Origin of the sequence: Actinoallomurus vinaceus (assembly GCF_039542055.1) — a bacterium.
Classification (GTDB): Bacteria; Actinomycetota; Actinomycetes; order Streptosporangiales; family Streptosporangiaceae; genus Actinoallomurus; species Actinoallomurus vinaceus.
This window is the reverse complement of sequence record NZ_BAABHK010000025.1, coordinates 56,786-111,894: the sequence shown is the minus strand read 5'-3', so window position 1 is coordinate 111,894 and position 55,109 is coordinate 56,786. Positions and strand designations below refer to the sequence as shown.

General features: G+C 67.7%; 47 protein-coding genes and 1 pseudogene (1 of these 48 cut by a window edge). 17 read left to right on the top strand and 31 right to left on the bottom strand.

Annotation, left to right across the window (positions count from 1 at the left end; translation table 11 throughout):
* Window positions 1-23: 23 nt before the first annotated feature.
* Entirely contained in the window at window positions 24-155 is a 132-nt protein-coding gene (locus ABEA24_RS53935; protein WP_425551333.1) for a DUF4082 domain-containing protein, read from the top strand.
* A gap of 302 nt (window positions 156-457) precedes the next feature.
* Here the strand turns inward: ABEA24_RS53935 and ABEA24_RS49015 are convergent, their stop codons facing one another.
* Window positions 458-1,744 carry a nucleotide sugar dehydrogenase gene (locus ABEA24_RS49015; protein ID WP_345442645.1) on the bottom strand — a complete coding sequence of 429 codons (1,287 nt, stop codon included), beginning with the start codon at window positions 1,742-1,744 and terminating at the stop codon, window positions 458-460.
* A gap of 163 nt (window positions 1,745-1,907) precedes the next feature.
* Between ABEA24_RS49015 and ABEA24_RS49010 the strand changes: the two genes are divergently transcribed.
* Complete coding sequence (locus tag ABEA24_RS49010; protein ID WP_345442643.1) at window positions 1,908-2,876, top strand: ribonuclease Z; 969 nt, start codon at window positions 1,908-1,910, stop codon at window positions 2,874-2,876.
* A 24-nt stretch (window positions 2,877-2,900) separates the two neighbouring features.
* Here the strand turns inward: ABEA24_RS49010 and ABEA24_RS49005 are convergent, their stop codons facing one another.
* The 5 genes from ABEA24_RS49005 to ABEA24_RS48985 all read right to left on the bottom strand — a co-directional run bounded on the left by ABEA24_RS49005 (window position 2,901) and on the right by ABEA24_RS48985 (window position 7,879).
* The gene (locus tag ABEA24_RS49005) at window positions 2,901-3,857 is read right to left on the bottom strand and encodes an NAD-dependent epimerase/dehydratase family protein (RefSeq protein WP_345442641.1); all 957 of its coding nucleotides are present in this window, start codon (window positions 3,855-3,857) and stop codon (window positions 2,901-2,903) included.
* A complete protein-coding gene (locus ABEA24_RS49000) occupies window positions 3,854-5,008 on the bottom strand; it encodes a glycosyltransferase (RefSeq protein WP_345442639.1) in 1,155 nt (384 codons plus the stop codon). The genes ABEA24_RS49005 and ABEA24_RS49000 overlap by 4 nt, the downstream gene beginning before the upstream one ends.
* A 168-nt stretch (window positions 5,009-5,176) precedes the next feature.
* The gene (locus ABEA24_RS48995) at window positions 5,177-5,758 is read right to left on the bottom strand and encodes an arsenate reductase/protein-tyrosine-phosphatase family protein (RefSeq protein WP_345442637.1); all 582 of its coding nucleotides are present in this window, start codon (window positions 5,756-5,758) and stop codon (window positions 5,177-5,179) included.
* 16 nt (window positions 5,759-5,774) lie between these two features.
* The gene (locus ABEA24_RS48990; protein ID WP_345442635.1) at window positions 5,775-6,776 is read right to left on the bottom strand and encodes an endonuclease/exonuclease/phosphatase family protein; all 1,002 of its coding nucleotides are present in this window, start codon (window positions 6,774-6,776) and stop codon (window positions 5,775-5,777) included.
* Window positions 6,777-6,895: 119 nt separating this feature from the next.
* Window positions 6,896-7,879 (bottom strand): LCP family protein, encoded by a 984-nt coding sequence (locus ABEA24_RS48985; protein ID WP_345442633.1) that lies wholly within the window; start codon window positions 7,877-7,879, stop codon window positions 6,896-6,898.
* Window positions 7,880-8,133: 254 nt separating this feature from the next.
* Here ABEA24_RS48985 and ABEA24_RS48980 point away from each other — a divergent pair, with 254 nt between their 5' ends.
* Together ABEA24_RS48980 and ABEA24_RS48975 are read left to right on the top strand one after the other, a co-directional pair.
* Window positions 8,134-9,381 (top strand): O-antigen ligase family protein, encoded by a 1,248-nt coding sequence (locus ABEA24_RS48980; RefSeq protein WP_345442652.1) that lies wholly within the window; start codon window positions 8,134-8,136, stop codon window positions 9,379-9,381.
* Window positions 9,374-10,210, top strand: coding sequence for a class I SAM-dependent methyltransferase (locus tag ABEA24_RS48975; protein ID WP_345442631.1), 837 nt, complete (start codon window positions 9,374-9,376; stop codon window positions 10,208-10,210). The genes ABEA24_RS48980 and ABEA24_RS48975 overlap by 8 nt, the downstream gene beginning before the upstream one ends.
* A gap of 37 nt (window positions 10,211-10,247) precedes the next feature.
* Here the strand turns inward: ABEA24_RS48975 and ABEA24_RS48970 are convergent, their stop codons facing one another.
* Entirely contained in the window at window positions 10,248-11,462 is a 1,215-nt protein-coding gene (locus tag ABEA24_RS48970; protein WP_345442629.1) for a glycosyltransferase, read from the bottom strand.
* Window positions 11,463-11,756: 294 nt separating this feature from the next.
* On the opposite strand from ABEA24_RS48970, the gene ABEA24_RS48965 reads away from it, so the two are divergent.
* Both ABEA24_RS48965 and rffA read left to right on the top strand, forming a co-directional pair.
* Entirely contained in the window at window positions 11,757-12,641 is an 885-nt protein-coding gene (locus ABEA24_RS48965) for an N-acetyltransferase (RefSeq protein ID WP_345442627.1), read from the top strand.
* 6 nt (window positions 12,642-12,647) lie between these two features.
* The gene (gene rffA / locus ABEA24_RS48960; protein ID WP_345442626.1) at window positions 12,648-13,787 is read left to right on the top strand and encodes a dTDP-4-amino-4,6-dideoxygalactose transaminase; all 1,140 of its coding nucleotides are present in this window, start codon (window positions 12,648-12,650) and stop codon (window positions 13,785-13,787) included.
* On the opposite strand, the gene ABEA24_RS48955 is transcribed toward rffA, so the two are convergent.
* The gene (locus ABEA24_RS48955; protein WP_345442624.1) at window positions 13,781-14,749 is read right to left on the bottom strand and encodes a glycosyltransferase family 2 protein; all 969 of its coding nucleotides are present in this window, start codon (window positions 14,747-14,749) and stop codon (window positions 13,781-13,783) included. The genes rffA and ABEA24_RS48955 overlap by 7 nt on opposite strands.
* A 301-nt stretch (window positions 14,750-15,050) precedes the next feature.
* Here ABEA24_RS48955 and ABEA24_RS48950 point away from each other — a divergent pair, with 301 nt between their 5' ends.
* The 4 genes from ABEA24_RS48950 (at window position 15,051) to ABEA24_RS48935 (ending at window position 18,743) form a co-directional block, all read left to right on the top strand.
* Window positions 15,051-15,482 (top strand): GtrA family protein, encoded by a 432-nt coding sequence (locus tag ABEA24_RS48950; RefSeq protein WP_345442622.1) that lies wholly within the window; start codon window positions 15,051-15,053, stop codon window positions 15,480-15,482.
* A 245-nt stretch (window positions 15,483-15,727) separates the two neighbouring features.
* A complete protein-coding gene (locus tag ABEA24_RS48945; RefSeq protein ID WP_345442620.1) occupies window positions 15,728-16,795 on the top strand; it encodes a glucose-1-phosphate thymidylyltransferase in 1,068 nt (355 codons plus the stop codon).
* Window positions 16,792-17,781, top strand: coding sequence for a dTDP-glucose 4,6-dehydratase (gene rfbB, locus ABEA24_RS48940; RefSeq protein ID WP_345442618.1), 990 nt, complete (start codon window positions 16,792-16,794; stop codon window positions 17,779-17,781). Before ABEA24_RS48945 ends, rfbB begins: the two co-directional genes overlap by 4 nt.
* 38 nt (window positions 17,782-17,819) lie before the next feature.
* Window positions 17,820-18,743, top strand: a complete 924-nt coding sequence (locus ABEA24_RS48935; protein ID WP_345442616.1) for a sulfotransferase — start codon at window positions 17,820-17,822, stop codon at window positions 18,741-18,743.
* A 9-nt stretch (window positions 18,744-18,752) separates the two neighbouring features.
* Here ABEA24_RS48935 and ABEA24_RS48930 read toward each other — a convergent pair whose 3' ends face one another.
* A complete protein-coding gene (locus tag ABEA24_RS48930; RefSeq protein WP_345442614.1) occupies window positions 18,753-19,634 on the bottom strand; it encodes a glycosyltransferase family 2 protein in 882 nt (293 codons plus the stop codon).
* A gap of 302 nt (window positions 19,635-19,936) precedes the next feature.
* Between ABEA24_RS48930 and ABEA24_RS48925 the strand changes: the two genes are divergently transcribed.
* Window positions 19,937-22,225, top strand: a complete 2,289-nt coding sequence (locus ABEA24_RS48925) for a hypothetical protein (protein WP_345442611.1) — start codon at window positions 19,937-19,939, stop codon at window positions 22,223-22,225.
* A 28-nt stretch (window positions 22,226-22,253) separates the two neighbouring features.
* Here ABEA24_RS48925 and ABEA24_RS48920 read toward each other — a convergent pair whose 3' ends face one another.
* The 7 genes from ABEA24_RS48920 to ABEA24_RS48890 form a co-directional block, all read right to left on the bottom strand.
* Window positions 22,254-23,087: an FkbM family methyltransferase gene (locus ABEA24_RS48920; protein WP_345442609.1), complete on the bottom strand. Its 834-nt coding sequence runs from the start codon at window positions 23,085-23,087 to the stop codon at window positions 22,254-22,256.
* Between the two features lie 13 nt (window positions 23,088-23,100).
* A complete protein-coding gene (locus ABEA24_RS48915; protein WP_345442607.1) occupies window positions 23,101-24,486 on the bottom strand; it encodes an MATE family efflux transporter in 1,386 nt (461 codons plus the stop codon).
* A gap of 2 nt (window positions 24,487-24,488) precedes the next feature.
* On the bottom strand, window positions 24,489-25,892 hold the full coding sequence (locus ABEA24_RS48910) for an O-antigen polymerase (protein WP_345442605.1): 1,404 nt from the start codon (window positions 25,890-25,892) through the stop codon (window positions 24,489-24,491).
* A gap of 111 nt (window positions 25,893-26,003) precedes the next feature.
* On the bottom strand, window positions 26,004-27,449 hold the full coding sequence (locus ABEA24_RS48905; RefSeq protein WP_345442603.1) for a tyrosine-protein kinase domain-containing protein: 1,446 nt from the start codon (window positions 27,447-27,449) through the stop codon (window positions 26,004-26,006).
* Window positions 27,450-27,527: 78 nt separating this feature from the next.
* Complete coding sequence (locus tag ABEA24_RS48900) at window positions 27,528-28,664, bottom strand: glycosyltransferase family 4 protein (protein WP_345442601.1); 1,137 nt, start codon at window positions 28,662-28,664, stop codon at window positions 27,528-27,530.
* The gene (locus tag ABEA24_RS48895; RefSeq protein WP_345442599.1) at window positions 28,661-29,773 is read right to left on the bottom strand and encodes a glycosyltransferase family 4 protein; all 1,113 of its coding nucleotides are present in this window, start codon (window positions 29,771-29,773) and stop codon (window positions 28,661-28,663) included. The genes ABEA24_RS48900 and ABEA24_RS48895 overlap by 4 nt, the downstream gene beginning before the upstream one ends.
* Complete coding sequence (locus ABEA24_RS48890) at window positions 29,754-30,518, bottom strand: sugar transferase (RefSeq protein ID WP_345442597.1); 765 nt, start codon at window positions 30,516-30,518, stop codon at window positions 29,754-29,756. Before ABEA24_RS48890 ends, ABEA24_RS48895 begins: the two co-directional genes overlap by 20 nt.
* Before the next feature lie 392 nt (window positions 30,519-30,910).
* Here ABEA24_RS48890 and asnB point away from each other — a divergent pair, with 392 nt between their 5' ends.
* Both asnB and ABEA24_RS48880 read left to right on the top strand, forming a co-directional pair.
* A complete protein-coding gene (gene asnB, locus ABEA24_RS48885) occupies window positions 30,911-32,827 on the top strand; it encodes an asparagine synthase (glutamine-hydrolyzing) (RefSeq protein WP_345442595.1) in 1,917 nt (638 codons plus the stop codon).
* Window positions 32,828-32,864: 37 nt separating this feature from the next.
* Window positions 32,865-34,175 (top strand): lipopolysaccharide biosynthesis protein, encoded by a 1,311-nt coding sequence (locus ABEA24_RS48880; RefSeq protein ID WP_345442593.1) that lies wholly within the window; start codon window positions 32,865-32,867, stop codon window positions 34,173-34,175.
* On the opposite strand, the gene ABEA24_RS48875 is transcribed toward ABEA24_RS48880, so the two are convergent.
* The 8 genes from ABEA24_RS48875 to aceA all read right to left on the bottom strand — a co-directional run bounded on the left by ABEA24_RS48875 (window position 34,159) and on the right by aceA (window position 43,455).
* Window positions 34,159-35,187 carry an NAD-dependent epimerase/dehydratase family protein gene (locus ABEA24_RS48875; protein ID WP_345442591.1) on the bottom strand — a complete coding sequence of 343 codons (1,029 nt, stop codon included), beginning with the start codon at window positions 35,185-35,187 and terminating at the stop codon, window positions 34,159-34,161. The genes ABEA24_RS48880 and ABEA24_RS48875 overlap by 17 nt on opposite strands.
* Before the next feature lie 146 nt (window positions 35,188-35,333).
* The gene (locus ABEA24_RS48870; protein ID WP_345442589.1) at window positions 35,334-36,272 is read right to left on the bottom strand and encodes a hypothetical protein; all 939 of its coding nucleotides are present in this window, start codon (window positions 36,270-36,272) and stop codon (window positions 35,334-35,336) included.
* Between the two features lie 351 nt (window positions 36,273-36,623).
* Window positions 36,624-37,604: an ABC transporter ATP-binding protein gene (locus tag ABEA24_RS48865; protein ID WP_345442587.1), complete on the bottom strand. Its 981-nt coding sequence runs from the start codon at window positions 37,602-37,604 to the stop codon at window positions 36,624-36,626.
* A 4-nt stretch (window positions 37,605-37,608) separates the two neighbouring features.
* Window positions 37,609-38,412, bottom strand: a complete 804-nt coding sequence (locus ABEA24_RS48860) for an ABC transporter permease (protein ID WP_345442585.1) — start codon at window positions 38,410-38,412, stop codon at window positions 37,609-37,611.
* Window positions 38,405-39,238 carry an ABC transporter permease gene (locus ABEA24_RS48855; protein ID WP_345442583.1) on the bottom strand — a complete coding sequence of 278 codons (834 nt, stop codon included), beginning with the start codon at window positions 39,236-39,238 and terminating at the stop codon, window positions 38,405-38,407. Before ABEA24_RS48855 ends, ABEA24_RS48860 begins: the two co-directional genes overlap by 8 nt.
* A gap of 165 nt (window positions 39,239-39,403) precedes the next feature.
* Window positions 39,404-40,354, bottom strand: a complete 951-nt coding sequence (locus ABEA24_RS48850; protein ID WP_345442581.1) for an alpha/beta hydrolase — start codon at window positions 40,352-40,354, stop codon at window positions 39,404-39,406.
* 126 nt (window positions 40,355-40,480) lie between these two features.
* On the bottom strand, window positions 40,481-41,926 hold the full coding sequence (locus ABEA24_RS48845; RefSeq protein ID WP_345442579.1) for a M1 family metallopeptidase: 1,446 nt from the start codon (window positions 41,924-41,926) through the stop codon (window positions 40,481-40,483).
* A 233-nt stretch (window positions 41,927-42,159) separates the two neighbouring features.
* Window positions 42,160-43,455, bottom strand: a complete 1,296-nt coding sequence (aceA, locus tag ABEA24_RS48840) for an isocitrate lyase (protein ID WP_345442577.1) — start codon at window positions 43,453-43,455, stop codon at window positions 42,160-42,162.
* 151 nt (window positions 43,456-43,606) lie between these two features.
* On the opposite strand from aceA, the gene ABEA24_RS48835 reads away from it, so the two are divergent.
* A complete protein-coding gene (locus tag ABEA24_RS48835; protein ID WP_345442575.1) occupies window positions 43,607-45,043 on the top strand; it encodes a helix-turn-helix domain-containing protein in 1,437 nt (478 codons plus the stop codon).
* 209 nt (window positions 45,044-45,252) lie between these two features.
* Entirely contained in the window at window positions 45,253-46,218 is a 966-nt protein-coding gene (locus ABEA24_RS48830) for a glucosyl-3-phosphoglycerate synthase (RefSeq protein ID WP_345442573.1), read from the top strand.
* 60 nt (window positions 46,219-46,278) lie between these two features.
* Here the strand turns inward: ABEA24_RS48830 and ABEA24_RS48825 are convergent, their stop codons facing one another.
* On the bottom strand, window positions 46,279-47,565 hold the full coding sequence (locus ABEA24_RS48825; protein WP_345442571.1) for an MCE family protein: 1,287 nt from the start codon (window positions 47,563-47,565) through the stop codon (window positions 46,279-46,281).
* Window positions 47,566-47,814: 249 nt separating this feature from the next.
* Between ABEA24_RS48825 and ABEA24_RS48820 the strand changes: the two genes are divergently transcribed.
* A complete protein-coding gene (locus ABEA24_RS48820) occupies window positions 47,815-49,044 on the top strand; it encodes an acyl-CoA dehydrogenase family protein (protein ID WP_345442569.1) in 1,230 nt (409 codons plus the stop codon).
* A 1,171-nt stretch (window positions 49,045-50,215) separates the two neighbouring features.
* Here ABEA24_RS48820 and ABEA24_RS48815 read toward each other — a convergent pair.
* The 3 genes and pseudogenes from ABEA24_RS48815 to ABEA24_RS48805 form a co-directional block, all read right to left on the bottom strand.
* Window positions 50,216-50,536, bottom strand: a pseudogene (locus ABEA24_RS48815) (ATP-binding protein); the annotation flags it as partial.
* Between the two features lie 279 nt (window positions 50,537-50,815).
* The gene (locus tag ABEA24_RS48810; protein WP_345442567.1) at window positions 50,816-51,445 is read right to left on the bottom strand and encodes a hypothetical protein; all 630 of its coding nucleotides are present in this window, start codon (window positions 51,443-51,445) and stop codon (window positions 50,816-50,818) included.
* Window positions 51,446-51,485: 40 nt separating this feature from the next.
* Window positions 51,486-52,355: a helix-turn-helix transcriptional regulator gene (locus ABEA24_RS48805; protein WP_345442565.1), complete on the bottom strand. Its 870-nt coding sequence runs from the start codon at window positions 52,353-52,355 to the stop codon at window positions 51,486-51,488.
* Between the two features lie 114 nt (window positions 52,356-52,469).
* On the opposite strand from ABEA24_RS48805, the gene ABEA24_RS48800 reads away from it, so the two are divergent.
* Window positions 52,470-53,168 (top strand): SDR family NAD(P)-dependent oxidoreductase, encoded by a 699-nt coding sequence (locus ABEA24_RS48800; RefSeq protein ID WP_046426084.1) that lies wholly within the window; start codon window positions 52,470-52,472, stop codon window positions 53,166-53,168.
* 613 nt (window positions 53,169-53,781) lie between these two features.
* Here the strand turns inward: ABEA24_RS48800 and ABEA24_RS48795 are convergent.
* From ABEA24_RS48795 to ABEA24_RS48785, 3 genes are all read right to left on the bottom strand, one after another.
* Window positions 53,782-54,318, bottom strand: coding sequence for an MFS transporter (locus tag ABEA24_RS48795; protein ID WP_345442561.1), 537 nt, complete (start codon window positions 54,316-54,318; stop codon window positions 53,782-53,784).
* 139 nt (window positions 54,319-54,457) lie between these two features.
* Entirely contained in the window at window positions 54,458-54,898 is a 441-nt protein-coding gene (locus ABEA24_RS48790) for a tyrosine-type recombinase/integrase (protein WP_345442558.1), read from the bottom strand.
* Between the two features lie 56 nt (window positions 54,899-54,954).
* On the bottom strand, window positions 54,955-55,109 hold the 3' end of the coding sequence (locus ABEA24_RS48785) for an NAD(P)/FAD-dependent oxidoreductase (RefSeq protein WP_345442556.1). The gene runs 1,081 nt beyond the window's last position; the window shows 155 of its 1,236 coding nt (coding positions 1,082-1,236); its start codon lies beyond the right edge, outside the window; its stop codon occupies window positions 54,955-54,957.

Here is a 55,109-nt window from a genome sequence, read left to right as displayed (position 1 = left end):
CCAGTGCGCACATCAATGGTCCTTTGACCGCGCCGGCGAGCGCTGATTCTGGCGGGAACGGTGTGTATGCCTACGGTGCCACGAACACGTTCCCCACGGGGAGCTATCAGTCCACCAACTACTGGGTCGACGTGGTGTTCGCACAATCGAGCTAGTGCCGCGTCATGCAACGTTGATCATGTAACCGGTCCAGGTCCGGATGGCCGATTCGGGGGCGGAGTCGCGTTTGCGGTGGGCTCGGGCGTTGCGCCGCAGGCGTATGCGGCGATCGCCGCGCCTTGTTCGGTGTGGGTGCGGTGGTCGGTGCCGGACAAGGTGAAGTAGCGCAGGGCGGCGAACTCGGCCTCGATCGAGTTCAACCACGATCCGTAGGTGGGCAGGAACACCAGCTCGATGCGTGCCCGTCGGCCGGGGGACGCGAACAGCGATCCTGGACGACACTAGGACCACGCGGTGGTCAGAGGCGTTCGACGTTGTCCGAGATCGGCAGCACACCGCGTGTGTCCAACACCAGGCGGGCCTTGGCCGTGATCAGGTCCAGGTCGAAGGCCCGGTGCGGCTGCAGGAGGATGGCGAGGTCGGTGCCCTCGAGCGCGGCGTCCAGGTCCGCGCAGCGCGTCACCTCCACCCCGTCGACCGACCACTCGTCCACGAGCGGGTCGACGTAGCGGATCCTCGCTCCCGAGGCGTGCAGCCTGCGGGCCAGCGGGCGGGCCGGCGACTCGCGGTCGTCGGCGATGTCCGGCTTGTAGGCCACGCCGAGCAGCGCGACGCCCGCTTCGCTGACACAGCGCCCGTGCCGGTGCAGCAGCCGCGCGGCGCGATCGGCGACGTAACCAGGCATCCGGTCGTTGATCTGCTGAGCGAGCTCGGCGAACTGGAACTGGTAGCCGAGCCGCCGCACGCGATGCGACAGGTAGCTCGGGTCGATCGGGATGCAGTGCCCCCCGACACCGGGACCGGGCCGGAACGCCTCGTAGCCGAACGGCTTGGTGGCCGCCGCCGTGATGGTCTCCCAGACGTCGATCCCGAGCTCGTCGCAGAACATCGCGATCTCGTTGACCAGGCCGATGTTGACCTGGCGATAGGTGTTCTCCAGCAGCTTGGCCATCTCGGCCTCGCGGGTGCCGCGGACCGGCACGATCTGCTCCACGAACTTGCCGTAGAAGGACACCGCCCGGTCGAGGCAGGCGGACGTAAGCCCACCGACGATCTTCGGCGTGTTGCGCAGGCCGAAGACGGGATTGCCCGGGTCGATGCGCTCCGGCGAGTAGGCCAGGTGGAAGTCGGTGCCCGCAGTGAGCCCGCTCTTCTCCAGCAGTGGCTGGACGACCTCCTCCGTCGTGCCCGGCCAGGTCGTCGATTCCAGGACGACGAGGGTGCCCGGCCGCAGTCGCCCGGCGATCATCTCCGCGGCTCCGACCACGGCGCTCAGGTCGGGACGCCGGTCGCGGTCGAGGGGCGTGGGAACGCAGATGAGCACGGTGCCGGCCCCAGCCGGCATCTCCTGGTCGGTCGTGGCGCGGAAGCCCTGGGCGACCAGCCCCGCGACCTCCCCGTCCGAGATGTCGTCGACATGGGAGATACCCGAGTTCAAGCGGTCGACAAGGCGCTCGTCGACGTCGACCCCGACGACACGCATCCCGCTCCGCGACACCTCACGGACGATCGGCATTCCGACGTAGCCGAGTCCGATCACGGCGAGGTCCCATTCGGCCGCTCGATCGTCCCGTGGCTGGTTCATCGCGCCTCACTGGAGCATTACTTATGGTTAGCTTCTGCATGCTAATCGTGACGGTCTGTGATGCCGGTGATCGACACGCTCCCGTCGGATCGGCGGATCCGGCCGCGGAGCCGGTCCGCCGCCATCCGGGCCACGTGCTCTCGACCGGGAGCATGATGGGATCATGGCAACGCGCGATCTCGTCGTTCTCGGCACCGCCAGCGCCGTGCCCACCCGGGCCCGGAACCACAACGGCTACCTGCTGCGCTGGGACGGTCACGGCATACTGTTCGATCCCGGCGAGGGCACACAGCGGCAGATGCTGAACGCGGGCGTGAGCGCGCACGACATTCGGTGGATCTGCCTGACGCACTTCCACGGCGACCACTGTCTCGGCGTGCCCGGAGTGATCCAGCGGATCGCCCGCGACGGGGTCGGGCATCCCGTACGCGCGGTGTTCCCGGCGAGCGGTGCCGTCTATTGGCGGCGGCTTCGCCACGCGGCGGTCTTCGCCGACACGGACGTCGTCGCCGAACAACCGATCACCGGTGACGAGGCCTGGATCGACACCGCCGACGCGCCGTTCGCCCTGACCGCGCGCCGGCTCTCGCACCCCGTCGAGGCCTACGGTTACCGCCTCGTAGAGCCGGACGGCTTCACCATGCTGCCCGAGAAGCTCACCGAGTACGGGCTCGGCGGCCCGCTGGTCGGAGAGCTGCAGCGCGTTGGACGGGTGACCGCTCCGGACGGCCGTACGGTCACGCGGGCCGAGTGCAGTGTGCCGCGCCCAGGGCAGAAGGCCGCCTTCATCATGGACACGCGGATCTGCGACGCGATCACGCAGCTCGCTGACGGCGTCGACCTTCTGATCATCGAATCCACCTTTCTCGGCGTGGATGCCCGGTTGGCGGCCGAATATGGGCATCTCACCGCCGCGCAGGCAGGCGAGATCGCCGCGGAGTGCGGGGTGCGGCGCCTGGTCCTCACTCACTTCTCCGAGCGCTACTCTGCCGAGGATCAGCTGCGGTTCGCCGACGAGGCGGCCGCCGCGTTCAGCGGCGACATCGTGCTCGCGCAGGATCTCGACCGGGTGCCCGTGCCGCCACGCCGCCGGCTCGAGCCGACCTCCGGCCCCGGGACCACCTCTGTCTGAACGCCTCGCTTACGGCGCCAGGAGTCAGGGAATCGCCGGGTCCCGCGGGGAGGCCGTCCGGTCACGGAACCACGCGATCGTCCGCTCGAGCCCGGTCTCCAGTGGGACCGCTTCGAGGCCGGGAAAAAGACGGCGCAGCCGCGCGTCGGAGGCCTGTGAGTCGCGCACGTCTCCGGGACGTGGCGGGACGTGCACCAGTTCCACCGGTCGCTCCAGCAGGGCGGACAGCCGCTCCGTGAGTTCGAGGATCGACACCCGGGTACCGAACGCGAGGTTCACCGGCCGCGCGCTGGTCACCCGGCGGAGTACCGCGTCGGCGAGCATCGCCACGACCGTGCCGACGTATGTGAAGTCGCGGGTCTGAAGGCCGTCCCCGTGGACGACCAGCGGTTCGCCGCGTAATGCGGCGTCGATGAACTTCGGTATCACGGCCGAGTAGGCATGCCCGGCCGACTGCAGAGGGCCGTAGACGTTGAAGAAACGCAGCGCTAGGACGGGCAGCCCGAAGCTGGCGGCGTACGCCAGGACGTATGCCTCGGCGGCGAGCTTGCTCGCTCCGTAGGGGCTGAGCGGACGCGTGGGCAGATCCTCGTGCTTCGGCAGGTCCGGCACCGCCCCGTAGACCGACGACGAGGAGGCGGCGACCACGTGCACCGAGTTCCGGCGGCACGCCTCCAGGAGGAGGAGCGTGCCGGTGGCGTTGGCGTGGTGGCTCGCCGCCGGCGCGGCCAGCGAACGCGGGATCGATGGGCGGGCGGCGAGATGCACGACTGCGTCCGCGCTGGCCACGACCTCGGCCAGCAGCCCTTGGTCCAGGATGCTGCCCTCGATTAGTTCTGCCCCGGAGCCTTCGAGGTTCTCGCCACGGCCGGTGCTGAGATCGTCGAGGGCGATGACCTTGTCGACGCCCGGCCGCGCCGTGAGTTCCCGGCACAGATTGCCGCCGATGAAGCCGGCGCCGCCGGTGACCACGATCCTCACCGGATCACCTCTTTCGCGCAGCCCGGCCACCAGCCCCGCGCCTCGGCGATCGACGCGTAGATCTCGGTGAGGTCGGACACCAGCCTTCGCGGGCCGAATCGTTGCGTCGTCCACGCGCGGGCCTCGTCTCCCATCTTGCGGCGCAGCGGTTCGTCCCGGAGCAGCCGCACGATGTGACGGGTGAGCTCGTGCGTGTCGCAGTGTGCGAGCAGCCCGGTCTCCTCGTGCCGTACCACTTCGGCGACACTTCCCACGCGGGTCGCGACGCAGGGCAGCCCGGCGAGCCCGGCCTCGATGAGCGAGACCGGCATGCCCTCGTTGTCGGACGTGAGGACCACGAGGTCGGCCGCCGCGTACACCGTCTCGATGTCGGCACGCCAGCCCAGCAGCGTGAACATGCCCTGGAAGGTCTTGGCGGCGGCCTCGACCTCCGGCCTGGCATCACCGCCCCCGCAGACGATGAACCGGACCTCGGGATGCGAGCGGCGCACCTGGTGGGCTACGCCCACCAGCCGGTCCGGCCGCTTGATCCGCGTCAGTCGGCCCACGTACGCGACGACCGGGCCGTCGCCGGGAATCCCCAGCGCCAGCCGGGCCGCGGCGCGGCCCGGAAGCGGACCGAGTGAGGCGCCCGGCGGCACCACGACGTACTGCTCCGGGCGGCCGACCCCGGCGGCGATCAGCTCGTCGCGGACCCGGGCGCCGACGGCGACGAGCCGGTCCGTCATCGCCGCCGAGGCCCGCTCGGCGGCCACCACCAGTCGTGTCTTGGCGGGAGAGAAGTAGCCGTGCAGCAGATGCCCGTGGTGCGTGTGCACACGTGCGGGCACACGCGTCAGCACGGCGGCGGCCCGGCCCAGCAGCCCGGCCTTGGCGGTATGGGTGTGGACGATGTGCGGCCGGAACCGGCGCATCTCGGTGACGAGCGCGGCGATGGCGCGGGCGTCGTCTCCCGGCCGGATCGAACGCCCGAGCGCGGGATTTCGGTGCGGAGTGACGTCGGGGGCGCGAAGGTCCAGGTGGTCGGCCTCGCCCGGTGCGACCTCCCCCGTGTAGAGACACTGATCGAAGAGCCCGGTGTCGAGACCCCGCATGAGCTCCACCGCCTGAAGCGCCGGACCACCGACGTTCATCCGGGTGATGACCCGCATCACTCTGATCCGATTGTCAGTCACCATGCGCCCCCTGCCGCGATTCGATTACGGAGAGTACGTAGCCGCAACTCGCCGTGCGCACAATCTGGCGTTGCTAAAGAAACGGAAATGGGAACCACGACCACCGGAGCGATGCCGGGGATCGCGGCCGGCGTTCCACCACGGTCACGGTCCGGACAGGATGCGCCGGAGCGGCAGGACGAGTGCCCCTTGGATCGCCGTCGCGCAGGCACGGTAATCCTCGGCCGGGCCCTGATACGGATCGGCGATGTCCTCGTCCAGCGGACCGGGCGGAGACGTGCCACGCATGCGAGACGCCTCCCGGACGAGCGACTGTGCGCGGCGCGCGATGTCCTCGCCGGCAAGCCGATCCGGGCTGATCCGGCGGACGAGCCGTGCGAACTCCAGGATCGTGAACATCTTGGCGTGCGCCGAGGGGCGGAGGGCCGTCACGGCCGCGCGGTGCCGGCGCTCCGCGGTGAGTACGAGATCGGCCGCGGACAGCATCGGCACGGTGACGGTTCGCGCGGCGAAGCCGACCGTCTGGCCGCCCAAGGAGTGGAGTACGGCAGCGGCGTCCGGATCCATTTCGGCTCCATCGTGCCCATGGGTCCCGGCGCTGCTCACGAGGATGTCCCCGGATCGCGCCGCGGCCCCGAGCCTGAGCCGGGTGAGCTCCGCGGCCATGGGAGACCGGCAGATGTTCGCCGTGCAGACGAACAGCAGGTGGAATCGCTCGGATCTCATGTGGCGTCCTCGGCGATCACGGCAGCCGGAGTTCCGCGAACACGGCGCGGTGGTCGCTGCCGGGCAGGTCGTAGACCTTCACCCGCCGCACCCCGCACCGCGCGTCGGCGAGCACGTGGTCGAGGGTGATCGGTGGCACCCACCACTGCCGGAAGGTCGGGATCAAGCCGCTTCCGGTCTCGTACGCGGCGTCGACGTACCCCTCGCCGATCAGCCGCCGGAGCGACGTGTGATCGAGCGTGGCATTGAAATCACCGGCGAGGATCCGTACGGGGCCCTGACGCTGTCCCGTGGGGAGGAGGACGAAGGCGCGATTCCACTGCCCGACTCCGGACGGATTCATCGGGTGCGCGAGGTGCACGGCCATCACCTCCACGCGACGTCCTCCGGGGACGTCCACCTCCGCATGGGGTATCGCGAGGCCGATGAGGTCCACCTGGAACATCGGGCGAGGGCGGAGCGGCCAGCGGGCGTACAGGGCCGATCCCAGGGCGTTCCCGAGCGGCGTGGTGATCTTGTAGGGCAGAAGGCGTCCCAGCCCCGCCCGGTCGAAGGCGGCGCCGGCCTGGGGCGTGAATTCCTGCATGCTCAGTAGATCCGCGTGCGTGCGGCGCACGAGATCGACGAGGACGTGGGGGTTCGCCTGCCCGAGACGGAGATTGGCCGTGAGAACCCGCAGCACCGGGCCTCCGGTCACGGGCGCGGCATTACCGAAGGCGCGGGGGAGCACGGCGGCGGCGAACGCTGCCGACACCGCCAGGGCGACACCGAAGGCCTTCCAGCGACGGAACGCCAGAGTGAGGACGACGAGGACGACCGACACGACGGCGACATACGGCGTGAAGGTGAGGATCGGGACGAGCAGCCCGGCCAGAAGCGGCAGCCTGTCGACGCCGACGAGACGGGCGATCGCCCAGCCCGCGCAGATGACGATCAACCAGGTCAGCGGCCGATGGAGAAGGTCGCGCGTCCGTGAGCGCGCGCCTGTTTCGGGCGAGCCCACTGCGGTCGTGTTCATGGGAGACCCCCGTCTCTCCTCTGGGCGATCGAACGGTCGAAAGCTGACGGTGCGCAATGAGGCGTCGCTTAGAGTAACAGTCATGGGCCACCGCGCCGCGCAGCCGGAGCGCCGTGAGGTCAGCCGGGGACCAGGCCTTTGGGCTCCGGGCGGTCGATGACGAGCGAAGGGATGAGTTCCGCCATCGTCTTGGGGTCCCACCCGACGATCCGGCCGATACCGGGTAGCCAGGCGCCGTTCACGGTCGGCACCGTCTTCGCGGTGACGCCGCCATCGCACAATGCCAGCGCGAGGCGGACGAGGTCGTACAGGTGGTTGCCCTTGTCGACGGTGACGACGGAGAGGGCCGTCCTGGCGAACGCGACGATCCGCGCCGGTTCGAACGCCGCGTCCGGACTCGTCGCCTTTTCGATCACTGCGGCGATGAGCCTCCGCCGGCGTTCGGCCGGGCCCGGGCGGGCATGGGGGAGGGCGCCGCCGCGCAGATAGTCCAGCGCCCGGTCGCCGGAGACGTCAGAGCAGTCCGCCGATGTCTTCGGCGCGGCGGCCCGGGCCGGCTCGTCCGCGCAGATTCGCACCCCGCCGACCGCGTCGGCCAGTGCGACCAGGCCGCCGAGACCGACCTCGACATAGTGGTCGACGCTGGCGTGGATGATGCTCTCGACCCCGCGGAGCAACAGTCGCGGCCCGCCCCGCTCGTAGGCCGTGCCGAGAGAGGCGGCGCCGTAACCGGCGATCGTGGCGGTGGTGCGCAACGGCAGGCTGACGAGCAGCGGTCTGCCACCGTCGTGGCGGAGGTGAAGCTCCATCACCGTGTCGACGCGGCGCCCGCCGGTGCCGGTCATCGGGTGGCCCTCCGGCCGTTCTCCCTGCGGCTGCGGTGGATCGTCGTGGGTGACCAGGAGCCAATCCTCCCCGAGTCCCCACGTGGGTTTGAGGGGATAGGGCGCGGTCGCGTCGATCCGGCCGAGACTTGTTTCGACGAAGAGACATGAGGCCAGCAGGCCCACCAGGAGGACGTCGAGCACGGCGAACGGCCAGCGCCGCCCGCCGTACCTGGGCAGCCATGCTTTCGGCCCCCGCAACGGCGCGTAAGGGTTCATGGTGCGGCGTTCCTTCCGCTCGTCATCGGACGCGTTCGTACCGGCGCGGTCGCAACACGTTTCGTGCGTCGCCCGGTGGATCACGTGCTGCTACTGTCCGTAGTTATACCTGTGCGCACTGTGCGGGTCGGTCGAGCGAATCAGGAACGTCGGGGGGAACGAGGGTGCACGGGCGGACGGGCCACGCTTCGGCCGCGGGCCTCCGGGACCTTTGCCGACCGGCCACGCTGGTCCTTCTCCTGGTTCCCTTGAGCATGCTCGGCGCGGGCACGTCCACCGACGGCCGACTCGCCGTCGTCAGCGCCATCGCCGTGTCGGCGGCGATCGCCGCCGCATCGGTCCTTCTCGGCTTCGTGCCGATGCGGCACACCTATCTCTGGGTGGTGCTCCTCGCCGGCCTGCTGGTCGTGAGCTTCGTCTTTCCCTCGGCGGCGGTGCCGGCGCCGCCAGGGGAGCGGTATCGGGTCGTCGATCTCCTGAGGTCGTTGGGCGGGATGCCTCAGGCGCAGCTCGCTCGGCTCTTCGACCTCGTGGGAATCCTGGCGGGTCTGGCGCTGCTGGGCGTCAGCGTCGTCACCTCGCCACACCCCCGGCAGGTCGCGCGCGTGATCACGCTGTCCGGTGCGGCCGCCGCGGCGTACGTCCTCGTCCGCGGTGGTTTCGACAACGTGCGTCTCGAAGGGCTCGGTTGCAACCCGAACTACCTCGGCTTTCTCCTCGCCATCCCGTTCGTCACAGCCGTGGGGCTGGTGCGGTACGCCCGTAATCCGAGATGGTTCGTGCCCGCGGCCGTCTGCGGCATCGCGCTCTCCGAGACGCACTCGCGGAGCGCGTCCCTGGCGGCGGCCGTCGGCGTCGCCATCGTCCTGCTCCAGGGCTGCTCCCGGCTCTTCCAGATCATCCTGATCTCCGGCGTCGCCACGGCCACGACCGCGGCGGCGGCCGGCGGGATGCTCCGGCCGATGGGACGGCATATCGAGAACCTGGGTGCGGGTGGCCGGACGACCACTGATCTGAGCCTCAGCAACGGTCTGCGCAAGAGAGTGGCGGAGTTCGCCGTACGCGTGATCACCGAGCATCCGCTGCGGGGGATCGGCCTTTCGACGTTCCCCGGCTATGCCCAACGCTCCCCAGGCCTCGGCGTCTACCTCGCCACCCATGACGAATATCTGCGGCTGGCCGCCGAGGCGGGCGTCATCACGTTGATCGCGTTCGTCGTCCTGCTCTGGCTCGGCCTGGCGCGGCGACAGGTCGGCGACCTGGCGCTGCTGCGGGCCGTGGTGCTCATGTACGGGGTGATTCTCCTGCTGGCCAATCCGTTGGCGAATCTGGTCGTCAGCGCGCCCTGCTGGGTCTCGATGGGGTGCCTCCTGGCCTCCCGGCCCAGCCGGGGGCTCACCACGACGGCGCTGGTGGCCGGCGCGGCTCGGGCGCTCCGGCGGAAACGGGAGACGACCTCGATCATCGGACCATCACGAGAAGGGGCGGAGCCACGTGCCTGACGTCCGAGCCGATGCCCGGAGGGACGACCGGTTCCGATTCGGCGAGAACTGGCGTTCCTTCATCGAACTCGTCGATGACACGAGGATCGCCGCCGCCGTCCATGCCGTCCGAGATCCTCTGGGGGTCGCCGACCTGACGGGCCGCACCTTTCTCGACGTGGGGTGCGGCAGCGGGCTCTTCTCGCTGGCCGCCCAGCGGCTCGGGGCACGGGTTCGCGCTTTCGACCTCGATCCGGAGTCGGTGGCGGCTGCCGCCGAACTACGCAGGCGGTTCGCACCGGGCAGTGACTGGGACATCGAGCAGGGGTCCATCCTCGACGCGCGGTTCGTCGAGCGCCTGGGCACCTTCGACGTCGTCTACGCCTGGGGCGTCCTGCACCATACGGGCGACCTGTGGGGTGCGATCGACGCCACGTCCCGCCTGGTCGTACCGGGCGGCCTCATCTACATCTCGGTGTACAACGACCAAGGGCCACGAAGCCGGATGTGGTGGCGGGTGAAGCGGCGCTACAACAGGTCCGGTTCGCTGGCCCGGCGGCTTCTCGTCGCGGCGAGCGCCGCCTACCTCGTCCGGAACGCGCCGCTGCGCCGGCTCATGCGTGCGGCCTCCGCCGACGCCGGCGTGTCGGACCGGCGGGTACGGCCACGGGGCATGTCCGCCTGGCATGACCTCGTCGATTGGGTCGGTGGGTTTCCCTTCGAGGTGGCCGGACCTGAGCAGGTGTTCGGGTTCCTGCGCTCCCGGGGCTTCGAACTGCGCCACATGACGACCTGCGGAGGCGGCCTCGGGTGCAACGAGTACGTCTTCGAACGTCCGGTCGGCGGTTGATCGGTTCGGCTCCGACGTGCGTCCTCGGGAGGGGTTCTCACTCCCCGGAGCCGGTGGTGCGCTGCCGTGGTTGGACGCCGTCCCGCCGCCCGCGTCCGAGCAGTTCGCGGTAGATGCGCACGTGCTCGTCGACCATGACGTCGTCGCTCAGGTGCGCCTCGCTCCACGCGCGTGCCTTCAGGCCCAGTTCGGCGGCGAACGCCGGATTCCCGAGCACCCGTTCGATCCCGTCCGCGAGCGCCTGGGGATCGGCCGGTGGCACCAGTACGCCGCGGCCGCGAAGCAACTCGCCGGTGCCTCCGACCTCCGTCGCGACGACCGGGCGTCCCGCCGCCATGGCCTCCATGACGGCGTTGCTCATGCCTTCCTGAAGTGAGGCGAGAGCCACGACGTCGCACCGCGCCAGCAACCGTCCGATGTCGGTTCGCGTGCCCAGGAAGCGGGCGTCGATGCCGAGCCGCGTCGCCTGACGCTGCAGCGCCGCCCGCTCGGGCCCGTCGCCGGCCAGCGCGAGTGTGCAGTGGACCCCACGCGTCCGCAGTCGTGCTGTGGCCTCGAGAAGGTACCGGTGGCCCTTGTACGAGATGAGGTTGGCCACGCACAGCACGACCGGAAGCCGGGTGGCGAGGGGAGCCGGAGGCATCGGCTCGAAGGCGGAGCCGGGAAGGCCGTTGCGCACGATCGTGAGCTTCTCCGCCGTGACGCCTCTGTCGCGCAGCGCGTCGTCGGCGACGGCCCGCGCATTCGCGATGAGATGGTCGGTCATGCGCGTCGCCACGGCGTCCAAGGCCGACACCAGCGGGCGGCCCCGCTTGAAATCACCTAGGCTTCGGCGGCCCGCCACGAGCACCGGGACGCCGGCCGGCCGTGCGGCCGCGGCGGCCGTCACGTGGCTGTGGAAGAGGAACGCGTGCAGCACGTCCGGCCGTGTCCGGCGCAGGCGGCCGACCAACCGGAGGAACGCCGCCGCGTTGTCCGACGGCATTCGCCAACCCGCCGAGCGGCGCTGGAACCCGAGGTGTACGACGGGGACATCCGCGGTGCGGAGGGTGTCTTCGTGCGGACCTCCCTCGAACATCACGAGCACGCTCGTGTCGACGCCCCGTGCGCGCAGGCCCTCGGCGAGCAGGGCGACCTGCTTCTCGGTTCCGCCGAGGCCGAGTTGGCCGATCAGCAGGCACACACGGTCCAGCGGGGCCGACGCCCCGCCCGCATCGGCCCGCGCTGAGACCGCGACCTCATCGCCTGGCATCGCTCGGCACCATCAAGGGCGATGAACCCGTCCAGAAGGGACGACGGGATTCCGACGCGTACGAGACCGGTCTGCACGGACGTCTTTCCCTGTCATGGTCGTGATGATAGACGACGATTTCCCGCCGACGGTCGCCGTCGGCTTCTCGCCGATTGTCCGTGTCGCCCGCTCGGGGCGATATTCCACCGGACAAGGACGGTGGCGGTCGAATTCCAAAAGAATATTTTAGGAAAGCCGATGCTGATGGTCGACGTCGACTTGAATGCCGCTCGTCCGCTCTGGATACCGTTGTAAGTGGAAGACCTGCCGATGGAATTCATGCGTCACCAGAATTTTCTGGGTGATATGGCGGAGGAACCCATGAGCTGGCACGATGTCGCCGCGGCGCCGGGCGTTGTCGCCGGGCCGTCTCCGTACGACTCGGCCCGGTTCGGTATCGCCGTCGATCGGGTCTCCGTATCCGCGGCGTCGGCGGCGACGCTCGAGGACGTACTCGACGCGATCAGTGCCTCCACGGCGGATGTCGTGATCCTGCGCTATCCGACCGATCGCATGAGATGGTTCGCGGCCTTGACCGAGCTCGACCGGACCGCCATCGTCGCCGACAACCTCGTCGGCTGGAAACTGGCCACGGGCCAGGGGCGACGTCCATCTCCGCTGCCGCGCGGTCTCGAGATCGTCCACGCCGTGAGTGCGGCGGAGATGGACACCATGATCGTCGGTGCCTTCCGTGATTACGGCAACCACTACCTCGCCAATCCGCTGTTCGATCCGGCGCTGGTGCTCGCGGGCTACCAGGAATGGGCCGGCCGGGAGATCACGAGCGGCGTCGTCGCTCTCCGAAACGCCGAGAGCCGAGATCGCGAATCCGGGATGCTCGGGTTCGTCACTTACGGCGATGCGAGCGGTGCCGCCGAGATCGCGCTCGGCGGTGTGATCTCAGGCGCCCAGAACTCCGGCCTCTACCCTCACCTGCTCGCCGGATTGGAGGATCGGGCGGCGTCGCGCGGAATCGAAAGCGTGGTCATCTCCACCCAGAGCCGGAACGTCCGAGTGCAGCGTCGCTGGGCGGACTATGGTTTCAAGCCCGTGCTCAGCATTTTCACAGTCCACCTTATCCGGCGAGGCCTGCTGAGAAATTCGGCGGGGCTCGCGGAGAACCGGTCAAGACAAGGATGAACGACTTTGCCGGACACTACCGTGATTCCGTTCAATCGCCCCTACGTCGCCGGAGCGGAGGAGGAATATCTGGGGCGGGCCATGGCTGGTGGTGCTCTGGAGGGGGACGGGCCGTTCACGAGACGAGCGAACACGCTGATCGCCGAGCTCATCGGGGCATCCTCGGTCCTGCTGACGACCTCATGCACGCACGCGCTGGAGATGAGCGCCCTGCTCCTCGGCATCGCCCCCGGTGACGAGGTCATCATGCCGTCGTTCACCTTCGTCTCGACCGCCACCGCCTTCGCGCTGCGCGGCGCGGTCCCGGTCTTCGCCGACTGCCGTCCGGACACGCTCAACCTGGACGAGCGGCTGATCGAGGCGGCGATCACGGACCGGACGCGCGCGATCGTGGTCATGCACTACGCCGGCGTGGCCTGCGAGATGGACGCCATCATGGCGGTCGCCGCTCGGTACGGCCTGGCCGTGGTGGAGGACAACGCGCACGGGCTCTGTGCCCGCTACCGCGGCCGAGCGCTGGGGTCGTTCGGTGCGATGGCCACACAGAGCTTCCACGCCACGAAGAACGTGCAGTGCGGGGAGGGCGGTGCGCTCGTCATGAACGCCCCTGGACTCGTCGAACGCGCTGAGATCATCCGGGAGAAGGGCACCAACCGCGCCCAGTTCTTCCGCGGAATGGTGGACAAATACCGGTGGATCGACATCGGTTCGAGCTACCTGCCGTCCGACCTGCTGGCCGCCTTCCTCGTCGCACAGCTCGAAGCGATCGACGACATCCAGGCCCGGCGGCACCGCATCTGGGCGGCCTATGACAAGTGGGTGGCCGACTGGGCCGGCGAGCGTGGGGTGCGGCGGCCGACCGTACCCGCCGACCGAGACCACCCGGCTCACCTGTACTACCTACTGCTGCCTGACCTGGCCCACCGCCAGGCGTTTCTGCGCCATCTCGGCGAGCGTGGGGTACGGGCGGCATTCCACTATCAGCCGCTGCACACCACGCCCGGGGGACTGCGGTACGGACGCGAGGCGCCGGGTGGATGTCCCGTCACCGAGGACGTCGCCGACCGGCTCGTGAGGCTTCCACTGTTCGCCGCGATGAGCGATGACGAACTGGGACGCATTGTCGAGGCCGTCATCTCCTACTGAGAGAGGACGTCGGATCGGAGGTCGGCGGCCTCGTCGGACGCCGGCGGGCCGACCTCGGTGCGGATGACGTACGTGGGGCGGCCCATGCCGCCGGCGTGTACCCGGCCGAGATACTCACCCACCACTCCGATGCCGAGCAACTGCGCGCTTGAGAACAGCGCGATCATGGAGGCGAGGCTGGTGAAACCCGCGACGGTGGTCTCCCCGGTGAAATAGCAGCACAACACCAGGCCGCAGAGGAGAAGCCCGAGCGCGCCGACTCCCACGCCGAGGTAGGTGACGAACCGCAGTGGTGTCGTGCTGTACCCGACGAGCATGTTGACGGCATGGCGCAGCAGTGCGCGCAGGGTGTAGCCGGAGCGGCCGGACCTGCGCTGCTCCATGCGCACATCGACGCACGCGATCCGGGTGGTCGCCCAGGAGAGCGCCACGTCGATCGAGACGTGCGGGCCGGTGAGGCCATGGAAACCGTTGCGGAGGAACGTGCGGAACGCCCGGAAGGCACCGATGTGCCGGGCACCGTGGATGCCGAACGGGCCGGCGAGGGAGACCTTCACCAGCTGCGACGCGAGGCTGCGCGCCAGTCCGTGCTCCTCCTCCAGCGGGCGCGCGTAAACGAGATCGACCTCGTCGGTCAGCGCGGCGAGCAGCCGAGGTACCTCCTCGGGCGGGTGCTGCAGATCGTCGTCCATCGTCACGATGACGTCGTGGCGGGCGGCGCGTATGCCGGCGATCAGAGCGTTGTGCTGGCCGTAGTTGCGTGCCAGCTGGATGGCCCGCACTTCCCGGTGCCGGCGCGCCAGAGCGGCGGCGACGTTCCATGTGTCGTCCGGACTGCCGTCGACGACCAGCACGATCTCATGCTCGATGGCCGCGCCGGGAAGGACGGCAGAGAGCCGGGCGACCAGTTCCGGCAGCATCTGTGCCGACCGATAACACGGGACTACGACGGACACGAACATGGGCACCTCACGGACTGGTCACAGCCGGAACAGAAATCTGAGTGCAGCATTTCCAGCTTCGGCCCGTATCTACTACCCGCAGTAGAGAAATTGACCGAACCGCGGTCGTTAATAGACCTTCCTGTTTTCCCTGCTTCGTGTGGCCGGTAGGAAAACACCGCCGTGGCACGATGTGGACGAGAAGACCGGATTGTTGCGGCCTCGCTTGAATCAAAAAGGTGATCGCGCTGGCGGGTGTTTTGGCAACATCGTGACACGCTCGATGGCGTGTGTCTTCGGGGGGATAGAGCGCATGGTGTCAATGTCCAGGATTCTCACGAATAGCGCCATATTCGGGCTTGTCGGCCGCCAGCAGGTGAAGTATCTCCTCGCTGGAGCGATCACTGCAGTGCTGCATTTCGCAATATTCTCCGGTGGGTGGCTGGTGCTCCGTGATGTCGTGCCATATCCCCTGGTGGCGATCGGCGCGCAGGCCCTGACGGTGCTCGCCGTCTACCCGGCGTACCGCGCCGTGGTGTTCCACGCGACCGGGCCGTGGATAGCGGGGTTGATTCGGTTCTACATCGCCTGTGCGGCGGTTCTTCTCCTATCGGTCGTCTCTCTCGTGTCACTGGTCGAGGTCGCGCGGCTCCCGGTGCCGGTGGCGCAGATAGTCACCGCCCTTTGGAGCCCGGTCGTGGCCTATCCGGTGCAGCGCTTCTGGACATTTCGGAAGCCGGTCGCCGGATCTTAGCGCGTTCTCGCGAGTATCGACCTCATGCTCCATCGGTAAACGTTTGCAAAAAGAAGTCGTGTCCGCTGGGTCGCGTGGACACCCATGAGATCATTCGCATGACACGCGGACTCGGGGGGACTACTCGTGGAAGCAGCAGAAAGACGCTTGACCACCGCTGTGACAGATCGCGGTCGGCGGTATTGCGACCAGCGAGCAACTCTCACCCGGCCTCGGACGCCGGCGGCTTCTGGTCTGATTCCGCGATGAAGGCACTGGTGCTCGCCGGAGGACGCGGCACCCGCCTGCGTCCCCTCACTCACACGTCGGCGAAGCAACTTGTCCCGGTCGCCAACAGGCCAGTGCTGTTCTACGGTTTGGACGCGATCTGCGAGGCCGGTATCACCGACGTCGGGATTGTCATCGGTGATACCGGTAACGAGGTTCGCGCGGCGGTCGGTGATGGGTCGCGCTTCGGGCTGGACGTCACTTATATCCCGCAGCAGGCGCCGCTCGGGCTCGCGCACTGTGTGCTCATCGCGAAGGACTTCCTGGGCGACGACGACTTCATCGTGTACCTCGGCGACAACTTCCTCATCGGCGGCATCTCGAACCTCCTTCAGGAGTTCCGGGCCGATGGTTACACGGCGCAGCTGTTGCTGAGCAAGGTCGCCGAGCCGCAGTTGTATGGTGTCGCCGAACTCGGCCGGGACGGTCGCATCATCAGGCTGCAGGAGAAGCCCGCACTGCCGAGAAGCGATCTGGCGATCGTCGGCGTGTACGCGTTCTCGGCGGCGATACACGAGGCGGTACGCGCGATCGAGCCCTCGGCACGCGGTGAACTGGAGATCACGGACGCGGTCCAGTGGCTGATCGACCAGGGACATCGTGTCCACTCGCACATCGTCACCGGTTACTGGAAGGACACCGGTCGTCTCCAGGACATCCTGGAATGCAACCGGATTCTGCTCGAGAAGGTCGAGGCGGACCTGGCCGGCGTGGTGGCGGGCCGATCGGAGATCGACGGCAGGGTCGTGGTCCATCCGGATGCGGTGATCGAGGATTCGGTACTGCGGGGCCCGATCGTCATCGGGGCCGGAAGCAAGGTGGTCCGCTCCTACGTTGGTCCGTTCACGTCCATCGCGGACGACTGTGTCATCGAAGACGCCGAGATCGAGTACTCCATCGTCCTCGGCGGTTCGACGATCCAGGGCGTGCCGCGAATCGAGTACTCCCTGATCGGCAGGGACGTCGAGGTGACACGTGCCGTTCACGCACCCAATGCCCACCGCCTGATGGTCGGTGATCACAGTAAGGTCCAACTGCGCATATGAGGTTCTTTGTCACCGGTGGTGCTGGATTCATCGGATCGCACTATGTTCGCGCACTGCTCCGTAGCGTCTACCCGGGCCGGGAGGGTGCGGATGTCACGGTGCTGGACAGGCTCACCTACGCCGGTAACCTCGCCAACCTCGCATCCGCGGCAGGCCATCCGCAGTTCACCTTCGTCCGTGGTGACATCGCCGACGGCTCGCTTCTCAAGGAAGTTCTTCCCGGCCATGATGTGATCGTCAATTTCGCCGCGGAGTCGCACGTCGACCGGTCGATCGACGACGCCGGCGACTTCGTGGTCACGAACGTTCTGGGCACGCAACGGCTGCTTCAGGCGGCTCTCGAATATGGGGTTCGGACGTTCGTGCAGGTCTCCACCGACGAGGTGTACGGATCGATCGATGATGGAGCCTGGCCGGAGACCGAGCCGTTGCTGCCCAACTCGCCCTACTCCGCTTCAAAGGCGGGCGCTGACCTGCTCTGCCGCGCCTTTCATCGCACCTATGGGATGGACGTCAGAATCACCCGTTGCTCGAACAACTACGGGCCGTGGCAGTACCCTGAAAAGATCATTCCGCTTTTCATCACGAGCCTATTCGATGGACGTAAGGTCCCATTGTACGGCGATGGTCAAAATGTCCGCGAGTGGCTACACGTCGAAGATCACTGCCGTGGCATCCAGCTGGTACTGGAGAAGGGATCGGCGGGCGAGACGTACAACATCGGCGGTGGTACCGAGCTCACCAACCTCGAACTCGTCGGCGGATTGCTCAAGGCGGTGGGGGCGGGCTGGGACATGGTCGAGTACGTCGCCGACCGTCCGGGGCACGATCGCCGGTACTCGATCGACACGACGAAGATCCGAGGGCTCGGTTATCGACCCGAGGTCGATTTCGACGATGGTCTCGCAGCCGTCGTGCGCTGGTACGCGGACAATGAGGACTTCTGGCGGCCGCTCATCGAGGCGGCATACCCGGCGGTCCGTTGACTCATATTCGTGAGGGCACGCTCGGCGAAAGGATTGGTATGCAGCCTCGTGTCATATTCGTGGGTGGTGTTTCTCGAAGTGGTACCACACTCCTGCATCGCCTGCTCGGCCAGTTGCCCGGTGTCGTCTCTCTGGGGGAGGTCAGCAACCTTTGGGAAACAGGGCTAAAAAATGGTGATCTATGCACCTGCGGAGAGCTGATCTCGTCCTGTGTCTTCTGGAAGGAGATAGGCGAACGGGCGTTTGGTGGCTGGGGTGCGCTTGATCTGCATGAAATGGAGCGACTTCGCGGAACGATCGACCGGGTTCGTTTTCTTCCGGCGTTGCTCAAGGGCAAGCGTTCCGACGCCGTCCAGCAGAAGGCCGCCGCCTACGCCTCTTACTATGCCAAGATCTACGCGGCCGCACTCGAAGTAAGTGGAGCGCGGGTCGTTGTCGATTCGAGTAAGCGGGCATCGTTGGCCTGTTGCCTTGGTATGTATGCCGACATCGACCTGAAACTCGTTCACATAATTCGCGACAGCCGTGGTGTCGCATATTCTTGCACAAAGCATGTATTGCGGGTGGACTCCGTCGGTGGGGCAACCCTTGGAACGGCATCCCCGATGGATACCTCCCTCAATTGGATCGTTCAGAACCTCGCTTTGGAGATTTTGGGCAGGAAGGGGGTGTCGACCCACATGCTCACCTACGAACGCTTCATCGATGACCCCGTCGGGCTCCTCCGTGAGCTGATATCTTTTGCGGGCCTGTCGGTCGATGAGCCGGCAATGAGATTCCTGTCCGATGATCATGCCGTGCTGGACACCGGGCACAGTATCGGAGGCAATCCGATGCGTGCGCAGACCGGTCGCGTCTCCCTTCGTCTCGACGATGTCTGGCGCACTCACCTTCCTCGTAGCGACCGTCTGCTGGTGTCCGCGCTCACGTACCCATTGCTCCGCCGCTACGCCCGCGGCTGAGAAAGAGTTCTAGTCTCTCGGCCCGGGCAGGACGAGCCCCGTCAATCCTTCGATGCGGCCTATGGCCCGTTGGAGATACCACACGGTCAGGGCCCGGCGCCCGCGGGCGATGCTCAATGCCGCTGCCGCGAGAGGGCGGAAGACCACCCTGATCCGGAGGCCGAGGCCGTGGTGGCTCCGGTACACGCGTCCGGTGCCGCGCGCATAGCGCCTGGCCTTGATGTGGTGGGCGCGCTCACCCGGTGATGGCGCGTCGGGGTTGTACTCGACGATGATGATCTGAGGGTCGAACAGAATCGTCCAGCCGGCCTTGAGGCCACGAAGAAGCAGGTCCGTCCCCTCTCCCGATTGCCAGGGTGACGCGGCACCGACCCCGAGATCCTCGTCGAACCCCCCCACGGCGCGCAGGAAGTCGCGTCTGAGGAAGACCGTGTGCTCGATGGCGCTCGTCCACACCGTCCGATGGTTCAGCGGCGCCGGCCGGTCGCCGAACGAGGTGAGCTGAGCCGGTCGATCCGGGGTGCCCACCGAGCGACCGGAAACCCCGCCGGCCGATGGAAAACGCGTGAGGACCGCCGCGGCTTGCGCGAGCGTATCGGGTAGATAGCTGGTGTCGTCGTCCGGAAATCCGACGAAATCGTAGTCCGCCAGGGCCGCGACACCTACGTTGCGTCCGACCGATGCGCCGCGTGCCGAGGTCAGGCGACGCACCGGGAGCCGATCTGTCCATGAGGCGACCACGTTGCGTGTGTCGTCATCGCTGCTCTGGTCGATGACGACCACCTCGCTGGGACTGAGCGTCTGCGCGTGGATGGACGCCAGCAGGTGGTCCAGCAGCTCGGGGCGCCCGATCGTCGTCACGACGACCGCGAATTTCGGTTTCGAGTCCATGTCACTGTTGTTCAATTCATCCGGGCCGATGGTAATTTCTTGAGGGTCATCTTCGCTCTTTCTTGTGAACTCACTATATGGAGCTACACTGCGGCAGTGGGTGCAGTATGGTGATCCACCGGTATGGGAGTGTCGCGTCGGCCGTACCGATTACTCCGGACTGTCGCAGTGGCGGCAGCGTTCAAATATTACCGAGAATGATAATTCCATTGCCTCATTTTTTGTGTGACTATCGTTCGAATCTTGCTACGTTGCTGGTCGCTACGCTTCTTTTTTTACGGTGAACCAGCGAGGAGAGGGCCATGGCGCAGGCGCCGCCGGTAGATCAGATGGCGATGCCGATCGGGACTGGGCGCCCGATACGATGGACCGCGAAAGCGCTACGATCGGGCTGGGTCCCCACCGCGCTCGTGGCCGTGGTGGCTGTCGCACTTTTGCGGCATTATGGCGTACCCCTCCGTGAAACGGCGTTTTTCGGTGCCTTTATCGCGCTGGGATCCACGGTGCCGGGAGTGCTGTTGTGGCGCGCTTTTCGAGGGGGATCACGGTTTGTCGCCGAAGAGGTAGCGGCCGGTACGGTCCTCGGACAAGCGATCACCGTGCTTATTTATGTGGCCGCACGGTGGGCCGGGCATCCTTTGTTCGTGCTCGCGTGGCCGGTCGCCACGGGCACCGCTTTTCTCGCCGTACCGGCATTGCGGCGGCACTGGCGAAGAACGGGTCCCATTGGGCACGTCCCGGCTGCCTATTCCTGGGCTCTCGCGGCTCTGGTCGGGTTCGTCGTACTGTCGACCGGGTCGGCGTTCTATCGTCAGCACGGGCTGGCGTGGCCGGGATATGCCGCGCCCTATATCGACATGCCGTATCACCTGGGCCTCATTGGTGAACTCAAGCACCATGTGCCACCGCAAGTGCCGTCCGTGGTCGGTGAGCCGCTCTACTATCACTGGTTCGTCTACGCGGACATGGCGGCCACCAGTTGGGTCACCGGCATCGAGCCGGCGACGCTGCTGTACCGGCTGTTCATGCTGCCGGTCCTGGCAACGTCGCTCGTATTGCTCTTCGCGGCCGGACGGCGCTTGACCGACCGGTGGTGGCCCGGGTTGGTCGCGCTGGCGATCAACTGTCTGGTATGGGCACCGAGCGTGTACTCCTGGGGACCCTCCTTGGGCGTCGACTTCCTGATACGCGCTGACGTTCCGTGGCGAAGCCCGACGCAAGGGCTCGCGGCGATGCTGTTCGCGCCTGTCATTCTGCTGCTCATCGACCTTCTTCGCCGGCCGGGGTCTGGAGCGGGGCCTTGGATCCTGTTCGTCACCTTGCTCATGGGGGTGATGGGGGCGAAGGCCACCTACCTCCCGATGCTCATCGCGGGCCTTCTCATCGTGCTGATCGGGACGATCATCGCGAGACGGCGTCTGCACCGACCGGCACTCGTGGCGCTCCTGGCCACGGTCCCCTCCGTGCTGATCGCGCAATTGGTGCTGTTCGGCGGGACCTCTGATGGTGTGGTCCTTCACCCCGGGTCGTTGTACGGTGCCGTGGCCGATGCGGCCGCCTCGACGTCCGATCCTCCGCAGGCGTTGCGGGCAGTCGCGGCGCTGGTGAGCATTGTTGGTCGGGTCTTTGTCTGGGCAGGCGCACTTTGCCTGGTCCTCCGGCGAAGGGCATTGTGTGACCCGGCGATCCTCCTGCTTCTTGGAATCAGCGTGACGGGCATCGCCGTCGCGAGCATTCTGCGTTTTCCCGGTAACTCTCAGTCGTTCTTCCTCTGCGGCGTGATGCCCTTCATGTCGCTGGCGTCTGCCTACGGGCTTATGGCGGTGCTTCCGAAGCGGCTCGGCCGACGCTCGGGAATCACGCTCCTCGGCGCCTCGGCCGCTGGGGCCGCTGCGGTCTTGGCAATCCGCGGACTGGGGGGGAACACCAAGCCGACCGTGGCCGACGCAGCGCAGCGTATGCTCGGCCCCTTCCTCGCGCTTATAGCGATCAGCATCGGGTTCATGGTGGTTCTGGTGCTCGCCGGACGCCGGCGTCCAGCCGTGCGGTCCCTGTCGCCGGTGGTGGCGCTCGCCTTCGTCGGCGGGCTCATCCTGCCCGGGAGTCTGCTCTACGTCCGGCAACTCTGGCATGGCATTCCCCGAGACCCCGTGTCAGCCGTGATCGGCGCAGGGACGCTCGAGGCTGGGCGCTGGCTGCGGGATCACTCGCGTCCCGACGATGTGGTCGCCACCAACGCCGTCTGCGTCTCCGGCCACGGCTGCGACGATCGGCGCTTCGGCGTATCGGCGTATACGGAGCGACGCGTCCTGGTGGAGAGTTGGCGCTTTAGCGCGAGAGCGCACGCGGAGGGGGTGAGACGGCACATTTCCGACCTGTCAGTGCCCTTCTGGGACCCTCGGCGGCTGATTGACAACGAAGCCGTCTTCCACCAGCCCTCACTCGAGGCGGTTCGGCGACTACGCCACACGTACGGTGTGCGCTGGCTCTTCGTCGACAGGAGCTTTGACCGACCCGCTCCCGCCCTCGAACGATTCGCGCACCTGCGCTATGCGGCGGGTCAGTGCGCTGTCTACGAGATCACGGGGTGAGACGGGCGTCCTCTGAGTCCGATCAGCCCTAAGCTCGACTCGAGTGTTCGTCGAGCATCATATTCGCGATTGCTAGATGGCTGTCGTCGTTGGTCGCCAGAAGGTTCGCCCCGAGGCCCTCTTTCGTGCCGAGACGAAGGACATCCTGCTTCGTGCAGGCCCGCATCCTGATCTCATGGACCAGGAACACGTGGTGATAATTGGCGAAGATGATGTCGAGGAATTCATGCGGCGAGAAGCCGCAATTCTCCAGTCCGTGCGGACTGTATTCGATGAGCAGGGTCGGGTGGAGGCTCAGTGTTTTCTGGGCGCCGAGAAGTACGAACCCGTCGTAGCCTTCCGCGTCGACCTTGATGAGGTCCGGCGGACCGATTTCATGGTCCGCCAGGTACGAATCGAGTGAGATCAAGGGGACCGACGTCGAGCTGGACCAGCCCAGTGCGTTACCGGCGCCGATGGAATGATGGCCGATTCCCCGCGCTAGGTAAATCGTCACGGAGCCGGTCTTGTCACCGACCGCCGCCGCTTCGACGGTAACCTTGTCCACGAGGCCGTTTCGGGCGATGTTCCCGTGCAGGTAGGTGACGTTTTCCGGCACTGGTTCGAATGCGATCAGGTGACCGCCCTCTGGAAGATTGGCTGCGCCGATACAGGAATAGAGGCCGATGTTGGCGCCGATATCGATGATCACGTTGCTGCGGGTCGCCAGGCGCTCGAAGAGGGCGACCTCGACCTCTTCGTAATAACCGGCGAACAGCTGGTGAATGATTGAAAAATCGTATGCCGGGCCGATCAGATTCAGCCCGCGGTACACCGTCGCGACATCATCATCATTTGCGGAACAGCCAAACTTGTACACCATTTTCTGGATGCGTTTAGTGACCGCTAGGTCCTGAACGCGCGTTCGCCTGAACAGTTTCCGGGAAATCTTGAGAGTCTGGCGAGCGATTTGCCTGCGCACGATGCTGGTCAACTCCCTGATAGTCGACTGTGCCGAGTTGTTCGGTGGGCACTGTCGGCCGGTGTCGCCGACCGAGTGGTCGGGCGGTCGCCTGAGGGCGATGTCTTACGTACAGCGCCGCCCCGTACAGGCAGGACAGCGTCATGGTGCCGGCGAGACCCGCCGCGGCTCCCTGAGCCCCGGCGAAAGCAGCGCCGATGGCAGCTGCGGCGACAAGGGCGACCGCCGTGGCCAGCCTGAATATGAAGAGTGGGCGTATCGCCTGGAGGGCGCGTAGGGCCCCCGCCGGCCCCAGCACCGCGCCCTGCGCGATGCGGTAGACCGTCTGCGCCGGCAGTAGGGGAGCCATGAGCAGCCATGACCTGCCGAACAACCACGCACCGATGGACGCCGGCAACACCATCGCCAGCACTCCCGAGGCGGCGCCGACGGTTCCGAGTCCCACCGTGACCACGAGGGTTCCCTGGCCGATTCGGTCCGGCCGGACGGCGAGCAGCCGTGACAGTTCGGTGATGGCGATCACCCGGCCAGCGTTGATCACCACGGCGGCCGGTCCGAAGACCGTATCCGCAGCCCGTAGCGCGCCGACGGCTGCCAGCCCCGCGATCTTGCCGACCACGATCAATGTCCCGTAGGAGCAGATCGTCAGCACCACGCCTTCGACCAGGTACGGACGCGCGAGATCGCCGTACTCACGGAGCCAAGCGGACGCGGAGGCGACGCGCGGAAGGACCCGAGCCTGGGCGATCGCGATCACGGTGGCGACCAGTCCGCTGAGTCCCCAGACCAGGAATACCCAGGTCATGTTCGTCGTCACCGACAGCACGCCGAACACGGCGACGCACTGGCTCAGCCCCCAGGCGGCATCACTCACGATGGCCTTGCGGGGCTGGCCGGCGGCGATGAACCCCATTCGCAGGGTGCTCTGAACGAGGAGTGCCGGCAGCAAAGCCGCCAATAGCAGTACCGGAGCGGTGATGCCGCCCAGGATCGGGCCGGCCAACGGGAGCAGCGCGACGGCGCCGATCAGCCCGAATACCGCCGCGGCTCCCGAGCTGTCGCGCAGTGCCCGGCGTGCGGAGTCGGGGTCGCGCGGGAAACGCACCATTAGCGGCTCGGTGAATGTTGTCTGGGTTAGCTGATGAAAGACTACGTAATAGCCATAGAGCAGGGCGAATTCGCCGAAGGCTGCGGCCGACATACGTCGTGCCGACAGGATGATCAGCATGAAATTCGTCGCACTCGAGATGATCTGGTCGGTGAGGATCCATCCGCCGCGGCGGGTGGCATGAGCGAGCATGATCAGTCCTCCCTGGCGCGTGCGCGATGTAGCAGCATCCACGTAATCAACCCGCCGGCGATCACCGGAAAGGCGCGGCCAAGTCCCCAATAGAAGAGCATTCCCATTTCGAGGACGCCGACGTAGATGACGGCGTAGAGAATGATTCCACGCAGTTCGCCGGAACGCATGGTGCGGTAGCAGATTCCGATAAGCAGCCCTATGGCACCCCACCAGGCGATCGCGCCGACCAGGCCATAGTCGATGATGACCGGAAGGATTCCGCCGGAATTATTGAACTCCAGGTTCCCGTATCTCGCATACAGATACGATGAGTACTCGGCGCCATTGGTGGCACTGTTGTCGATATGAACGAACGATCTCACGATCGGGAAGTTCCATAGGAACTGTCCGGTGTAGCGAGGTATCAGCGAATTCGTGGCATCGTGGGCCAGGACTATGGCTGAATTGTTGCTGGCGGTAGCGTAGTATCCGCCGAGCCGTCGGAGCACGAACCCGATGAAATTGGTGTCACTATGGCGTGCGTAGAAATCGTTCCAGCTGCGGGTGTACTCGAGCGCGCCGAAGACGGCCGCCAGGACAAGTGGGCCAAGCAGCGGAAGCGTCGCCCATAGGATTGAGCGCTGCCGCCGTCGGCTCTTGGGCAGTGCCGTCGCGGCGAGCACGATTACGGGGACGGCCAGCTCCATGAGAGCGATACGCTCGGCATTGAAGAAGCCTCGTGCCAGGCCGAAACTCGCGAGGACGACCAGCTCGAGTGTGTGCCGTCGGCCGCTGATCCGCCGATCCAGCAGCAAGCAGACAAGAGCGAGCGGGCCGACCTGGGTGAGTGTCGTGATTCCCGGAAGGGTGGTGAGGTATTCAGTTCTGGCGGAGAGCAGTGCGCCCTGCTCCAGGGTGAGTGCGGCGTGCAGCTGTTGTTGCCCGTAGCCACGTGTCACGGCGGCCACCGCCCACGTCACGTACCCGATCAAGGCGAGTACCAGGAACACGCGTCCGGCCCACAGCAGGACTCTCTGCTGACCGGGCGAGACGATTACGTGTGGCTTTCGGGATTCATGCCGACGGTGCTTGACGAGGTTCGGTACCAGCGTTCCGACGACGAAAGCGCCGAGAAGCAGCGCGGTGAGAAATGCATCGGCCGTGCCGAAGTATTTCGGCGTGCGCCACCAGTGACGGAAGTCGTCGGCGGGGATGAGGCAGGTGATGGCCAAACAGGGTAGGACGCTCAGGATGCCGGTCCAGCCTGGATGCAGCCACCAGGCACCTCGGCGAAGCTGCAGCGGACTCGGCGTGGACGAGCGGCGTCCCGCCCCGGTCGGGCGATCGTGGAGCGCGGCATGAACGCGTACTGGCACAGACGTCTCCAGCCTTATCGGCGACTGCGGTTTCGTCGGGTCGTTCACGAACGGGATGTCGCCTCGGCCCGGTCATCCGGCCGAGGCTGCGCATCCCCGCTTCTCCATCGGCTGACTCCGGGTACCGGACGACTCTGAGGTCGCGTCTGCCGGCCGAAGTCATCCGACCGGGGTCCTGGGTGGTGCCGCACCGTTTGCCGGCAAAACCGGGCCTACGTCCTCGAGGCGCGGCTTTTTCTCATCCCGGCGATAGCCGGAGGTGCCGCCGTAGTAGCGGTAACGGTCGTGCTTCCCCTTCGTGGCCATATTGACGATCACCCCGAGGGTGATTCCGTTGACCGCGTCAACGCTCTTGACGGCCTCGCGCAGCTCATCGCGCTTGGTCCGTCCTGCGCGCACGACGAGAAGGACGCCGTCGCTGCCGGGGGCGATCACCGCCGCATCCGTGACCGGGAGCAGCGGGGGCGAGTCGATGATCACGTAGTCCGCGTCGGCCTGTAGCTCCTCGAGGAGCAACTGCATCTTCTGGGTTCCCAGCAGCTCGCTCGGGTTCGGCGGTACCGGGCCGCTGGCCAGCACGTCGATCGCACATCTTCTCTCGGCGCGCTGCATGACGTCGGCCATGGTGGCCTGACCGGACAACACGCTGGTAAGCCCGATCTCCTCGATGAGACCGAGTGAGCTCGCGATGGTCGGGCGTCGCAGATCGGCATCGACGATGACGACCCGGGCACCGTCCTCGGCGAGCGAGAACGCCAGGTTGAGGGCGACGCTGGACTTTCCGTCGCCTTCGAGCGGACTGGATACGACGATCGTCCGTGGGGGGCGGTCGACATTGATGAAGCGCAGGTTGGTTCGGAGCTTGCGGAATCCCTCGGCGCGGAGACCGAGGGGGTCGGTGTCGTGGACGAGGGCTCGCTTCCGCGCCGCGCGCTCGTAGACGATTTCGCCGAGTACCGGCAGACCACTCGCCAGGCCCGCGTCGGACGTGACGTCGATCCGGGTGTCGAGGGCCTCTTTGAGCATTCCCGCCAGCGCGCCGGCGAGGGCCCCGAGCACGATGCCGATGAGGGTGTTCAACACCGGCTTCGGGCTACTCGGCGCGCTCGGCTGCGAACCGGGCCTGACCACCTGGATCCGTACGGTCGGGGGGTGCCCCGGCAGCGGTGCCTCCACCTCCGTCACCGCGGCGATGAGGTGGTGCGTGACGCTGTTCACGATCCGCGCCGCCATCACCGGATCGGAATCGCGTACGGCGAGGTTCAGCAGCACGGTGTCGATCGGTACGTCGACCTTGATCCGTTTCGCGAGCCTTTCCGGCCGCATTTGCAGGTGCAGCTCACGGATCACGGGAACCGTGACCTTCGGCGTCGTCACGAGGCCGGCGTACGACCGGACCTGCTGCTGGCTGAAGAGCGTCCCCTGATACGCCTGGTCCAGCCTCTGCGCCTGCTGCGATACCGAGACGAAGACCGATGCCTTCGACTCGTACATCGTCGGTTGCAGCATCGTGACCAGCTGCGCGACGCCGATCCCCAGCAACATGACGGTCACCAGCAGCGCCAGGTGCCGCCGGATCGCGGTGATCAGTTCCCTTACACTCATGCAGTCTCCCGTGTCGGACCCTCGTGAAATGCGAAGTTCTTGGCGTTCTAGTTCTCGGTGTTCTCGTGGGCCACGTCCTCACGAACGCGACAGCGCTGCCGGGGCCGTGTCCTCGCCGTCCGAGCGACTCGGGCGACCTGTTCCCGACAACAGGCGCGTGAAGACCTCCAAATGACGCCGCGCCGATTCGGCCCAGGCGAACCGCTGTGCGTTGGCCAGTCCGCGAGTGCGCAGCTCTGTGGCGAGGGCGTCATCGGTGAGGACGTCTCGTAGCGCCGCGGCGATCGACGCGGAATCGAGATCGCTCAACAGGATGGCCGCCTCCCCGGCCACTTCCGGCAGGGCGCCACGGTCGGAGGCGATCACGGGTGTTCCGCACGCCATCGCCTCGATGACGGGCAGCCCGAACCCCTCGTGACTCGACGGGAGCGCGAAGACGGTGGCGGCGCGGAACAGAGGGGCGACCAGTTCCGTCGGGATCTGACCCAGGTATCGCACGTGCGGCGCGGTCGCCAGGAGCCGCTCGACGGGCTCTGACCCGAGAAAGGGGCCGCCGGCGACGACCAGTTGGACCCCGAGTCTGGCGATCTCCGGCCGGCCGACCGCATCGACGAGGGCCGGGATGTTCTTGCGGGGGTCGAGGTTGCCGAGGTAAAGAACGAACCGCTCCGGTAGGCGCAACTGCGCGAGGAGCCGGTCGTCCGCCGAACAGTCGGAATGGAACCGATCGGTGTCGACACCGTGCGGGATGACGTGCAGGCGATGTTCGGGGACTCCGAATGCGCGCTCGATCTCGCCCGCGGAGCTGGCGGAGACGGTGACCACGGCATCAGCGGCATGGGCCAGGCGGGTTACGCGTGCTCGCCAGGTGCGTTCCCAGAGCGTGCGCCGGATGCCCGGAACATGCTGGGGAACCCCGTGGATCGTCACCACGATCGGCAGCCGGCCGGCGCTCAGCGCTCCGGTGTCGGCGGGGAAATGCAGCAGATCGGCGTGCCGGCGATCCACCGTACGCGGCCAGACGAATCCCTCGGCCGCCGCATGGCAGAGCTGTCGCGCCGGTCCGCGGAGCGTATCCCCGGGGGGCACGAGGACTGTGTGCTCGACACCGAGCCGCTCCAGCCCTCGGTAGAGGCTTTCCGCGTAGGTCGTGTTGCCGCCGACGTTGCGGCGCAGTACCTTTCCCGCCACCGCGACCCGAATCCGGTCGGTCACACTCTCTCCTTCACTCGTTGGGCGGTCGCTACATAGGCCGCGGCCAATCGCGTCGCCTGGACCTCCGGCGTGTGCTCGTGAAGCGCCGCGCGGCACCGGTTCGCGTGCTCGACCCGGTGCGCGGGATCGGTCATGCGACGCACAGCGGCGGCGAGCGCCTCTGGGGTGCGGACGAGTCCGGGAAACCTGAGCGCGGCCAGATCCGGCAGTGACCGCGCGACCATGGGTAGTCCGGCTGCGGCCGCCTCCAGCATCGCCATGGTCGGCGCGACCTCCCAGAGCGCCGTGTGCACGTAGACGTGCGCCCGGCCGAGCCTGCGCAACACCTCATCCCGCGGCAACCATCCCGCGACGTGCACGCCGGCGGACTCGAGCCGCTGACGATGTGCGGGATCGCCGTCGCCGATCCACTCCCAGCGGATCGGCCAGCCGCGCCTGCGCGCCTCCCTGCTCGCCTCGGCGAGGAAACCCGGGTCTTTCTGCCGGCAGATCCGCCCTACGGCGACGGCGGCCACCTCATTTTCGGATGGCCGCGCGGACGGGATCACCGGCTGGGTCCGGACGGCATGTGGTACGCACACGACCTGCTGCCGTCGGTGCAGCATCCGGGCGAGCGCGGCTTCCCGTGGACTTGCCGCTGCCACCACGCCCGTTCGCCGCGCGAGGATGGATTCCGCGATACGGAACATTCCGCGTACGGGCGGAACCACATCGACGCGTTCGAACGCATAACAGTGCGGCGAATAGACGATACGATCCGCCGGGATCGACGGGCAGCCACGAACGTAGATTCCGGCGTATGAGGAATGGGCGTGCACGATATCGGGCCGGATCAGGTTGTAGGCGTGATGGATCGTGCGAATGCGTGCCGGGTGGCTACCGGGCAGCCGCAGCCAGCCTCGCACCTGTCCGGTGATTGTCACGCCGGTGTCCTCTCCATGGCGTGTGGCGGTGAGTAGCCAGTGGTCGAACATGGGTGTTGCGCGGATATAGCCGGCTACGGCGGTGCTCACGCCACCGCCCCAGCATTCGACGACATGGATCACCGTGAACCGGCGCGTGCGTTCGGCGGAACGCGCGCCTTCCGACTCACAATGCGCCGTTACCATTGACCACCGCACCGAGCGTCTTGAGGAGGATCCATATATCCAGCCTCAGGGACCATTCCGCTACGTAACGGAGATCCAGCTCCATCGCGTGCTGCCACGGCAAGGTCGAGCGGCCGCTGATCTGCCACAGGCCGGTAAGACCTGGTCGCACGTCGAGGCGGCCGCGCTCTCGGCTCGTGTACAGCGCGACCTCGGCGTGGACCTGAGGGCGGGGCCCGACCAGCGACATCTGGCCGAGTGCCACGTTCCAAAGCTGGGGGAGCTCGTCAAGGGACCAGCGGCGCAACCAATGGCCGATCCGGGTCACACGGGGGTCGTCGGGCACCTTGAAGAACGGTTCGCTGCCCCGTCCGTGCGTCTGCAGCAGATCCGCGAGCTGATCATCGGCGCCGACCCTCATCGAGCGGAACTTCCACATCCGGAACGGCCTGCCGTTGATCCCGATGCGCTCATGGACGAAGAGCACCGGTCCTGGGCCGCTCAATCGCACCGCGACGGCGAGGGCCACAAAAACGGGAGCGAGGACAAGCAGCGCGACAAAGGCGACCAGCCGATCGACGGTGTGCTTCAGTCGGAGTGCCGCCGGTCCGCTCAGAGGACGTTTCTCGGGTGGCGCTTCCGTCAACCGTAGATGTGCCTCGACATCCCCGACGAGGCCGAGGGACGTGGCCCCCGCCGGGGACCCGACGCTCTCGTCTGCCGGCGCGTTCTGACCTGACTGCGCGCTCGGTGTGGAAATGGACACTGTCGTCCTCCGGGATGTGTTGAATAATCTCCGCTCCCTGGCCCCAGGTATATCGCCTGCCTGCGAATGGCCACTCCATGCTCAAGATCAACACTTGGTCAGTTGACCGGAAATTATCTCTTGCGGTTCTTTCGGGGGCTGTATGTGTCCGGGGACTGGTCGGTCAATACAGGACCCCATAGCTACAAACCGTACAACCGTGCTGTATATCGTCCGGCTGGCTCGGAAAACCAGGCAAGGCTGCATCGTGCACTAAACCGTCTCTAAACGGCGCGGTCACGAGATTGCCGAGCATCGGCGCGTGGTCGTGCCGGTGTGTGAATTGATGGCGACCGGCATGGCAAATAGCCTGTGTGTCTGGCGCGCGACGGCTGTGCGGTCATAGTTGGGGGTTGAAAACACCGATGTGTGGGATTGCGGGAATCGTGTCAATGGGTCATCCGGATTCCGGTCTTCTCCGCCGCATGTGCAAGGTGCTCGCTCACCGCGGGCCGGATGGTGCGGGCTTCCACGATGACGAGCACGCCACACTCGGCATGCGGCGCCTCGCAATCATCGACGTGGCCGGTGGGGATCAGCCGGTTTACAACGAGGACCGAACCGTGGTCGCGGTCTTCAACGGCGAGATCTACAATTACGCCGCATTGCGCGGTGAACTGTGGAACCTTGGTCACCGTTTCGCCACGAACGGCGATGCCGAGTGCCTTGTTCACCTTTATGAGGAATTCGGTGATGATCTGGTCCACCGGCTCCGTGGAATGTTCGCGTTCGCCATCTGGGACCGGACCAGGCGGCGGCTTCTCCTCGCTCGCGACCGGGTGGGCAAGAAGCCGCTGTTCTGGCGCTCCGACGGCGCGACGCTGTGGTTCGGCTCGGAGCTCAAGGCGCTCATGCAGGATACTGCGGTGCGTCATGAGGTCGACCTGGTGGCGCTGCACCACTATCTGACGTATCAGTACGTACCCGCCCCTTGGTCCATTCTCTGCGGGATTCACAAACTGCCGCCGGGCCACCTGCTCTCCTGGCAGGACGGCGTCGCCGTGACGAGTCGTTACTGGCGCCTCGACTGCACGCCGCGCGAGATCACGTCCGAAGAGGAGGCCGCCGAACAGCTTCGCGATCATCTGCTCGAAGCGACGCGTGTCCGTATGGTGAGTGAGCGGCCGCTGGGGGCCTTCCTCTCCGGCGGGCTCGACTCGTCGGCTGTCGTCGCCGCGATGGCCAGGCAGAGTGGTGAGCGCATCAAGACGTTCACCGTCGGCTTCGACGAGGACGAGTTCGACGAACGACAATACGCGCGCATGCTGGCCCGGCGCTACGCCACAGACCACCACGAGATGGTCGTCACCCCATCGGCGCTCGACGTGCTGCCGACGCTGTCCTGGCACTATGACGAGCCGTTCGCGGACTCTTCGGCGATACCCACCTTCTACGTCGCACGGATGAGCAGCGAGCAGGTGACGGTGATCCTCAACGGAGACGGCGGCGATGAGCTGTTCGGCGGCTACCTGCGCTATCTGCTCATGTCACACGTCGGCCGGATTCCCGCGTTCTCGTTCCTGAGCGGCCGGCTCGACCGAGTCGGCTCCGCACTCTCGGCCCGTTGTGCCACGCGCTCGGCGCTTCAACGGGCGGGTCGGGCGGTGGAACTGCTGGGTCACCCGACGCCGCGGCGCTATGCGCGGCTCATGTCCTACTTCACTCCCGAGCAGAAGACGGCCCTCTACTCGGATGAGCTGCGTACGCGGCTGGCGGAGGTGGACAGCTACGACCTGTTCGACGAGGCGTTCGCCGCCTCCCGCGCCGCCTCCGACCTCTGTCGTGTCATGGACGTCGACGTCAACACGTACCTTCCCGGCGACCTCCTGGTGAAGGTGGACATCGCCACCATGGCCAACTCCCTGGAGGCGCGTTCCCCGTTCCTCGACCACCACCTGATGGAGTGGGCGGCCGGGCTGCCAGCCCGGCTGAAGGTCCGTTCGGGCACGACGAAATACCTGCTGAAGAAGGCTGTCGCGGAATGGCTGCCTCCGGCGCTCGTGACACGGCCGAAGATGGGGTTCGGCGTGCCGCTCGCGCGGTGGCTCCGCACCGAACTGTCGGATCTCTCGTGGGATGTGCTGACGGACGACACGGCGAGATCGCGAGGGCTGTTCCGGCCCGAGGCGGTGAGGGAACTGCTGCGGCGACATGAGAACGGACATGACCACGCCAACCGGATCTGGGCGCTCATCCAGTTCGAGCTGTGGTGCCGTGAATTCCTCGATCCACCTGGGACGAACCACCCGACTTCGGGATCCCGGCCGTGAATCGATGCGCCGCCCTCATGGTCCCCGGGCCGGTGCGGTGAATCGAGAAGCCCGGCAGGCCGCCGGAACCCTCGGCATCTATGCCGCAAGATTCCTCCTCGGCGCGCTCATGAGCGTGGTCGTGAACCGGTCGCTGGGGCCCGAGGGACGGGGTACCTATGCGGTGCTGATGACCGTCGCGACGGTCGCCCTCCACCTCGGTCATCTGTCGGTCGAGGAGTCACACGTCGCGCTGTGGCCGCGAGTCCGCGACAGTGCTCTCATCACCGCCAACTGCCTGCTCTTCGGCATGGCGCTCGGATGTGTCTGCGCGATCGCCGCCGGCATCGTGATCGAAGGCCTGGGGCCCGGGGTCGTGCCGGTGAGGGACCACGGCCTGCTGGTCTTGGCGCTGGCCTGGATTCCCTGCGCCATGACCGAGAAGCTGCTCGCTCGCCTAATGGTCCTGAAGGCGCGCATCGACGTCAACAACTGGAGCGGCCTGCTCAGCGTAGGCGTGCACTGCGCGGCGCTGATCGGCCTGGCCGCCATGGCGAAGCTGACACTCTGGTGGATCGTCGCGCTGTGGACCGTGTCCGCCGCGCTGCCGCTGGCGGTCCTCCTGCCCGCCGCTCGCCCCAGGCTGCGGCACTGTGATGCCGGCGTGGCGCGCAGGGCCCTCCGGCTGGGACTGCGCTATCACACCGGCCTCGTCTCGATGTTCCTTCTGCTACGCGCCGACATCCTGATATTGGGTGCGATGACGACGACCGTCGAGGTGGGGCTCTACGCGGCGGCGGTGACGCTGATGGAACTCGGCAGGGTACCTCCGGACACCGTCGCGAACCTCGCCATGCCCCGGCAACTGGAGGGCGATGAGAGGACGGCCGCCGCGTTCACCGTCAACTCCACGAGGATCGCCGCGCTCGTGGCCACCGTCTCCGTCGCGCTCCTGTGCGCTACCGCGCCCTTCGTCGTTCCGGCGGTCTACGGGCCGGCGTTCACGGGGAGCATCGGCCCGCTTCTCGGGCTGGCGCCGGGCCTCTGGCTGATCGGGGCGACCAGACCGGTCGGTGCCTTCCTGCTCCGGCTGGACCGTCCCCTGCTGAGTTCGGTGACGACGGTCGTGGCCCTCACCATCAACGTGGGGCTGAATCTCGCCCTGATTCCATCGTGCGGCGCCGTCGGCTCCGCGCTCGCCGCCAGCATCGGTTACGGCGTACTCGCGGCCTTGCAGATCATGTGGTTTCTGCGGGTCACGCGGACTCCGCCGCGTGCCCTCATTCCCCGGCGTTCCGACCTCCGCTACCTGTGGGGGACGGCGTGGCACACCGCGCGGCCCGCCGCGCTCATCAGGGGAGCGCGGTGATGTACGGCGACGCGGCGGCCGGACTTTCCGACATCTCGCGTGCCCCGTCTTCGATCGCGTCGGAGAGGATGTCGTCGAGTGAGTATCGCGGAGCCCAGCCGGTCAGGGCGTGGAGCTTCGCCGTGTCCGGAACCTTCCGGTGCATGTCCTCGTATCCGGGCCCGTACGCCTGGTCGTAGGGAACCAGCCGGATCGGCGACGTGCTTCCGCAGCGCGCGATGATCATCTCGGCGAGCTCACGGATGCTGATCTCTCGCGACGACCCGACGTTGAACGTCTGCCCGACCGCCGCCGGCTCGCTCATGAGCGAAAGGATCGCGTCCACAACGTCCCTGACATGAGCGAAACAGCGTGTCTGCCGTCCGTCCCCGAAGACCGTCAGGGGCTCGTTACGCAGGGCCTGCCGGACCAGGCGCGGGACGACCATGCCGTACATCGGGCTCTGCCTGGGCCCGACCGTGTTGAAGAGGCGGACCACGACCGTGGAGAGACCTCGTTCCCGGTGATAGCAGTTCGCGAGGATCTCGTCGACGGCTTTGGCCGTGCTGTACGCCCAGCGCAGGACGGAAGGGCTGCCGAGAATCGTGTCGGCGGTCTCCGTCAGGGGGTGTAGCGAGTTCTTCCCGTAGATGTCCGAGGTACTGGTGACCAGGATCTTGCGCCGGTACCGGTGCGCGGCCTTGATCACGATTTCCGATCCGCGGATGTTCGTGGTCAACGATCTCAGTGGTTGCTCGACCACGAGCCTCACTCCGACCGCGGCGGCCATGTGGATCACGACGTCGCACTCGTGCACGAGCTCGTCGACCACCAGTTCATCGCACACGGAGCCGTGCACGAAGCGGAAGTCCGGGTGTCCGGCGGCCGCGGCGAGGTTCGCCGGTCGCCCCGTCGACAGGGTGTCCAGGACGACGACCGAGTCGCCGCGTGCGAGTAGGGCCTCGACGAGATGAGAGCCGATGAAGCCGGCTCCGCCCGTCACCAGGTATCTCGTCCCGCTACCTTCCGGCATGCCGCGCCTCCCGGGTTCCGTGATCGTCGCTGCGGATGGAGCTGCTCTCCGCGGACCGCAGGGTGACGGGAGGCTTCGTTCCCGTCACCCTGCCGGCCCATTGCCGATTGCCAGGTACCGCCACAGAAGACGGCAGGGCGTTCGTGTCAGGAGCAGCCGGAGATGGCGCCCACAGGTCTGCAGTTGTTGGGACTGTTGCCGGTCACCAAACTCCCGAAGAGCGAGACCGTCCCGGGACCGGGATTGTCGAAGATCCCGCCGCCGTCGGCGGCGTTATTGGCCGTGACGAGCGTGGCCTCGAGCAGGGATCTTCCACCCACGCCATTCAACAACCCGCCTCCATTGAACCTGGCGCTGTTGTTGTTGAGTGTCGTGTGGACCAGTCTGGCGGTTCCGCCTTGTTCACTGTAGATTCCGCCACCGCTGGTGTTGGCGGTATTGAAACTGATGCGAGTATTGAACGTTTCGAGCCGGCCGTCGTTGTAGATGCCGGCGCCGCCACCGCCGAAGCCGTTGGCATGGCGGGTCGTGTTGCCGGTGACCAGAGTCCACAGAAGAAAGAGTGAACCGCTGTCGTTGGCGATGCCGGCGCCGTTGTCCGCCGTGCTGTTTCGCACAGTGACCGATTCCAGTACAACGGTGCCGCGCGCGCTGAGGATGGCCCCGCCGGGGAAGACCCCCGCGTCGCCGCCCTCGATGAAGATGCCGTTGACGGTGAGGCGGGCGCCGGCGGCCACCTCGATCAGGCGGAACGGCGTGCCTCCGGTGCGCCGAATGTGCGTGGACGGTCCCCCGAAGATAGTGATGTTGCCCCTGATGATGGGCAATGCGTCCGAGCCGCGTGTCCCGGTCTCCGCGGTGGTGGTGAAGTCGTAATTGCAGTTCGCGGCCAGTCGGATCGTGCCATGGCCGGCCAGGTTGGCGTTGGCGACCGCCGTCGCGAGACCTGATGCTCCGCCTGAAGGTCCGCTACACGGCACCGTCACGACCTGCTGAGCACCGGCCGAGGATGGCGATGCCGCCGCCCCCGCCCCGATCAGCGTGGCAGCCGCTATGCTGCCAGCTGTTCTAGCGAATGAACCCATGAGGCTCCCCCCGAACAGAATGGACATTCCTCTTGTCGGTGATGAATTGTCTTCGCGGCACCGCCGACAGTAGAAGAGAAGCATTGCGCAGGCTATCACGCTGCTATAGACATCGGTTCTTTGGAATTCTTGAACATTTTTTACTGGTGTTTTTCCGCGTTCGCCGACGGTTGCTGCCGGCGAAATGACTTAGGCGGCGCGTTGCGATGGACGCCGCATCGGATGCCTTGGTGCGCGCAGCGGCTCTGTCGGGCCATATATGGTTCCAAGAAGCAATTTGCCTGGCCCGGAGAAATGGCATCGACCGCGACTTTCGGGACGGAAGGTTTGATGCCCCGGGCCGTCGAGCGGTCAGAGACGATCGGGCTCCCAGCGGAAACCGGCAGCAGCACCGGTGCGGTAGAGACGCGTGACGACGTCCTCGATGTCGGGTTCGCGCAGGGCGATGTCCTCGACGTCGTAGCGGGCGGCGACGCCGGCGACCACGGCGGCGGCGTTGCCGTCAGGCGGTATCGCCAGCCACTGCCGGGGGCCGTCCGTACGGATGAGCCGGGCGCCGTCGACCTCGATCGGCGCCTGCGGGTGGGCGAGGTCGACGACGAGGATCCGGTCGGCGTCGGCCGTGGCCCGCAGGCGCTCCAGCGAGCCGTCGTACGCCAGCCGGCCGTGGTCGATCACCATGACGCGGCGGCACAGGCGTTCGATGTCGCCCAGGTCGTGGGTGGTGAGCAGGATCGTCGTTCCCCGCTCGGCGCCCAGCCGGGACAGGAAGGCGCGGACCGTGGCCTTGCTGATGACGTCGAGGCCGATGGTCGGCTCGTCGAGGACCAGGATCTCCGGGTCGTGCACCAGCGCCGCGGCGAGGTCGCCGCACATCCGCTGCCCCAGGCTGAGCTGCCGGACCGGCGTGTCGAGGAACGCGCCGAGCTCGAGCACCTCGGTCAGCTCGGCCAGCCGGGTCCGGTGCGCGGCACGGTCGACGCGGTAGAGGTGACGGATGAGGGCGAGGCTGTCGCGCAGCGGCAGGTCCCACCACAGGGTGGTGCGCTGGCCGAACACCACGCCGATCCGCCGGGCCAGGGTCGTGCGCTGCCGCACCGGATCGAGGCCGGCGACGCGCACCCGTCCGGAGGACGGCGTGAGGATGCCGGTGAGCATCTTGATGGTCGTCGACTTCCCGGCGCCGTTCGGGCCGAGGTAGCCGACGAACTCCCCGGCGCCGACGGTGAACGAGATCCCGTCGACCGCGTCGACGTTCACCCGCGTGCGGCGGAGCCGCCCGGTGCGCCGCCGCACGGCGAACGTCTTGCGGACGTCCTCGACCTCCAGCATGTGGTCAGCTCCCCGTCGATCGGTAGCGCCGCAGGCCCGTACGCCAGGTGACGGCGGCCAGTACGGACAGCGCCGCCGCGACCAGCGGCGACGCGAAACGGAAGAACACCGGCAGGCCGAGCGGATCGGGCCGGCCGAGGATGTACAGCGCCGGCTGCCAGTTGACGAACGCCAGCGGCACGACCCAGGTCAGCCCGCGCAGGACGTCGCGGCCGAAGATGCTGAGCGGGTACTGGGCGAGGAACGCGCCGCCGTACGTGACCGAGTTCATCGCCTGCTTGCCGTCGACGACCGCGAACTGCCACGTCGCGGACAGCACCCACAGCGCGGCGAAGATCCAGTAGCCGCCGGCGAGCATCAGCGGGACCGTCGCGACGCGGCCCGGTGTCCAGGCCACGTCGAGCCGGGCGAGGGCGAGGACGAGCACCGCCCCCGTCGGCACGAGCTTGCCGATCCGGCGTGGGGAGAAGTCCTCGGTGGCGAGTTGCAGGAGCGGCCCGACCGGCCGGACCAGCAGCGTGTCCAGCGTGCCCTGGCGGATGTGCTCGCCGAGCCGGTCGGCCGAGCCGAACGTGAGATCCGCGAGCGCGAAGGAGACGCCCGCCGTGCCGTACAGGAACATCACCTCGGGCAGGGAGAACCCGCCGAGCCGGGACGTGTGCGCGAAGATGATCAGGATGGCGGCGAGGTCGAGCGACGTGACGACCGCCTGCGCGACGATCAGCATGACCATCGACGCCGGGTACTGCGCGGCCGCGCGCAGCCACGTGCCGGCGAGCAGAAGGTAGGTCCGTACCGCGTCAACCACCGTGGATCACCAGCCTCCGCCGGGCCGCCATGGTCAGCAGCCGCCCGGCGACGAGCAGCGCCACGGCCCACGCCGCCTGGAAGGCGTACGCCCCCAGATCGGCCCGCTTGCCGAGGAACACGTCTGCGGGCACCTGGACCAGCGCCGCCCACGGCAGGACACGGGCGACCGTGGCGAGCGGGCCGGGGAAGACCACCAGCGGGATGATCATGCCGGAGAAGAACATCGTGGTCACCAGCGAGATCGCCGTGACCCCACGGTCGTCGTGCACCCAGAAGACGGCCAGGGAGTACAGGTAGCGCAACGCGAAGCTCACCAGGACGGCCAGCAGGACCGCCACGGCGAAGGCGGCCCATCGGCCCGGGGACGGGGGCCACCGCAGCGAGAACACCAGACCGCCCGCGATCAGCGGGGGAGCGCCGCGCGAAAGAACCGCGAACGCCGCGCGCCCGAGGTCGTCGGCCAACCACCAGCCCTGCAGGTCGACCGGTCGGTGCAGATCGATCGAGACGTCACCGGTGCGGATGCGCTCGGTCAGGTCCAGGCTGCCGCCGAATATCCGCACCGGCTCGATCAGCCCCTGCGTGAGGAAGCTGAACGTCACCGCGTCGGCGACGTCGTACCCGCCGAGCGCCGGCCGGGCGTGCCAGACGGCGATCAGCACGAACGCCCGCAGGAAGCCGAAGACGGTGTTGGTGAACGTCGCGGAGAAGGCCGCCACCCGGTAGGTGCTGTAGCGCCGGAACGCGTACGCCGCGACCCAGGCGTACCGGAGCGGAGTGTGAAGAGAGGGGGCCGAGCGTGCCCGCACACCGGGACTCCGCAAGGCGACCTCCTCCTCACCGATCGTGGCCACCGTCGGGCGCGCGCGAACCGCCGGAACGCCGGGCGTAGACGGGCTCCCGCGGCCGGTTTCACACCGTACGGCGCGGGCGGCCGATCGGCCAGTGGATTACGGCCGCTTCGGCGCCCGCGCCGGCCTCCCGCGGACTCAGCCGGTTCCCAGGGCCTTGCGGAGGGTGCGGACGGCCTGCTCGACGGCGGCGGTCGCCGCGTTGGTCGTACGGATCGGGTTGAGCATCATGAAGTCGTGGATGATGCCGTTGTAGCGCACGCTGGTGGTCGGGACCCCCGCCTGGGTGAGCCGGCGCGCGTAGGCCTCGCCCTCGTCGCGCAGCACGTCGTTCTCGTCGACGATCACCAGGGCCGGCGGCAGGCCGGCGAGGTCCCCGAGTTCGGCGCGGAGCGGTGAGGCGGTGATCTCCGCCCGCTGCGCGGGATCGGTGGTGTAGGCGTCCCAGAACCAGGCCATGGAAGCGGCCGTCAGGAACGGGCCGTTCGCGAACTCCCGGTAGCTGCCGGTGTCCTGCGCGGCGTCGGTCACCGGGTAGTACAGCGACTGGTGCACGAAGGACACGTCGCCGCGCCGCTTGGCGAGGATGGTCAGCGCGGTGGCCATGTTGCCGCCGACCGAGTCGCCGGCGACGGCCAGGCGAGACATGTCGAGGCCCTCGTCGGCGCCGCTCCGGGTGATCCACTGCGCGGTGGCGTACGCCTGCTCGAGCGCGACCGGGTACCCCGCCTCGGGCGAACGGTCGTACTCGACGAAGACGATGGCGGCGCCGGCGCCGACGGCCAGTTCGCGGACCAGGCGGTCGTGGGTGCCGGCGTTGCCGAGGATCCATCCGCCGCCGTGGACGTAGAGGACGGCCGGCAGCGGACCGGCCGCCCCGGGCGGCTTGACGATCCGGACCCGCACGTCGCCGACCTCCGCCGGAACGGTGATCCACTTGTCGTCGACGCCGGGCTTGTCGATCGGTGCGGCCTGGATGTCGTCGAGGACCTTACGGGCGTCCTCCACGCCGAGTTCGTAAAGGAAAGGCGGCTTGGACGTGGCGTCCGCGAGCTGCTGCGCCGCCGCCTCGAGAACCGGTGTGCTCATGACACTGCTCCTTCGCCGGGTGAATGGTCCGTTCACCTCTGGAGCTACCCAGTGCGGCGCGGGTACTCGAACCGCGGGGCCACGAGCGGTGGCCGGGGACCCCGTGGGGTCCCCGGCCGGAGTGGGTCAGCCCTGCGGCAGGGCCGGCTTGCCGGGGGACCAGAGCCAGGTGTTGAAGAACCCGCTCAGGTCCTGCCCGGAGATCTTCTGCGCGAGCGCCGTGAACTGCTGGGTGGTGGCGTTGCCGTGCCGGTGCTCGGCCGCCCAGGTGCGCAGCGTCTTGAAGAACGCGTCATCGCCGATCTTCTCCCGCAGGAACTGCAGCACCATGGCGCCGCCGCTGTAGACGCGGTCATGGAACATGGTGTCGCGCTTCGGATCCGCGATCACGACGTTCCACCAGGTGTCGTTCGCCGCGTGGCCGTTGTAGATCGCCCGAGCCTGGTCGTGCAGCGTCGTGCCGCCGTGCTTCTCGTTCCAGTAGTAGTGCGAGAAGGTGGCGAAGCTCTCGTTGAGCCAGATGTTCTGCCAGGTCTTCACCGAGACGCTGTCACCGAACCACTGGTGCGCCAGCTCGTGCGCGATCGTGGTCGTGTTGCGGACGTCGGAGTACAGCGGCCGGGTCTGAGTCTCCAGGGAGAAGCCGATCGCCTTGCCGTTGTACGTCGCCAGGTCGGCGATCGCGCCGGTCGAGTCGAACGGGAACTTCCCGTACTGCTTGACCCACAGGTCGGTGGCCTCGCCCGTGGTGTCCCAGAAGAACTTCGTCGGGTCCGGGTGGTTCGGGTCACGGCCCTTGAGCTTCGGGTCCACGGCGATCGTCTCGGGGATGCCGCCGGGCGTCTTGCCGGTCTTGAACTCCCACTTGCCGATGTCGGCGGTGGCGAGGTAGGTCGCCATCGGCGCCTTCTCGTCCCAGACGAACGTGGTCTTGGACCCCTTCGTCTTGTTGGAGATCAGCCGGCCGTTCGCGATCACGCCGAGGTCCTTGGGCACCGTCACCTTGAAGGTGAAGGCGGCCTTGTCGGCCGGGTGGTCATTGCTCGGGAACCACGTGGACGCGGCGTTCGGCTCGTCGCCCATGAACGCCCCGTCATCGGTGTGGACGAAGCCGTACGGGGAGCCGAAGACGATCGGGGAGCCCACGATGGTCTGCGGGACGCCGCCGTACGTCACCGTGGCGGTGAAGCGCTTGTTCTTCCGGATGCCGCTCTTCGGGGTGATGACCAGTTCCTGGCCCTTGCGGGTGAACTTGGCCTTGTGCCCGTTGACGGTGACCTTCGTGACCGTCAGCTGCTGCAGGTCCAGGTCGAACCGGGACAGGTTCTGCGTGGCCCGCGCGGTCATCGTGACGACTCCGTCGAGGCGCTTGGTCGACGGGTTGTACTTCAGGTCGAGCCCGTAGTGCAGGGCGTCGTACCCGCCGTTGCCCTCGAGCGGGAAGTACGGGTCGCCGATTCCCGGTGCGCCGGGGGAGAAATGGGGCCGCGCCGCGGCGGACGCGGCGGGTGCGATGGCCGCCACGGAGGCGAGGGTCGCACCGACGGCCACCAGACGGGATGTTCTGCGCATGTGGGGGGTTTCCTCGTGCAGAAGATCAACTGGACCTTGCGACTCTGGCGTACGCGCGTGGGGATTGTCCAGAGTCGGGGCCAGAGGTGGCCTGTGTCGGGATTGGCTGGATTGGGCCGGAATAAACGCATGCGGTGGCCCCCGGAATCATCCGGGGGCCACCGCGTCGACCTTGAGCCAGGAGTTCTCAGTGGGCGATACCGGGGACCGGCGTGCCGACCTCGAGGTGTTTCTCAGTCGGCCGGGACGAACTGCTCCTCCTCGGTGGACCCCTTCAGCGCCACCGTGGAGGAATCCGGCGAGATCGCCGTGCTGACCCGGTCGAAGTAACCGGTGCCGACCTCGCGCTGGTGCTTGGTGGCCGTGTAGCCCTCCCGCTCGGCGGCGAACTCCGCCTCCTGCAGCTCGACGTAGGACGTCATGCCGTCCTCGGCGTAGCCCTTGGCGAGGTGGAACATCGAGTAGTTGAGCGAGTGGAAGCCGGCCAGCGTGATGAACTGGAACGTGTACCCCATGTGCCCGAGCTCGCGCTGGAACTTCGCGATCGTCGAGTCGTCGAGGTGCTTCTTCCAGTTGAACGACGGCGAGCAGTTGTAGGCCAGCATCTGGTCCGGGTACTCCGCCTTGATCGCCTCGGCGAAGTGGCGCGCCACGTCCAGGTCCGGCGTGCCGGTCTCCATCCAGAGCAGGTCGGAGTGCGGCGCGTACGCCAGCCCGCGGGCGATGCACGCCTCGATGCCGTTGCGCACCCGGTAGAAGCCCTCGGCGGTGCGCTGCCCGGTCGTGAACCGCCGGTCACGCTCGTCGACGTCGCTGGTCAGCAGCGTCGCGGCCTGGGCGTCGGTCCGCGCGATGATCAGTGACGGGACACCGGCGACGTCGGCGGCCAGACGGGCGCCGTTCAGTGTCTTGATGTGCTGGCCGGTCGGGATGAGCACCTTCCCGCCGAGGTGGCCGCACTTCTTCTCCGACGCCAGCTGGTCCTCCCAGTGCACACCCGCGGCACCGGCGGCGATCATCGCCTTCATCAGCTCGTAGGCGTTCAGCACACCGCCGAAGCCCGCCTCGGCGTCGGCGACGATCGGCGCCAGCCAGTGCGGGGCGGACTCGTCGCCCTCGGCCCAGGTGATCTGGTCGGCCCGCAGCAGCGCGTTGTTGATGCGGCGCACGACGGCGGGGACCGAGTTGGCCGGGTAGAGGCTCTGGTCCGGGTACGTGTGCCCGCTGAGGTTCGCGTCGGCCGCGACCTGCCAGCCGGACAGGTAGATCGCCTTGAGGCCCGCCCGCACCTGCTGGACGGCCTGGTTGCCGGTCAGCGCGCCCAGCGCGTTGATGTACTCCTCTTCACGCAGCAGCGTCCACAGGCGCTCCGCGCCGAGGCGGGCCAGCGTGTGCTCCTCCTGCACCGAGCCGCGCAGGCGGATGACGTCCTCGGCACTGTAGGTCCGCTCGACGCCGGCCCACCGCGGGTCGGTCTTCCACTGCCGCTGCAGCTCTTCGGCTGCTCCCTTGAGGCGACGGTCGCTCATGGATACTGCCCTCCTCTGTCGTCCCCTGGGTGCTTGTGTCCTACTCTCTGGCCGCTGGGGCGCTAAGTGAACTACTGGGTAACAAGAAGAACGGCGAAAGTTTCGCTACTATGAAGCTGTGACGGGCTTTCAAAAAGAAGAATCGCTGAACTTGACGAATGGTCTAGACCTCGTGACGTTCGGCCAGAGGCTGCGGCACCTTCGGCGCGCACGCGGCTACACCCTCTCTGAGCTGGGAGAACGCGTCGGCCGGGCGCCGTCCCAGCTCTCCCTGCTGGAGAACGGCCGGCGCGAGCCGAAGCTGTCCCTGCTCCAGGCACTCGCCACCGCCCTCGAGGTCCCCGTCGAGGAACTCCTCCGCAAACAGCCGCCGAACCGTCGCGCCCAGCTCGAGATCGCCCTCGAGGAGGCCCAGCGCGACCCTGTCTACCGCGCGCTCGGCCTGCCCCACCTCAAGGTCGGCAAGCGCGTGCCCAACGACGTCCTCGAACACCTCCTCGCGATGTACGAGGAGGTCAAGCGGGGCCGGACGAAGCCGACCGCCAGCCCGGAGGACGCCCGCAAGGCCAACGCCGAGCTGCGCCGCCAGATGCACGAACGCGGCAACTACTTCGGCGAGATCGAGCAGGTCGCCGCCAAGTCCCTGGAGGCCGCCGGCTACCGGGGCGGCGCGCTCTCGCAGGGCCTGCTGCTGTCGCTCGTCACCAACTTCGGCTTCACCCTGCGGTACGTCCAGGACCTGCCGCGCTCGGTCCGGTCCGTCACCGACCTGCGCAACCGCCGCATCTACCTCGAGCGCGAGCAGCTCGGCATGCACACGCCGCGGACGATCCTGCTGCAGACGCTCGGCCACATCGCCCTCGAGCACGCGGTGCCCAAGGACTTCGCCGACTTCCTCCGGCAGCGCGTCGAGGCCAACTACTACGCCGCCGCCACCCTCCTGCCCGAGCGGACCGTCGTGCCGTACCTCCAGGAGGCCAAGGCCGACCGCGAGCTGTCGATCGAGGACCTGTGCGACGTGTTCTCCGTCTCGTACGAGATGGCCGCGCACCGGTTCACCAACCTCGCCACGCACCACCTTGACCTGCCGGTGCACTTCACCAAGAACGACGAGAGCGGCACGATCTACAAGGCGTACGCCAACGACGGGCTGATCTTCCCGGCCGACGAGCACGGCGCCATCGAGGGCCAGCGGATGTGCCGCCAGTGGGCCGGGCGCCGGGTCTTCGCCGCCGACGACCGCTTCTCGGTCTACTACCAGTACACCGACACCCCCACCGGGACGTACTGGTGCCTGTCGCACATCGACCCGAGCCACGATCGGGACTTCGCCATCACCCTCGGCGTGCCGTACGAGCACTCCCGATGGTTCCGCGGCCGCGAGACGAATCGCCGCGTCCGGTCGGCCTGCCCGGACGGCGACTGCTGCCAGCGGCCCCCGGCCGAGCTGGCCCGTCGGTGGCAGGGCCACGTCTGGCCGTCCGCGCGCGCCCATTCGCACGTCCTGGCGGTCCTGCCGCCCGGCGCCTTCCCCGGAGTGGACGAGGCCGACGTGTACGGCTTCCTGGAGCAGCACGCCGAGACATGACGGCAGCGATAATCGACCAGAGAGGGGAGTGGTGAGCCGACGGGCGCGGTGAGCGACCGGAGTGGCGAGCGGCCGGCGACGGGCGCGGCGAGCGACCGGGGAGGCCGCCCCCACTATGTTTCCCCTGGCTGTGATGCCGGCGAAACGAGGGTGAAACCCTGGCAGGTGTCAATGGGCCGGAGTGCTGACGCAGGGAAGGGGACGATCAGGTGCTGCCCCAGGTACAGACGTGGCTGCGCAACCGCATGAGCTCCGCGGCGGACTGGCCGGTGGACCGGCTCCTGGCCGCCAAGGGCGAGACCACGGTGAGTGTCGTGCTGCCGGCCCGGAACGAACGCGAGACGGTCGGCGAGATCGTCGCGGCGATACGGCGGGACCTCGTCGAGCGCGCCCCGCTCGTCGACGAGATCCTCGTCATCGACTCCCGGTCCGTCGACGACACCGCCCAGGTCGCGGCCGCCGCCGGTGCCCGCGTCGTCGCCCAGGACGCCGTGCTCCCCGAGCTGCCGCCGCTGGCCGGCAAGGGCGAGGCGCTGTGGAAGTCGCTGCACGTCGCCCGGGGCGACGTCCTGGCGTTCGTGGACGCGGACCTGCGCAACTTCTCCACCTCCTTCGTCACCGGACTGCTCGGCCCCCTGCTCACCGACCCGTCCGTCGAGTACGTCAAGGCCTGCTACGACCGCCCGCTGAACACCGGTGGCGTCTCCGTTCCCGGCGGCGGCGGCCGGGTGACCGAGCTGGTCGCCCGACCGCTGATCAACATGCACTGGCCGCTGCTCGCCGGATTCGTCCAGCCCCTCGGCGGCGAGTACGCCGGCCGGCGCACGCTCCTCGAACGCGTGCCGTTCGTCACCGGGTACGGCGTCGAGCTCGGCCTGCTCGTCGACGTGCTGGAGGTCGCGGGCCTGGACGCGATGGCTCAGGTCGACCTCGGCACCCGCGAGCACAGCCACCAGTCGTCCGACGCGCTCGGCGGCATGGCCGGCCAGATCATGCAGACCGCCTGGTCACGCCTTGACCGGCAGGGCCGCATCGTCCCGCTCGAGCCGCCGTCGACCGTACTGACGCAGTTCCGCCGCGACGGCGACGGCCACCAGGTGCGGATCCGCGACGTCTCCGTCGGCGAACGCCCGCCGATGATCGAGGTCCACGCCTACAGCGACTCCGCCGCCTGACCAGCGGCCCGGCCCGGCGACCCGGCCGGGCCGGGCCGAAGGACGGTGAGCCGCAGAGACTCAGCCGGTCGACGGGGGTGCCAGGATCCCGCCGAAGGTCGGGTCCGGGTTGGCGCCCGTCTGCGCGGTCTTCTTGGTCGTGCCGCCCTTCGCGGCGGTACGCGCGGAGCCGCTGCCGTAGGCGTCCGGCGGCGGAGCCACCACGTCGTAGTGGGTCGTGGCCGCCGTCAGCCCCGACAGGTCGAGGCCGATCTTGCTGAGCGGGGCGCCGAGCGCGTTGAGCGGCTTGAGCAGCGTCTCGCACTGCTTCGGCGGGGCGCCGAGGGAGTACGCCAGGGAGCAGAGCCACATCGCGATGTTCTGCGACTGCATCAGGTTGAGCCGGGAGTGCAGCGTGCCGTCCTGGTAGTCGTACACCTGCATCGCGTTGGTGGCCGCCACGGGGGCCTTGTCCAGGAACTGCTGCAGCGCCTGCTTCTCCTTGACGAGGATGCCGGTCACCTGCGCGAGGCCCTGGACGTTCGCGGCGATCTGCGTCTTGTTCTCCTTGACGAACGCCGAGACCTCCTGCAGCGCCACCGTGAGGCTCTTCAGCGCCGCCGTTAGCTCGGTCCGCTCCGCGTTGAGCGTGCCGGAGACGGTCGCGAGGTTCTCCGAGAACGCCCGGATCTGCCGGTCGCTCGCGGCCATCGCCTGCGTGATCTTCGCGAGGTTGCGAACGGTCTGGCTGGCGTCGCCGCGGTTGTCGGCGAGGATCCGGCTGACCTCGGAGAGGTCCTGGAGGGTCTGCTTGAAGCTCTCGCCCTGCCCGTCGAGGGTCTGCGCGCTCGACTTCAGCAGCCGCGACAGCGCGCCGTTGGCGTTGGCGCCCTGCGGCCCGAGCGCCTTGGCCAGCTGGTTGACCGACTCGTTCGCGTCGTCCAGCTCGACCGGCACCGCCGTGCTCGACAGCGGCAGGGTGGCACCGTTCTTGAGGGCCGCCCCGCCCCGATAGACCGGTGTGAACTGGATGTACCGGTCGGCGACCAGCGACGGAACGATGATCACGGCCTGGGCGTTCGCGGGGATCTTGCGCTTGGCGTCGTACGCCATCGTGATCTCGACCATGTTGCCCTTGGGCGTCACGCGCGTGACCTTGCCGACCTTCACGCCGAGCACGCGGACCTCGGTGCCGCGGTAGACACCGGTGGCGCGTTCGAAGTAGGCGGTGACGTGCGTCTGTTCACCACTGGGCCAGAAGACGGCGACGAGCGCGGCGGCCAGGACGACGGCCAGGACGGCCGCGCCGAAGGCCAGCACGCGGGTGGGGCGGGCGTCCCGACGGCGGGGGGAACCGGGCAGACCCACTCAGACTCCCGTTCTGTCGGGCGACCAGGGCCACGGGGGCAGATCACGAAATAAGTTATCTCTTACCTCGCGCGGACGGTACCGCTTGTTACACCCTCGTGACTCTCATGGCACGAAGTCAATCTCTTCCTGGGCGTAATGTGACACTTACCACCCTGTTACCGTCGGTAGCACCCGGCCGCTAGAGTGAACGAGACAACGGGTCCAATAGCGTGCCCGCCGCCCTGGCCGGCCGTGAACGGAGGAAGCATGTCGGACGACGGCGTCCCGGCCTTCTCGCTCGAGCTCAGCGAGGACGTCCGGACGGTCCAGGAGTGGGTTCACGAGTTCGCCAGAGACGTCATCCGCCCCGCCGGCCAGGAGTGGGATGAACGGGAGGAGACCCCCTGGCCGATCCTCCAGGAGGCGGCCAAGATCGGGCTGTACTCCCTCGACTTCTTCGCCGGGCAGTGGATGGAGCCGTCCGGCCTCGGCATCCCGGTCGCGTTCGAGGAGCTCTTCTGGGGAGACGGCGGCATCGGCCTGTCCCTCGTCGGCTCCGGCCTGGCCGCCGTGTCCGTCGCCGCCACCGGCCTGCCCGAGCAGATCGGCGAGTGGATCCCGCAGATGTTCGGCACCGAGGACGACATCAAGCTCGGCGCGTTCTGCGCCTCCGAGCCCGACGCCGGCTCCGACGTCGGCTCGATCCGGACTCGCGCGGAGTACGACGAGGCCAAGGACGAGTGGGTCATCAACGGCACCAAGACCTGGGCGACGAACGGTGGCATCGCCAACGTCCACGTCGTCGTCGCCTCCGTCGACCCCGAGCTCGGCACCCGAGGCCAGGCCAACTTCATCGTGCCGCCCGGCACCCCCGGCCTGTCCCAGGGCCAGAAGTTCAAGAAGCACGGCATCCGCGCCTCCCACACCGCCGAGATCATCCTCGACAACGTCCGGGTCCCCGGCTCCTGCCTCGTCGGCGGCAAGGACCGACTCGACGAGCGGCTCGCCCGCGTCCGCGAGGGCAAGCGCGCCGCCGGCCAGGCCGCCCTGCGCACCTTCGAGGCCTCCCGCCCCACCGTCGGCGCCATGGCGGTCGGCATCGCCCGCGCGGCGTACGAATACGCCCTTGACTACGCCCGCGAGCGCGAGCAGTTCGGCAAGAAGATCGGTGACTTCCAGGCCGTCGCCTTCAAGCTCGCCGACATGAAGACCCAGATCGACGCCTCCCGCCTCCTCGTCTGGCGCGCCGCCTGGATGGCGCGCAACGGCAAGGAGTTCGCCAGCGCCGAAGGCTCGATGGCCAAACTCCACGCCGGCGAGACCGCCGTACGGGTCACCGAGGACGCCATCCAGATCCTCGGCGGCAACGGCTACACCCGCGACTACCCCGTCGAGCGCTGGCACCGCGACAGCAAGATCTTCACCATCTTCGAGGGCACGTCGGAGATCCAGCGCCTCGTCATCGGCCGTACGGTCACGGGCCTGCCGGTCCGGTAGCGTTTCCGCAGGTCAGAGCCGTGCATCGGCGCGATTTCAACCGGCATCCACTGCCGGGCGACCCATTGATCGCCGGCCTGCGGGATGCCGGTTATTCCTTGTTCGTTCCGGCGGCTTCCGAACCCTGTGATGACAATGTGATGACCGGTCGATGATCTGTATACGTGCTCCCGGGTTCGTTCGCGCGGTCATAGCAAGCCGCGTCGTTGGTCGGATTCCCCTCTGGAGGTTGATCGCTGTCGGTAGTGACCTCAACCTGCAGATGGGTTGTGGTCGGTCCGCCTCGGGCTGGTTCCCGATTGGCTTCCGATCCCAAACCACGCATCAGAGGAAGAAACACCGGGTCGAACGGCTAGTCCACGGTGGGGAGACAGCGATGGGCAGCTCCGTGAACGAACCAATGACCTCTACCGTGTCAATGTCGTCCCGATCAATAGCTGACCTGCGGCTTTTCGAGAAGCCTCAGGTCAGCGGCTATCAATGACATTCGTTGATGTCGGTTCAGGACGGTTCAGCGACCATGCGTGCTCCCGGTGCTCCCCGCTCCCGGAAGGAGCATGGGAGCACGGATAGGGAGCACTGTAGGAGCACTGTCAGGTCATGCCCGGGCCCGTTCGGTGGTCGGGGGAGCTGGCGGTACTCCGCTTCGGCGCTCGCGGCGTGCTCCCCGCGTACGCGGGGATGGTCCCCGGGTCTTGACCGAGGAGTACGGGCAAGAGATGTGCTCCCCGCGCATGCGGGGATGGTCCCTGTTCTGTGCTTTGACGATTTGCTTACCGCGATCGGCGAGGACTGATCCGGCGGCGCGACCGTGGAGCCAACCGGCGGGTGTGGGCCGGCACCCGGTAGATGCGGGGCTGGTCGGTGGCGGCTCACCTCAGGCGATCGGGTGGCCGTTCTCCGGCAGGGCGGGCGTGCGAGCGGCCATCGCCTTCAGGCACGCGGTGCTCCGGCGGGTCAGCAGCGGCGAGTTCACCTACGCGCTCAGGTTCGACGAACGCGTGCGAGGCCAGTTCCTCGGCAGGCAGCCGGGTCGCCGTAACGTCGCGGTTAGACAGCACCCCGCTGTCGTAGACGAGCATCGGCCTCTCGGTGTCAACGACGCTCGAATTCTGACCCCCTGGCGACGCCGGAACGGTGACCCCCTGGTGGTGTTGTTTGTCGTGGGTTGTTACTGATGGTCGTTGTTGGTCTGGGCTGCGGGGACGCGGCCCAGGTCGCGGTTCTTCAGGCGGTAGCTGTCTCCTTTCAGGCTGATGACCTCGGCGTGGTGGACGAGGCGGTCGATCATGGCGGCGGCCACGACGTCGTCGCCGAACACCTCGCCCCAGCGCCCGAACGGCTTGTTGCTGGTCACGATCAGCGAGGCGCGTTCGTAGCGGCTGGAGACCAGTTGGAAGAACAGGTTCGCTGCCTCGGGTTCGAATGGGATGTAGCCGACCTCATCGACGACCAGCACCGGGATGCGCGAGAGCTTGACCAGCTCGTCTTGCATGGCCAGGCGCTGGTCGTGGCGCAGCACGGCCAGGACGATCACCGTGATCCTCCCGGGCGGCAGGATCCGCCACCTGGACCGAATCGCCTTCAGGTGGCGTCGCAGTAGATCGGCGAGGTACTTGACGGTGCTCGTGGACAGCGGCAGACGGCACTGGTAATCAAGCGGGCAGGTGTCCTCGGCGCGTTCTTTGGATCTCGTCACACAGTTCCAACGGCCGCCGGGGGCACCCCGGTTACGCCCGCACCCCACCACTCCGGGCGCTGGCGTCCCTGGTCACAGGCAGGTGGTAAACCGGCCGTCGGGTAGTTTCCGCAGCCAGCCGCGATCGACGAGTCTGACCAGTCTCCCGCGCAGCGGTTCCAGCTTGGCCCGCACACTGACGTCGATTCCCAGCGCGTCACCGACCTGCCGGGCCATGACCGGTCCGGCGGCCTGCCGCACGGCGGCGAGAATGCGCTGGTAGTCCGGCGGGAGTGTGCTCTCCTCCACGCCTGACGTGCGGTGCGGGATCAGCATCACCGCTCGTCCGCCCACCTGCCCGGGCGCCGGCGTGACCGATGCCCGTTCGTTGGCGAGCTGTTCGCTCACCCGTTCAAGGACGCGTTCGGCGACGGCGAGTTCGTTCCGCTCGGCCCGTACCTCCGCCAACTGCTTGGCCAGCTGTTCTTCGAGTTCGTCCAGTTCCGCGCGCCGCGCGGCGGACAGTTCGGAGTATGTGGTCTGACCGCGGCGTAGGAACTCGCGGACTACCAGCGGCGTCCACCGACCACCCAGCGCGGCGAGGGTGATGTCAACAGGGCACCGCGGTTCGTGGCCAGGCGGAACGAGGGCGCTGTCCGGGCAGTCCGCCAGCGGGCCGTCCTGATCACCCGTCGGTGCGTGTCCAACGGTTTGGTGCGTCACGAAAACCGTGAGCCGTCGGTCGGCCGATGGGCGGGGCGGATCAGTTGCGCGTGCCGGCCGGTGGGCCGACGACGGTGGTGAGCTGGAGTTTGGTCTCGTCCTCACTGCCCGGCGCGGCGGTCATGATGACAATCTTGAGCTCCGTGTCGCCGTCGGTCAGGACATCGCAGTCCACCGTGACCGGGCCCACCGACGGGTGATCGACCCTCTTGTGGACCTCGCGGTTCGCGGTCACCTCTCCCGTCGCCCACAGCTCGGCGAACCTCTCGTTGCCTGCGTTCAGGTCGCGGACCAGCGCGGCCAGGCGGCTGTCCCGGGGGAAGCGGCCGGTGGCGCGGCGCAGATCGGAGACGAGGGCGGCGTCGGCGGTGTCGGGGTCCGTCTCGGTGACCGGCCACAGCGCGAGGGGGGTGTGATCGACGTCCACCGGGAACCTGTCGCGGGCGAAGTTGCGCATCCGCGGCGGCGAGGCCAAGGGGTCTCCCAGCAGGGCGGCCCACCCGTGGTTCCACCACACCAGTTGCCAGTCCGCCGCGAACACGGCCACCGGTACGTCTCCGAGGCGGACGAGCACTCGTTGCATACCGGGCGGGAGATGGTCGCAGATCGTGCCGTCCGCCGGCGGCACGATCTGGGCCAGCCGGTAGAGGTGGTCCCGCTCGGCGGTGGACAGCTGCAGGGCGCGCGCCAGGGACGCCACCACCGACGCCGAGGGTGTCGTGGCCCGCCCCTGCTCCAGGCGCACGACGTAGTCGACCGACACTCCGGCCAGGTCGGCCAGTTCCTCGCGCCGCAGCCCGACAGCCCGGCGCTTGCGGACGACCGGCAGCCCAGCGGCTGACGGGGGCAGCCGGTTCCGCCACGTGCGGATCATCGCGCCCAGTCCGGCCCCAGGGGGTGCTGCCGTCATGCTCTCCATCCTCCTACATCTCCGATCACATGCGGGGGCGCGAGGGTGGTACTGGTCTTCCCACCGTCGAAGCGTCCCTGGTCCGGCTCCCTCGTCAAGGCAACTATCGAAGGCATGACGATCACTTTCATCACCGGAGCCAACAAGGGCATCGGCCGCGAGACCGCCCGCCGCCTCATCGCGTGCGGTCACACCGTTCTCCTGGGAGCCCGCGACCGTGAGCGGGGTGAGGAGGCAGCCGCCGCGCTGGGCGCACGCTTCGTCCCCGTCGACGTGACCGACGACGCGTCCGTGGCCGCCGCCGCCGCGGACGTCGCCGAGCACGAGGGCAGGATCGATGTCCTGATCAACAACGCGGGGGTCCAGGGTCCCTTCGGTGATCCCGGCGACCTCACCGCCGCCGACGCCCGCGCCGTCCTCGACGTCAACGTCATCGGCGTGGTCCGCACCACCACCGCGTTCCTGCCGCTGCTGCGCCGTTCGGACGACCCCGTGATCATCAACGTCAGCAGCGGCATGGGCTCCCTCGCCTTCACGCACGACCCCGGCCGGTCCGAGTCGCACGTCGTCGTGCCGCTGTACGCCTCCTCGAAGGCGGCGCTGACGATGTTGACCACGCAGTACGCCAAAGGGCTCAAGGGCATTCGCGTCAACGCCGCCGACCCCGGCTACACCGCGACCGACATAAACGGTCACAGCGGCTCCCAGACCGTCACCGAGGGCACGGACGCGATCGTCGCCCTCGCCACCGAGGGGCCCGGTGCCGGCACCGGACGCTTCATCGACCGCCATGGCGAGATCGCCTGGTCCTGAGACCGGCGGTGCCGGGTCACCGGCCCTGAAGAACAGAACGGGCAGAACATCGAGACCGGTCCCGGACAGGAGAACCGCTGCCGCTACTGGCGTCGGCGGAACCTCCGGCCGAGGTGATCAGGACGTACGAGCCGGGGCCCGGCACGTCGAGACGGTAGCCGCCGTCGGGCCCGGTGACCGCGCGGTCCAGACGGCGTTCCACATCTCCGCCGCCTTCTTGGTGGTCGCCGCCCTCGTCGCCGCGTTTGTACTCAAGCAGAAGGGCTGGGAGAGCGTCGCCGAGGCAGATGCCGCCGTCGGGATGGCGGAAGGATGACGATGCTGCGGCAGCTCGGGTTCCTGACCGGAACTACTGCGCGACGCACTGGACTTGCGAGTGAGCACGGAGACCACCCGCGCCACCCACCTCCTGCGCGCCCTGCTCGTCCTGACGAATCTTGAAGTCAACCGCTGACAGACGATCTACTCCGGAGACTGCCGCCTCCGACCAGCGTGAGAACCTCGGGAGACCGTCACGCCAGCCCTTTGACCTGTGCCTTCAAGTTGGCGGAGGCTCACTGTTGGTTTGTCAGCGGCGCGGTCGTCTCGGTGATGCGCCCGCGCAAGCGCCGTATCACTCATCGCGTGGTGGTCCGCCGGGCCGCCCGGGCGAGGCGCCAGTCGGCGTTTTGACTTGGTCGGCGGTGTTCTCGGCTTTCTGTTGGCTGGGCGAGCTCATCTGCTCGGTGTTCTGCGGGTCGGGCGGGTGGAGTCTCAAGCGGCGTACGTCCCGGCTCAGAAGAGGGGCCAGGTTGGCGACGGCGAGGAGGATTCCACATCCCGTGAGCGTTGCGCGGACGCCGATCGCACCGGTGACGGGGGCGACCAGCAGGTATCCGACGGGCGCCAGGCAGATCTCGGCGATTCCGGCGTGGGCCGCGACGCGTCCTTGCTGGGCGGCGGGGATGTGCTGCTGGATCGCGGTCTGCCAGGCGATCGAGGCGATGCTGAGCCCACCGGCGGCCACGGCGACCGCCCCCATCACGACCGGCAACGGCGCACCGACGGCCATCAGGGGATCGGGCAGGGCGAGCGCGGCGCAGCCGAGGCAGTTGGCCCATCCGGCGTACCGCGGCCGCCACAGCAGGGAGACGATCGCGCCCAGGGCCATGCCGCAGCCCAGACTTTCCCTGTCAAGTTCAGCGTGTCGAGGCCGTCGGGGCGGTGGGCGACCACGGCTTGGAGCAAGGGTCGGGCTTCGCGCCAGACCTGAACAGCCCCCTGGACCTGCTCCCAGACGCTGTCGCGGTTCAGCGCAGGGTTGGCAGGAGGCGGCCGCGGGTGGTCAGCCTCCTGCCCCGGTGGGACAGGAACAGCGGCCGCTCGTCCAGCCAGGTGGTAAGCGGGTCGCGGAGGGCTTGGTGGATGGGGACTTCGCGGACCTTGCCGCCCTTGCCCCACACCCGCAGGACTCCTTTGCGGGCCGACATGCGCACGTTGGGGACGTCGAGGGCGACGCTGTCGCCGATGCGCAGCCCGGCGTAGAAGTGGAGCTTCGCGAGGAGCCGGTCGCGTGGGTGCGGCCAGGCTTCGATCGCCCGCAGCCAGCGGATCTGGGCGTTCTCGTCCAGTGCCCGGGGCGCGGTGCGGGGCAGGTCGTCGCGGCCGCCGTCCCCGAAGCCCTGCCGGTGGTCCTGGCCAGAATCACTGTCGGCGAAGTCGGCACTGTCCTGGCGCTCGGATACATTCACCACCTTGCTGGTGAATGCCGAGGATCATGCCCGTGGGCTGCCCGCCGGGATCGGCCTTATTGCTGGGTGAGTTGGTTGAGGGGGAGGTCGGGGTCGGCGAGTGCGCTGGGGTCGATGGGGTTCCAGGAGCGGATGAGTGTTTTGATCTGGTCGGTGACGTCCCAGATGTTGACGTTCATGCCGGCGAGGACCCGGTTGTCCTTGCACCAGA

Bases quoted from the DNA above. Each gene is read 5' to 3' on its own strand.
- ABEA24_RS49000 (WP_345442639.1), bottom strand. From the start codon at position 5,008: ATGCGGGTCATCACCCGGATGAACGTCGGTGGTCCGGCGCTTCAGGCG.
- ABEA24_RS48875 (WP_345442591.1), bottom strand. From the start codon at position 35,187: ATGCCGGAAGGTAGCGGGACGAGATACCTGGTGACGGGCGGAGCCGGC.
- ABEA24_RS48870 (WP_345442589.1), bottom strand. From the start codon at position 36,272: ATGGGTTCATTCGCTAGAACAGCTGGCAGCATAGCGGCTGCCACGCTG.
- ABEA24_RS48985 (WP_345442633.1), bottom strand. From the start codon at position 7,879: ATGAACCCTTACGCGCCGTTGCGGGGGCCGAAAGCATGGCTGCCCAGG.
- aceA (WP_345442577.1), bottom strand. From the start codon at position 43,455: ATGAGCGACCGTCGCCTCAAGGGAGCAGCCGAAGAGCTGCAGCGGCAG.
- ABEA24_RS48850 (WP_345442581.1), bottom strand. From the start codon at position 40,354: ATGAGCACACCGGTTCTCGAGGCGGCGGCGCAGCAGCTCGCGGACGCC.
- ABEA24_RS48820 (WP_345442569.1), top strand. From the start codon at position 47,815: ATGTCGGACGACGGCGTCCCGGCCTTCTCGCTCGAGCTCAGCGAGGAC.
- ABEA24_RS49010 (WP_345442643.1), top strand. From the start codon at position 1,908: ATGGCAACGCGCGATCTCGTCGTTCTCGGCACCGCCAGCGCCGTGCCC.
- ABEA24_RS48795 (WP_345442561.1), bottom strand. From the start codon at position 54,318: ATGGCCCTGGGCGCGATCGTCTCCCTGCTGTGGCGGCCGCGGTACGCC.
- ABEA24_RS48935 (WP_345442616.1), top strand. From the start codon at position 17,820: ATGCAGCCTCGTGTCATATTCGTGGGTGGTGTTTCTCGAAGTGGTACC.
- ABEA24_RS48980 (WP_345442652.1), top strand. From the start codon at position 8,134: ATGCTCGGCGCGGGCACGTCCACCGACGGCCGACTCGCCGTCGTCAGC.
- ABEA24_RS48845 (WP_345442579.1), bottom strand. From the start codon at position 41,926: ATGCGCAGAACATCCCGTCTGGTGGCCGTCGGTGCGACCCTCGCCTCC.
- ABEA24_RS48945 (WP_345442620.1), top strand. From the start codon at position 15,728: ATGAAGGCACTGGTGCTCGCCGGAGGACGCGGCACCCGCCTGCGTCCC.
- ABEA24_RS48800 (WP_046426084.1), top strand. From the start codon at position 52,470: ATGACGATCACTTTCATCACCGGAGCCAACAAGGGCATCGGCCGCGAG.
- ABEA24_RS48955 (WP_345442624.1), bottom strand. From the start codon at position 14,749: ATGTTCGTGTCCGTCGTAGTCCCGTGTTATCGGTCGGCACAGATGCTG.
- ABEA24_RS48930 (WP_345442614.1), bottom strand. From the start codon at position 19,634: ATGGACTCGAAACCGAAATTCGCGGTCGTCGTGACGACGATCGGGCGC.
- ABEA24_RS48970 (WP_345442629.1), bottom strand. From the start codon at position 11,462: ATGCCAGGCGATGAGGTCGCGGTCTCAGCGCGGGCCGATGCGGGCGGG.
- ABEA24_RS48995 (WP_345442637.1), bottom strand. From the start codon at position 5,758: ATGAGATCCGAGCGATTCCACCTGCTGTTCGTCTGCACGGCGAACATC.
- ABEA24_RS48915 (WP_345442607.1), bottom strand. From the start codon at position 24,486: ATGCTCGCTCATGCCACCCGCCGCGGCGGATGGATCCTCACCGACCAG.
- rfbB (WP_345442618.1), top strand. From the start codon at position 16,792: ATGAGGTTCTTTGTCACCGGTGGTGCTGGATTCATCGGATCGCACTAT.
- ABEA24_RS48920 (WP_345442609.1), bottom strand. From the start codon at position 23,087: ATGGTGTACAAGTTTGGCTGTTCCGCAAATGATGATGATGTCGCGACG.
- ABEA24_RS48950 (WP_345442622.1), top strand. From the start codon at position 15,051: ATGTCCAGGATTCTCACGAATAGCGCCATATTCGGGCTTGTCGGCCGC.
- ABEA24_RS48925 (WP_345442611.1), top strand. From the start codon at position 19,937: ATGGCGCAGGCGCCGCCGGTAGATCAGATGGCGATGCCGATCGGGACT.
- ABEA24_RS48905 (WP_345442603.1), bottom strand. From the start codon at position 27,449: ATGAGTGTAAGGGAACTGATCACCGCGATCCGGCGGCACCTGGCGCTG.
- ABEA24_RS48805 (WP_345442565.1), bottom strand. From the start codon at position 52,355: ATGACGGCAGCACCCCCTGGGGCCGGACTGGGCGCGATGATCCGCACG.
- ABEA24_RS48895 (WP_345442599.1), bottom strand. From the start codon at position 29,773: ATGGTAACGGCGCATTGTGAGTCGGAAGGCGCGCGTTCCGCCGAACGC.
- ABEA24_RS48990 (WP_345442635.1), bottom strand. From the start codon at position 6,776: ATGAACACGACCGCAGTGGGCTCGCCCGAAACAGGCGCGCGCTCACGG.
- ABEA24_RS48865 (WP_345442587.1), bottom strand. From the start codon at position 37,604: ATGCTGGAGGTCGAGGACGTCCGCAAGACGTTCGCCGTGCGGCGGCGC.
- ABEA24_RS49015 (WP_345442645.1), bottom strand. From the start codon at position 1,744: ATGAACCAGCCACGGGACGATCGAGCGGCCGAATGGGACCTCGCCGTG.